Source organism: Streptomyces sp. NPDC104307 (assembly GCF_055584045.1).
Genome location: NZ_JBVJMU010000006.1, coordinates 57,672 through 114,828, shown reverse-complemented (window position 1 = coordinate 114,828; position 57,157 = coordinate 57,672). Strand labels below are relative to the sequence as shown.

The following is a 57,157-nucleotide window of genomic DNA, read 5'->3' as shown; positions in this document are numbered from 1 at the left end:
GTTCACGAGTACGTCGGTCGGTACGCGGGGGAGGCACGGGGATGGCTGCCGAAAAGGTCGGGGGAACGACCGAGCAGGTCGAGGCGGAGTGGCCGTTGCTGGAGCACCTCAAGGCGATGGGGTGGCAGCACATCAAGGGCGCCCGGCTGGCGGCCGCAGGTGAGCGTGACGACTTCAGGGACGTACTGCTGGAGCGGCGGCTACGGGCAGCTGTGCGCCGGTGCTCCCCGTGGATGACGGATGACGCGCACGCCAACCCCGCCGTCCTCGCCCTGCGGGCCGCCGCACGCCACGTGTCGGCCCAGTCGCTGCCGCAGGCCAACCGTGACGCGACCGATCTGATCCTGGGCGGCATCCTGCAAGCCGGGCCGGACGACAAGGACGTCAAGACGCGGTTCATCGACTGGTCGTACGAGGCATTGGAGGGCAGCCGGGAAGAGCGATTGGTCCGCAACGACTATCTCGTCGTCGATCAGCTCCGGGTCTGCGACGCGGACGGCAAGCCGGCCGTGCTGGATCTCGTGCTCTTCGTCAACGGCATCCCGCTCGTCGTCATCGAGTGCAAGTCGCCGCACGTGCCGGACCCCCTCGGCAAGGCCATCCGCGATCTGCGCGCCTACACGGGCCGTCCCGTGGACGACGACACCCGCAGCGGGCCCGGAGCCCTGCGAGGCGTTCCGCACCTGTTCGCGCCCGCCCAGCTGCTGGTCGCCGCCGACGGGACGGACGCCGCGCTCGGCACGTACTCCTCCTCCGAGGAGCACTACGCCCTGTGGCGCAGCATCAGCCCGGACTACGCGAAGACGGAACACCTCCGGCAGGAGCTGCGCGGCTGGGGGCTGCTGGAGGCGAACGGGGCGCCCACGCTTCAGCAGCAGCTGACCGCGATCGTCCTCAGGCCCGGCAACATGCTCAACATCGTCCGGCATTACGTCTTCGAGAAGCCGCTCGATGACGACAAGAACACCTCCGGGACCAAGCTTCGGAGCCGTGCCGCACGCCAGCCCCGGACGGCGAAGGTGGTCTGCCGGCACCAGCAGTACCGTGCCACCGAGAAGATCGTCGACCGGCTCCGAAACCGGCGCAGCCGCCTCCTCACCGGTGGGGACCGCGACGAGCGCGGCGGGGTCGTCTGGCACACCCAGGGCGCGGGCAAGAGCTTCACCATGCAGTTCCTCGCCCGGCGGCTGCATGCCAGCCCGGACCCCGCCCTGAACCGCATCACGATCGTCGCCGTCACTGACCGCATCGACCTCCAGCGGCAGCTGCGCAAGGCCGTCGCGCTGAGCGATTCCGAGGTCCGCGAGGCGAAGTCCCGGACCGACCTGGAGAGCCTGCTGGGCCGGGCCGGACGCGACGGTGGACGTGCGGTCGTCTTCGCGACCATTCAGAAGTTCCTCGGGGATCTGGTCGGCGGCAAGGACGGGGCAGGTGACACCGCCGGCGGCGAGGAGCGCTCGCTGGACGGGGAGTTCGAGGCCGGCCGGGCGAAGGCCGCGGCGGGGCTGAGCGCGCAGGAGGTCGCCGATCCGACGCCGGACGAGGAGACCCTGCGCAAGGCCGCACGGATCTTCCCCGAGTGCAGCGACTCCGACCAGGTCCTCGTCCTGGTCGACGAGGCCCACCGCTCCCACACCTCCGTGCTCCACGCCTGCCTGCGCAAGGCCCTGCCCAACGCGGCACGGGTCGGCTTCACCGGCACCCCACTCATGGAGGGCAGGCTCACCGACACCGGGCGCATCTTCGGGCTGGAGCCGAGCACCACGCCAGGAGGAGAGCCGGAGTTCCTCGACACCTACCGGATGACGGAGGCCGAACGCGACAAGGTCGTCGTGCCGGTGCGCTACTCGGGCCGGGCGACCACTGCCGAGGTCCGCGACAGCGAGCACCTGGACGACTGCTTCGAGGACCTGATCGAGCCGCTGGAGGTCAGCGAAAGGGCCCGTGTCCGGGCGAAGTACAGCACCCCGTCCAAGCGGGCCGTGGCGGAGTCGCCACCGCTGATCTGGCGCAAGGCCGCCGACATGCTGGAGCACTATGTCTCCGGCCCGCTGACAGGCGGTTTCAAGGCCCAGGTGGCGGTGGTCAGCCGGAAGGCGGCGGTTCTCTACCGCAACGCTTTCCAGGAGGCGCGCACCGAACTGCTGAGGCGCGTAGCGGAGTTCGACGGGACCGGGCGGCGGGAAGCCCTGCGAGGGCGGCCGCCGGAGAGCTACACCCGCGAGGAATCGCTTCTCCTGCGCGCCTGGCAGTTCCAGGAACTGCTCCGGCGGATCGACTTCGTGCCCGTGATCTCGGCAGGCACGGAGCAGAAGGACGGGAGGTGGCGCGAGTGGACCGACGAGGACAACAGGCGCGATCACATCGCCCGGTTCCTCCAGCCGTTCCCCGAGCTGCCCCCCGACAACCCCTGGGCCTACACGCCCCCTGTCGAGCCCGACCCGGTTCCCGCCGGGGCCGTCGGCGGGATCAATCCGTGGAGCGACCTGGTCTGGGGTGAAGAGGCAGCCGACCCGCCGCCGATCGCTTTCCTCATCGTGAAGTCCATGCTGCTCACCGGTTTCGACGCGCCCATCGAGCAGGCGCTCTACCTGGACCGTCCGATCCGCGATGCCGAACTGCTCCAGGCAATCGCGCGCGTCAACCGGCCGGCCCGGCGCAAGACGGAGGGGCTGGTGGTCGACTACTACGGCGTACTGAACAACCTCGCCGTGACCCTGGCCGCCTATCAGGGCAATCCGCGCGCCCTCGATTCGCTGCGTGACATGTCGGAGGAACTGCCGGAGCTCGGCCGGACGGCCGGCGAATTCCGTACGTTCCTTGCGGCAGAGGGAATCGACGCGACGGGCCTCACCACCCGAGCGGGACTCGCCGCGGCCGTGCTCGCCCTCGCGGACCCCGCACGGCGGGCCGACTTCGACCAGAAGATCGGCGAGTTCCTGGGGGCGGTGGACCGCGTGCTGCCGCACGAGGACGCCCTGGAGTTCATGCCCGACGCGCGCGCGTGGAGCGTGCTCCAGATGCGCGTGCGCCGCCACTACCGCGACGACACCGGCGGCGGCTTCGCGATGCGGGGCTACGGCCGTAAGGTGCGGGCGCTGATCGCCGACCACCTTGAGGCGTACGAGGTGAACGAGGCCGTGCCGCCCGTGTCGATCCTCGCGCCCGACTTCGACGAGGTGGTCAGCAGGCTGCCGGTGCGCGAGGCGGCGGCCGAACAGATCCAGGGGCTGCGCTACCACCTGGAGGAGCGGCAGGCGGTGGAGGACCGGGCGGTGTACCGGCAGCTGTCCGTGGAGCTGGAGCGGGTCCTGGAGGAGTTCGCGGGACGCTGGGAGGACATCGTCCGCGAGCTGGGACCGTTGGTCGAGCGGGCAGTCCAGGCGGAAGAGGCCGATCCGGCCGTTGCCGATCTCACCCCCATGGAGCAGCGGCTCTACGTCCTCATCGGCGAGAAGCTGACGGAGAGCGAGCTGCTGGATACCGCGGAGCCGCAGGAGCTGCGCCGGGTCGTGGCCGAGGTGTACGACGAGATCACGAACCGGGTGAGCCTGGCCTCCTTCGGCGGTGAGGCCAGGCATGTGGCGAATCTGGAGGCGTGCCTCTACGTGCGTCTCCGCGACGCGGGGTACCGCCTGCGGGGCGAGGGGCGCCAGGAAGTGAACCGGCTCGCCTCGACACTCGCAGGCTATGCGGCACAACACCTGGAAGCGTTCAGGTCAGAAACGCGGCGAGAATAGGCCTGTGTCGTCTCCGCGTCCCGATCCCGTGTCCGTCCTCGGTGAGCCCGAGCTCACCGAGGACGGGGTGCTGGTCGTCGACGGGCGGGAACTGGGCGTACGGATCAGTGCTCGCCGTCGGCGCCTCGGCCTGACTGTCGAGCGGGACAGATCGCTCACGCTTCACGTGCCCAAGGGGTGCGAAGTCCGGCGGGCTGAGGACTTCGTACGATCCAGCGCGGGCTGGATCGCCGCCAAGGCACGTCTCAGCGAGGAACGCCGGCAGCTCCACCCCACCCGGTCCCTCAGGGACGGCGAAATTCACCGGTACCTGGGGCGGGACTACCGCATCCTCGTCGTTGACGGAGCGCTGGACGAAGGCCGCCCGGTCCCCGCTGTCCGTCTTGTCGCGGGGAGGCTGAGGCTGGACAGCGCGGTCGCGGCGGACCCGGTTCTCGGACGTAAGGCGCTGGCCGACTGGTACAGCCGGGCGGGGCAGCGCTGGATGCAGGGGCGTCTGCAACCCTGGGCGGCCCGGATGGATCTGCCCGAGCCCACGGTACGGGTGAGGGATCTGGGGCATCGCTGGGGCAGCTACCGGGCGGGTACGAGCGGCGACGGGACGATTTCGCTGCACTGGGCGGTCTTCCAGCTCCCGATGCATCTCGTCGACTACGTGGTGGCCCACGAACTGGCCCATGTCCGGGTGCCGGGGCACGGTCCCGAGTACTGGCGCCTCCTGGGAAGGGCGCTGCCGGAATGCCGGCGTCTGAAGACCGAACTGGATGAGCTGGGTCGCCGCGTATGGATGGGAGACCTTGCCTGACCCGGTCCTCCGGCATAAGTCAGCGGAGTCGCTCACTCCTCCCCGCAGATCCGCAGCCCCTGGGGCGTCGCGCACGGCAGGTGGCCGTGGGTGCGGATGACGTCCTGGCCGCTGCCCCGGCTGAGGTAGGCCAGGAAGCTGGAGGCCAGTGAGTCGGCGGGCGGGCTGCCGTAGGTGTACGCGTACTCGATCTCCCGGTACGGGTAGCCGCTGCTGGCGATCGTGTCGGCGGACGGGGTGTCGCCGTCGATGGCGACCGGGTGCGCCCCGGCGGGCTTGGCGCCGGAGCGCAGTTCGCTGTAGCCGATCGCGCCGGGGAGCCGGCCGACCGTGGCCAGGACCTGTTCGGTGGAGTCGAGTTCGCAGCGGATGACGGGGGCCTGCGGGTCGTCCTTCGTGGTGCAGTCGCGGGAGGACTGGGCGGGCTCGTTGCGGCCCAGGACGCGGCGCTGGAACACCTCGCGGGTACCGGAGTTGGCGTCCCTGCTGACCAGCAGCACGGGGAGGTCGGGGCCGCCCAGCTCCCGCCAGTCGCGGATGTCGCCCCGGTAGATCCGGCGGATGTCGTCGCCGGTCAGGTTCCTCAGCGGGACCCGGTCGTTGAGGATCAGGCGGAAGAGCGAGACGGCGACGCGGTTCTCGCGCAGTTGCGGGAAGCCGCTCGGCCCCGGCCCGTCGGAGAAGGCCACCAGGGCGGGCGAACCGGCTTTCGCTGAGCCGGACTTCCCGTCCGCCGCGCCCCGTTCGGCCAGTTCGCGTATCCCGGCGGTGCTGCCGTGCGCGTCCACGGTGACGGTGGCGCCCTCGCACGCCTCGCCGTACTTCGCCGCCAGCTCCCGCAGCGCTGGGGCGAAGGCGGTGGAGCCGGTCAGGGTCAGCTCGCCGCGGGCGCAGCCGATGGGCGGCGGGGTGTCGTCCCGCACCAGGATGATGGCGGCCAGCGTGACGACGCAGACGGTCAGCGCGACGGTGATGAACCGGGCGGCCCGGCCGAACATCGGGGGCTTCTCGTCGGGGCGGGCCGCCTTGTTCGGCGTCACCTCGCCGTCCCGGATGCCGCCGGTGACCCGGATCGGGGAGCCCACCCGGGAGCCGGTCAGCAGGACCAGCAGCTTGAAGTGCTCGCCCCGGTTGAGCGGTACGCGCGGCAGCCGGATCAGCGAACCGCTCTCGCGCAGCCCGGCGGACGGGGTGAAGTGGTCCATGAGGTGGTCGGCGCCCGGGGAGTGGGTGACGGCGATGCCGCGGACCCGGCGTTCGGTGAACTCGACCACCAGGCCGTGCAGTTGTTCGTCCGGACCGGTGTAGTCGCCGCGGGCGATGGACTGCGATCCGTCGTTCTCGACGCGCAGCAGGACGAGCGTCGCGTCGGACATGTCCGGGGTCTCGTCGAAGAGCCCGAGCCGGACGTTGGCCCGGCCCTGGCCCGCGTCGCTGCCGATCGGGGTGTCCATCTGCACCCGGTAGCCGATGCGTTTGCGGCGGGGCACCCGGCGCTCGTACCAGAGCACACCGATGGAGGCGAGGACGCCCAGCACGGCGGTCGCCACGGCCACGACGTTCTCGGCGCTGAGCCACTCCATGCTCCGGGCCTCCTGCCTGCCGGACGCCTGTACGGGTTCGGGTGCGCGTCACCGTAGGGGTGCCGACGGGCGGACGGCTGGCCGATGCGTGACCAACAGGCGTCCACGGCGAAGCGATTGGCCCGAACCTTGACAGGTCCAGACCAATCGGGGTTGGGTGTCGGGATGTCCGGACGGCCCGTCCGCTGAGGTCTGCGGCGTGCCACGCCCCGTCCTCTCGAAGGAGTGAGCAGCGCTGAACCGCATCAAGAGCGTCCTGACCGTCCTGAGTGCCGTCATCGCGACGGCGGCCTTCCTCCCCGCCGCCGCAAGCGCGGCACCCGCAGAGGCGGAGCGGTGCGCGCCGCTCTGGAGCTCCTCGACCGCCTACACGGCCGGCGGCACCGTCTCGCACCACGGCCGCAACTGGACGGCCAAGTGGTGGACACAGAACGAGAATCCGGGCGCCACCACCGTCTGGTCCGACGCCGGGGCCTGTACGGGGGGAGTCTCCGACTTCGCCATCAGCGAGGCGGAGTTCGACCGGATCTTCCCGGACCGCGACCCCTTCTACACGTACCAGGGGCTGATCGACGCCCTGCACGCCTACCCGCGCTTCGCGAACACCGGGACCGAGGCGATGCGGAGCCGGGAGGCGGCGGCGTTCCTGACCCACGCCGACTTCGAGTCGGTCGGGCTCCAGTACGTGAAGGAGATCAACGAGGCCAACTACTGGATCAAGTGCGACTACAGCCAGCCCTTCGGCTGCCCGGCCGGTCAGTCCGCGTACTACGGGCGCGGCCCGATCATGTTCAGCTGGAACTTCAACTACAAGGCCGCCGGTGACGCCCTCGGCCTCGACCTGCTGAACAATCCGTGGCTGGTCGAGCAGGACCCGTCGGTCGCCTGGCAGACCGCGCTCTGGTACTGGAACACGCAGAACGGCCCCGGCACCATGACCTCGCACGAGGCCATGGTGGGCGGCGCCGGATTCGGCGAGACGATCCGCTCGCTCAACGGCGCGCTGGAGTGCGACGGCGGCAACCCCGATTCGGTGCGGGCGCGGGTCGCCGGTTACGAGCGGATCACCGGGATCATCGGGACCGATCCCGGCTCCGGGCTGACGTGCTGATGGCCAATCAGGTGAAGTCTGGCTGACCGGTCGGACAGTAGAGTGTCCCGCATGCTGGACGGGCCCGAAGGTTTTTTACCTTCGGGCCCGTCGCCGTCTCGGGGCCGGGTACGGAGTGACTGCCTCCGGAATCGGCGCTGTTGGGGACATGTATCGCGTGGATGTCCGGCGGCCGGGGCGGGTGGCGGCCTCGGAATGGGAAGGTTTCCTCCCGATGGTCTAGACCTTGACAGGTCCAGACCAGAGCGCTTGAGTGTCGGCACCCCCCATGGCGGCGCACCGATGAGCTCGGTGCGCCGCACCGAAGGAGTGTTCACATGATCAGACGCATCATGGGCCTGCTCACCGCGCTGGGCGCGGTCGTCGCGACGCTTGTCATCCTCCCCGCCACCACCGCGTCGGCAGCGGACTGCGCGGCAGCCTGGAACTCCTCGTCCGTCTACACGGGCGGCGGCTCCGCCTCGTACAACGGGCACAACTGGACCGCCAAGTGGTGGACCCAGAACGAGACGCCGGGCAGCTCCGACGTCTGGGCGGACGCGGGCAGTTGTGGCGGCGGCGGCACCGACCCGGGCGACCCGGGTTCGTCCGCGGACTTCATCGTCAGCGAGGCCCAGTTCAACCAGATGTTCCCGGGCCGCAACCCCTTCTACACGTACAGCGGGCTGACCGCCGCGCTGGACGCCTACCCCGGCTTCGCCAACACCGGCAGCGACACGGTGAAGAAGCAGGAGGCGGCGGCGTTCCTCGCCAACGTCAGCCACGAGACCGGCGGTCTGGTGTACGTGGTCGAGCAGAACACGGCCAACTACCCCCACTACTGCGACACCAGCCAGTCCTACGGCTGCCCGGCCGGCACGGCCGCGTACTACGGGCGCGGCCCGATCCAGCTCAGCTGGAACTTCAACTACAAGGCCGCCGGTGACGCCCTCGGCATCGACCTGCTGGGCAACCCCTACCTGGTCGAGCAGGACGCGGCCGTGGCCTGGAAGACCGGTCTCTGGTACTGGAACACCCAGAACGGCCCCGGCACCATGACCGCCCACAACGCCATGGTGAACGGCGCCGGTTTCGGTGAGACGATCCGCTCCATCAACGGCTCCATCGAGTGCAACGGCGGCAACCCCGCCCAGGTGCAGAGCCGGATCGACAAGTACCAGGCCTTCGTTTCGATCCTCGGCACCACGCCCGGATCCAACCTGAGCTGCTGACGCGCGGGCTCCCGTGGACGGGGGGCACCGGCGGCCTCATGGCCGCGGGTGCCCCCCGTCCGGCTGTCCGCCCCCGCTGAGGTCCAGCGCCCGGAACGCCAGCCACAGGTCGTAGCGGGCGCTCGGCGTCCGCAGGAGCGAGCGCCGCAGTACGGTCTCCAGCCGGGTGAGACGCTTGCGCACCGCCGGTACGGAGATGGACAACGTCGCTGCCGTCGCGCCGAGTTGGGCCTCGCACTCCAGCCAGGTGCGCAGAGTGGTGTACGGGTCGGCTGTGCGGCCCACCGCACCGGGGGCGCCGAGCGGGCGCAGCTCCTGGGCCGCCCAGGCACGGACCGCCGGGGTACGCAGGATCTCGTCCAGCGAGGGGGCGGGGGGCTGTGGGGCGGGGGTCTGTGGGGCGGGCCGACGCGTCTCCCCGGCCGGGCGGTCCGGCCTGGGCAGGGTGGGGGTGGCGCGGACAGCCAGGGCCAGATCGAGCGCGGACTGGTCGGCGACCCGGTCCAGATCCAGGCCCAGCAGCTCACCGATCAGCCGCAGCCGGGCGGCCAGGGTGTTGCGGTGGATCTTCAGGTGCGCGGTCGCGTGCGAGGAGAACGCGAGCCAGGACGCCAGGGTCGCCGCGAGCTCCTGACTGCCCGGGTCCTGGCCGCGCCTCGGGAGGTGGCCGAGGAGCGGCGCCAGCAAGGCGTCGGCCCACCGTGCACCCTCGGCGCCGACCACCAGCGCGGGCTCCGGCGCCGAGCCGAATCCCGCGTGCCGGCCGGGCAGCCCGCGCGCGACGGCCAGCGCGTGGAACGCCTGGCGGTAGGCGGTCGCCGTGTCGGACAGCGGTACGTCCTCGCTGATGCCCACCACGCAGTCGTCCACCACCGCGGCCACCTCCGGGCCGAGCCGCCCGTCCGGCGGTTCCGGTCCGGCCGGCGCGATGAGGATCAGATGGCGCGCGTACACCGGGCACCGCACGATCCAGGACCGGCCGCCGGAGAGGTCCGTACAGATCCGGGCCACCTCGTTCCTGCTGTCGCCGGGGCACTCGACGACGCAGACCCGGACCGGGTCGGGCAGGGCGGGTTTCAGCGCGCCGGCCACCTGGTGCGCGATCGACAGCTGGCCGGTCATGAGCAGGTGCAGTACGGCCTCGCGGCCGCGCGACTCGGCCAGATCGACCCGGCGCCGCCTGCGCTCGACGGTCTCGGCCGCCCAGCACATGGAGAGCGGCAGGGCCGCGTCGGACAGGAGCACCGCCAGCCGCTCCGGCAGCGGTCGGCGGGCGATCACGGCGAGAACCGGTGCGGCGCTGTCCGCCGGCCCGTCCAGGGCGAACATCAACGCGGTGTGCCCACCCCGGTCGAAGGCGAGGGAGCGGGCGCCGAGCGCCGTCAGCTCCCGTACCCCCTCGGCCGCGGTCGCGGCCGATCCGGCGCTCGCCGCGTCCGGGTCCCGGGCGACGCCGTACAGCACGGTCCCGTCGCCGCCGAGCAGCCCCGCCCAGCCGTCGGCCCGGCCGGACAGCCAGCGCAGCAGCTCCCGTGAGCCACCGGCACGGGCGAGTCCGTGCATCCGTATGACGTCGTCGGCGCGACTCCGCGCGTGCACACCGCCCCCTGCTCCTGCCCTGTTCCCACCCGGTCCTGCGCTGCTCCTGCCGAAAACCGGAGCGCAGAGTACCGGTTTGGCTGTGCGAACTGATACCCCTCACCGGCCACACAGTGCGAACCGAATCTTTACCGCCCCCTACCCCGCGGCCTAAAGTCCGAACGCGGTTGCGGGCCTTTCGGGGGAGAGGCACGGGGGACGACGGCAGCGGCTCACGGGGGTGGCCGCTGCCGTCGGCGCAGCCGCCCTTCCCGCCGAGAGCCGCGTTGTCAGTGGTGCCCCTTAGCGTCGGAACCAGAGATGGCCGTCGGCGCACGAGGAGAGGTCACCACCATGGAGTTCCGGATCGAGCGCGGCGTACTGGCCGACACTGTCAGCTGGGCGGCCCGGGTGCTGCCCACGAGGTCACCCGTTCCCGTGCTGGGCGGTCTGCTGCTGGAGGCGGCGGACGGCCGGCTGTGCGTCTCCGGGCTCGACTACGAGGCGTCCGCCCGGATCGAGGTGGACGCCGAGATCCTGCGGCCCGGCAAGGTGCTCGTGATGGGCCGCCGGCTGCTGGACGTGTGCCGGGTGCTGCCCGAGGGCGCGGTGGAGTGCGCGGTGGAGGGTTCCCGCTTCACGGTCACGGGCAGCGGCGCCGGATTCGGCCTGTCGGTGCTGCCGCTCGACGACTACCCTTCGCTGCCGCCGCTGCCGGAGGTCCTCGGCGCGGTGGACAGCGCGGAGTTCGCGGCGGCCGTCGCGGATGTGACGGTGGCGGCGGGCCGGGACGACACCCTGCCGACGCTCACCGGGATCCGGCTGGGGCTGGACGGCGACCGGATGACCCTGGCGGCGACGGACCGCTACCGCTTCGCGGTCCGCACCCTCGGCTGGAAGCCCGAAGCCGCGGACGCCTCCGCCGATGTCGTGGTCTCGGCCCGCCGGCTCACCGAGATCGCCCGCTCCTTCGGCCGCGCGGGCATGGTGAGCCTCGCGCTGGACAACGGCTCCGCCGGGTTCGAACTGGCCGGGATGCGCACCACGGTCCGGCTCCTGGACGGCCGACTGCCGCGCCACGACAAGCTGTTCGCGATGGGGGACCCGGTCACGGCGGTCACGGAGCGCGAGCCCCTGGCAGAGGCGGTGAAGCGGGTCTCGGTGGTGGCGGACAACGACAGCCCGCTCCAGTTCGCCTTCCAGGGCGACTCGGTGCTGCTCCAGGCCGGTTACGAGGACGACGTGGCGTCCCAGCGGCTGCCCGCCGCGCTCGCGGGAGTGGAGGAGATGGTGGTCGCCTTCAACCCGTCCTACCTGATGGACGCGCTGGCCTCGTTCGACGCACCGGTCGTCCGGTTCCGGCTGATGGGCCCGGGGCAGCGCGCCATGCTCACCGGACACGACACCCAGGAGGACGCGCTGGACACGGCGGAAGGGGCGTCGCCGCCCGCGCACCAGCATCTGCTGATGTCGGTCAGGCCGTTGGTCTGAGGGCCGGTTCCGCCTCGGCTTCGGGTCTCAGCCGGACTTCGTGTACGTGAGGGTCTCGCCCGTGTCCGTGTTCTCGCGGCTCAGGGTGCCGTCCGGGAGCAGGGTGAGCGTGGTCGGGCCGCCCGGTGTGCAGGACGACATCGGCTCGCCGAGCGTCACCTTGGAGGGGCCGATCCGGAGCGGGGCCTCACCGGTGACGACGTCCGTCAGTTCCGCCTGGAAGACGCAGCGGTAGGTGCCGCCGGTGTCGGTCGGGCCCTCCGCGGTCAGGCTGAGGACGGTGTCACCGACCCCGCCCTGCTGGATGACGAGTTGGCGGGTGGAGTGGCCGACGGCGTTGTCGATGCCGGTGGACCAGGTGCCCAGATACCCGTCGGGGATGCCGTCCTCGTCGCCGTTCCCCCCGTCGTCGGTGGGGGAAGGGTCCTGGCTGCCCTCGGGGGAACCGGAGTTGGCCCCGGAGGAGCCCTTCGCGGGAGAAGGCGTGCTGGAGTGCTTCGGGGCGGCCTTGGCGTCGCCGCTGTCGCTCATCAGCGCGTAGACGGAGCCGCCGGCCCCTATCGCGACGAGCACCGCGATCGCCACGAGAGCGATGGTCGAGCCGGTCCGCCGACGGGCCGGCCCGTCGGCGGGCGGCTGGGTGCCGTGGGGATACCGGGGGTCGTACGGGGGCGTGGCGCCGGAATCGGGCTGCTGCGGATAGCCGTACGCCTGGGCCTGGTTCTGGTTTTGGCTCGGGTTCTGCTGGTGCGGGTAGCCGTACGCCTGGGCCTGGTTCTGGTTTTGGCTCGGGTTCTGCTGCTGCGGGTAGCCGTACGCCTGGTTCTGGGCGGGGGCCGGCTGCTGGGGGTATCCGTATGCCTGGCCCTGTCCGGGGTCGGATTGCTGCGGATAGCCGTATCCCGGGGCGGGAGTCGCTCCGTACCCCGGCGGGGGAGTCGCTCCGTACCCCGGAGCCGGGGGCGCCGTCGGATACGCGGCCGGGTACGGCTGGGCGGGCTGCGGCGGGCCGGCCACGGTGGGCGGTATCGGGGCCGGGGGCGGCGTCTCCTGCGGGACGGCGCTCTGCGGGACGGGGCCCTGTGGGACGGCGGTCTGCGGGGCCGCGTCCTGCGGGCTCTCCGGGCGCGCACCGGGCGCCGCGTCCGCACGGGTCTCCGCCTCGGCCGCTTCGGCCGCTTCGGCCGCTTCCGCCGCCCTCCCCGGCTCCTCCTGCCCCGTGGGCTCCACCGCGCCCGCCGCGCCCGCCGCGCCCGCCGCGCCCGCCGCGCCCGTCGCGCCCGTCGCGCCCGTCGTGTCCGCCGCGTCCGTCGCGTCCGTCGCGTCTTCAGGGTCTTCCGAGTCGAGCAGTTCCACGGCGTGCCGGCCGAGTTGGGCGATGAGCGCGCCCGGGAGCCAGGGTTCCGGGGTGTCGTCCTCGGCCAGCCGGTCCAATATCTCGTCGGGCGTCGGTCTGGCCGCCGGGTCCTTGCGCAGGCAGTCCCGGATCAGCTCCACCAGGTCCACCGGCACCCCGGTCAGGTCCGGGTCCTCCTGCGCGATCCGGAACAGCATCGCGTGCACCCCGCTGGCCGAGTCACCGAACGGGAGCCGCCCGGTCGACGCGTACGCCAGCACCGAGCCCAGACAGAACACGTCGCACGCCGTCGTCACCGGCTCGCCCCGCACCTGCTCCGGCGACATGAAGCCGGGGGAGCCGACCAGCGCCCCGGTGCGGGTGAGACCGCCGTCGGTGACGGTGTCGAGGGCCCGTGCGATGCCGAAGTCGATGACCCGGGGCCCGTCGATCGTCAGCAGGATGTTGGACGGCTTGAGGTCGCGGTGGATGAGCCCGGCGGTGTGGATGGCCCGCAGGGCGTGCGCGAGACCGTTGCCCAGGATGTGGACCGAGCGCTCCGGCAGTGGCCCGAACGCGCCGGGGGCGGGGCCCGCCGAGATGATCGTGCGGCCGGAGACGGTGGTCTGGAGGGACGGGCCCGCGACGTAGCCGGTGGCCACCCAGGGCACATTGGCGTCGGTGTCGGCGTCCAGCACGGGGGCGGTCCAGCTGGAGCCGAGGCGGCGAGCGGCCATCACCTCCCGGCGGAACCGGTCGCGGAACTCCTGCTGCTCGGCGAGCTCCTCGCGTACGAGCTTGATCGCGACGGTGCGCCCACGGTCCGAGCGGGCCAGATAGACCTGCCCCATGCCGCCCGCGCCGAGCCTGCCCAGCAGTCGGTAGGCGCCGATGCGTTGCGGATCTACGGAGCCGAGCTTTTCCATGGTGTGCAGTCCTCCCCCGTACGGCCACACGCCGAACGGGTCGAGAATAGCCGCGCGGTGGTGCCCCGGCGGGGGGTGGTGGCCGGTCCGTGCCCGGAGTCAGGGCCTTTCGCCCGGATCAGGACGGGCTGTGCACCGCGTCCATGGACCGAAGACCCCGGGGCCCTTCGCCGCACGGCGACCCGACACCCTGCCGAACCACCCGCCCCCCTCCATATACAAGGTGGCCATACCGGGCCGTGCCCGACGATGCCTACGCTCGCCGTATGACCCCTCATCCCCGTCATGCCGCCGCTGACCCCGCCGCCGGCGCGGCCGTGAAGGCCGCCGACCGCGCGCACGTGTTCCACTCCTGGTCCGCCCAGGGCCTGATCGACCCGCTCGCCGTCGCCGGCGCCGAGGGGGCGTACTTCTGGGACTACGACGGCAACCGCTACCTGGACTTCACCAGCGGTCTCGTCTACACCAACATCGGCTACCAGCACCCCACCGTCGTCGCCGCGATCCAGGAGCAGGCGGGGCGGATGACGACCTTCGCGCCCGCCTTCGCGATCGAGTCGCGCTCGGAGGCGGCCCGCCTGATCGCGGAGCGCACACCGGGCGACCTGGACAAGATCTTCTTCACCAACGGCGGTGCGGAGGCCGTAGAGAACGCCGTCCGGATGGCCCGGCTGCACACCGGCCGCACCAAGGTGCTCTCCGCCTACCGCTCGTACCACGGCGCCACCTCCACCGCGATCAACCTGACCGGCGACCCGCGCCGCTGGGCGTCGGACAACGGCTCCGCCGGCGTCGTCCGGTTCTGGGCCCCGTTCCTCTACCGCTCGCCGTTCTACGCGCAGACAGAGGCGGAGGAGTGCGCCCGCGCACTCCAGCACCTGGAGGACACCCTCGCCTACGAGGGCCCCTCGACCATCGCCGCGATCATCCTGGAGACCATCCCGGGCACGGCCGGCATCATGACCCCGCCGCCGGGCTACCTCGCCGGTGTCCGCGAGATCTGCGACCGGTACGGGATCGTCTTCGTCCTCGACGAGGTGATGGCGGGCTTCGGGCGCACCGGCAAGTGGTTCGCCGCCGACCACTTCGACGTCACCCCCGACCTGATGACCTTCGCCAAGGGCGTCAACTCCGGTTACGTACCGCTCGGCGGCGTCGCCATCTCCGCCGAGATCGCCGCCACCTTCGACACCCGCCCCTACCCGGGCGGGCTGACCTACTCCGGTCACCCGCTGGCCTGCGCGGCGGCCGTCGCCACCATCCACGTGATGGAGGACGAGAAGGTCATCGAGAACGCCGCCCACATCGGGGAGACGGTCCTCGGCCCCGGTCTGCGCGAGCTCGCCGCCAACCACCCCTGCGTCGGTGAGGTCCGCGGACTCGGCGCGTTCTGGGCGCTGGAGCTGGTCCGCGACAAGGAGACCCGCGAGCCGCTCGTCCCGTACAACGCGACCGGCGCCGCCAACGCCCCGATGGCGGCCTTCGGGGCGGCGGCCAAGAAGCACGGCCTGTGGCCCTTCATCAACATGAACCGCACCCATGCCGTGCCGGCCTGCAACGTCACGGAGACCGAGGCCAAGGAGGGCCTGGCGGCACTGGACGCCGCGCTGGAGGTGGCCGACGGGTACACCGCGTAGCACCACCGCCCGCGCGCAGCGCCTCTCCCCCCGTCCCCTCCCCACCGGCCCGGCCGGCGGGCTCGGTCTAAGGTGGCCGAAACCGAAACAGGGGAGGGGCGCTCATGCGCGCGAGCGGAGCTGTCACCCGCAGTACGCTGCGGCAGCAGATCGCGGACGCGCTGCGTGACGAGGTGCTCTCGGGGCGTCTTCAGCCGGGCCGGGAATTCACCGTCAAGCAGATCGCGGAGCAGTACGGCGTCTCCGCGACGCCCGTCCGCGAAGCGCTGTTCGACCTCTCCGCGCAGGGCCTGCTCGAATCGGATCAGCACCGCGGATTCAGGGTGCACCAGTTCTCCGTCGCGGACTACCGGGCGATGGTGGAGGCCCGCGCCCTGGTCATGGACGGGGTGATCCGGGGCGTCTTCCGCGAGCAGCCCCCGTCCCCGGAACGGCAGGCCAGGTACCGGGAGGCGCTCGTCTCGGTGCGCCGCCGGGCCGAGGAGGCCGCCCGCGCGGCCCGCGCCGGTGACCTGGACATCCTGATCGGCTACGACCTGCGGTTCTGGCGGGAGCTGGGCGCGCTCGCCGGCAACGCGTACATCGGTGACTTCCTGCACCGGCTGCGCGTCCAGGCCTGGGTGTTCGCCGTCCCGTACCTGCGCGGCGACGCGGACGTACGGGACTGGCTCTGGCAGGGGCACTCCGACCTCGTCGCCGCGGTCACCCTCCGGGACCGCGAGGCGCTGCGCGCGGTGGTCGACCACTACAACGGCCACGCGCTGAACTGGGCGGACCGGCTGGCGGCCGGGGACCCGGACCACCTCGGGACCGGTGACCCGGCCCGCCCCGACCACGCACCGCGGCCGCCCGGGGCGGAAGAGGACCCGGATCCGGCGGTGCCGGAGGCCTGAGCGGCGCCGGTCCCCGAAGTCGCTCATGGGGGACCACTGTCCGCGACGTGGCGACCGCATTACGCTGTCCGGAATTACGCTGTCCCGACCATCACACGCACCCGTTGGAGAGCGAGACTTCGTGGCCTGTGACCTGTGGCTGGTCCCCCTCGTCGATGTGCTGTGCCACAGCCCCGACAACCCCTTCGCCGAAGAGATCGCCGTCTTCGACCAGGCGCTGGGCGCGGCGGGGCTGCCGCCCGTACCCGTCTACGCCTATATGCCGGGCCTGACCGGAGACGTGGCCCCGGTCGCGGGCTTCGACTACGACGCCCTGCACTTCCTGCGCCGCGCCTACCTGCTCCAGATCAGCGGCCTCGCCGTCACACCCGTGGACGAACTGGGCGGCGACTACGAGCAGTTGCTGGAGATGTTCGAGCCGACGGCCCTGCAGTCGCATCTGGTGTGGCATTACGACCACGCGGGCGCGTACGTCCCCCTGGACTTCGCGTACCCGATCTCCAGCGACGATCTGCTGGCGGGCGGCGGCCCGCTCGGCTCCGCGCACGGGCTGCTCAGGGAGCTGGAGTTCGTCGCCCCGTCCATCGGTATCGATCCGGCCAATCCACCGGCCGCCCCGCTGCCGCCCGCCGCCCCCACAGAGCTGGAGGAACCGGCGGTCCCGATCCCGTACGACGAAAACCCGTTCGCCCGGGAACGCCACGTCTGGCTCGGCCTGCACGCGGCGGTCACCCGCAGTCTCGCCCAGGGCTCGATGATCATCTTCAGCTGACGGACGAGACGCCCGCCGGAGCCCCGCACCGGTCACCCGGTCACCCGGTCACCCGGTCATCGCGGGGACTCCGGCGGGCGCTGCCGGGGCATGTTCGGCCGGCCCATCGACTGCAACGGGAACCTCGGCTGCGCACCCGGCTCCGCCCGCCCGCCGCCCGTGCCGCCGGACACCAGCGCCTGCATCCCCATCGGCGCGGGACCTGCCCGGAACTCCACCATCCAGTCCGCCGTCTCGGAGCGGACGAGCTCCGTGACGTCCTCCGAGAACCGCCGCAGCACACCGAGGCACCGCTCGGCGGCCTCGCTCGCCGTCCCCTCGGTCGGGCCGAGCACCTCCCGTACGCACTCCGAGGCCCAGTCGAACTGGAGCACCTGGAGCCTGCGCTGCACGGCCTGCGCCGTGGCGAGATTCCTTATCCAGCCGGAGGTCAGGCCGAAGTACCGGTCGCACGCCATGCACGCGGCGCCCAGCAGCAGCGACAGATAGCCCCAGCCCGCGGCGCCGTGCAGCGCCCCCGTCAGATCGAGCAGCGGCAGCGCGGCGCCCGCCACCGCGCCGACCGCGGTCCCCATCCGCAGCACCCTGGCCGCGCGCCGCTTCCACACCCGGTCGCCCAGATACCAGTCGGCGGTGCGCAGCGCGTCGGCCTCGATCCAGCGGTACAGCTCGTCGAGCCGCTGGGCGGGTTCGCCCCAGTCGCCGAGCGGGAAGGGCGTACCGGTCAGATCCCGGCCCGGTGCGCCGGAGCCCGTACCGGCAGGAGCGGCGGAACCGGCCGGACCGGGCACACCGGAATCGTTGCGGGGCGGCCCTTCGGGCTGCATCTCCGGCTGACTCACCGGGGTACTCCTCTGCATGCTGCATTGCGACGCGTGATGTCGACCGCGTCCTCGACGATGGGCGGATCTCTGCCCTCTGCTCACTGACGTTCGCTGCGACCGGCAGTGCCCCATGCGTAACCTTGCGTGACGGCCGGTGCACGTGCGCGTACCGGGACGCATGCCCTTCCTACCGCCGAATGGTGGGCCGCGGGGTCGGAATCGCGGTATTCCCGGGTGTGCGGGGCCTGTGATCAGGTATAGGAGTCCTGCCTGCACTGACTCGATCTCACTCGAAAGAGTTGCTCGTCAGTGGGTGGAGCGCGCCGCCCGGGGACAACGTAGGCTCGGCGTACCGAAACATTTGTCGTCGAAATGCCTGGAGTGACCGTGATTCCCGGTGGTGGTCAGCCCAATATGCAGCAGTTGCTGCAGCAGGCCCAGAAGATGCAGCAGGACCTCGCGGAGGCCCAGGAGGAACTGGCCAGGACCGAGGTCGACGGCCAGGCGGGCGGCGGTCTCGTCAAGGCGACCGTCAACGGCTCCGGCGAGCTGCGCGGCCTGGTGATCGACCCGAAGGCGGTGGACCCGGAGGACACCGAGACGCTCGCGGACCTCGTCGTCGCGGCGGTCCAGGCGGCGAACGAGAACGCCCAGGCGCTCCAGCAGCAGAAGCTGGGCCCGCTGGCCCAGGGCCTGGGCGGCATGCCCGGCCTCCCCTTCTGACACTTCCGGCCAAGGGCACGGCGAGAGCATGCCCGAGTACCTACCCCAGACGGCACGCACCCCCTACGGTACGTACCACGACGCGGCCGACCAGGCGGCAGGAAAGGCTCTCCGTTGTACGAAGGCGTGGTTCAGGACCTCATCGACGAGTTGGGCAGGTTGCCCGGCGTCGGTCCCAAGAGCGCGCAGCGGATCGCCTTCCACATCCTCCAGGCGGAGCCCACGGATGTGCGCCGCCTGGCCCACGCCCTCCTTGAGGTCAAGGACAAGGTCCGCTTCTGCGCGATCTGCGGCAACGTCGCGCAGCAGGAGCAGTGCGGGATCTGCCGCGACCCGCGCCGCGACCTGACGGTCATCTGCGTCGTGGAGGAGCCGAAGGACGTCGTCGCGATCGAGCGGACCCGGGAGTTCCGGGGCCGGTACCACGTACTCGGCGGGGCGATCAGCCCCATCGAGGGCGTCGGTCCGGACGATCTGCGCATCCGCGAGCTGCTGGCCCGGCTGGCCGACGGCTCCATCACCGAGCTGATCCTGGCGACCGACCCCAACCTGGAGGGCGAGGCCACCGCGACATACCTGGCGCGGATGATCAAGCCGATGGGCCTGCGGGTCACCCGGCTGGCCAGCGGTCTCCCGGTGGGCGGCGACCTGGAGTACGCGGACGAGGTCACGCTCGGCCGCGCCTTCGAGGGGAGGCGTCTGCTCGATGTCTGACACCGGCCCGGCCCTTCACGACGGCTTTACGTTCAGCGCGACTATGTTCAACCCACCGCCTGCGACCGTGCCCACGGGAGGTCTCCTCGATGTCTGACGCCACGCTGAACACTGTCACCCAGGACCCCGACGACTTCGCGGTCCAGATCGCCGACCAGATCAAGACGTTCATCGTCGCGGTCACCGAGGTGTCCAAGGTCGAGGAGCCGGAAGAAGCCGTTCCGGTGCTGCTGCTCCAGGTCTCCCAGCTCCTCCTCGCGGGCGGCCGGCTGGGCGCGTACGAGGACATCCTCCCGGACGAGCGCTACGAGCCGGACCTCGGCGCGGAGCCGGACGCGGACGGCCTGCGCGAGCGCTTCGCGGTCCTGCTGGAGCCGATCGACGTCTACTCCGAGGTCTTCGACCCGTACGAGCCCCGCAAGGCCCCGGTCCCGGCCCGCATCTCCGACGACCTGGCCGACCTGGTCACGGACCTGCGCCACGGCCTGGCCCACTACGAGGAGGACCGCACCACGGAGGCCCTGTGGTGGTGGCAGTTCTCCTACTTCTCCAACTGGGGCTCCACCGCCTCCGCCGCCCTGCGCGCCCTCCAGTCCCTGATCGCGCACATCCGCCTGAACCAGCCCCTCCAGGCCCTCGACGGCCTGGACACCGACCAGGACGCCGGCGACGACGACCTGGCCGAGGAGGCGGGCCGCGTGATGGCCGAGGAGATCGCGGGCCCGCTGGGGCTGCGTCCGGTCAGGTAGCGGAGGCTCCTTTTCGGGCGGGCACCCCATCAGGAGCCCCGAATGTGTGGGCTGGGACACATCCGGGAGTGCCCTGCCGATCGTCGGGCAGCAGCCTCGTACGAGCAGTTCGGAACGACGCGTCGGTGATCACGTGCTGAGCGGGACATCTCAGCATCTGATATCAGCGAGGCGTTTCCGGACTGCTCGTTAAACTGAGCCGACAGCAATGGATTGAGCGAGGAGCGCACGTGGGCCTTGTCGTGCAGAAGTACGGGGGTTCCTCCGTAGCCGATGCCGAGGGCATCAAGCGCGTCGCCAAGCGAGTCGTCGATGCCAAGAAGAACGGCAACCAGGTGGTTGTCGTGGTGTCAGCGATGGGCGACACGACGGACGAGCTGATCGATCTCGCGGAGCAGGTGTCACCGATGCCCGCCGGGCGAGAGTTCGACATGCTGCTGACCGCCGGAGAGCGGATCTCCATGGCGCTGCTCGCCATGGCGATCAAGAACCTGGGCCACGAGGCCCAGTCGTTCACGGGCAGCCAGGCCGGTGTCATCACCGACTCGGTCCACAACAAAGCGCGGATCATCGACGTCACGCCGGGCCGCATCCGGACCTCGATCGACGAGGGCAACATCGCCATCGTCGCCGGGTTCCAGGGGGTGAGCCAGGAGGGCAAGAACATCACCACCCTGGGTCGCGGCGGGTCCGACACCACCGCAGTGGCCCTCGCCGCCGCGCTGGACGCCGAGGTCTGTGAGATCTATACCGATGTGGACGGTGTCTTCACCGCCGACCCGCGGGTCGTCAAGAAGGCCCAGAAGATCGACTGGATCTCCTTCGAGGACATGCTGGAGCTGGCCGCGTCCGGCTCCAAGGTGCTGCTGCACCGGTGCGTGGAATACGCACGCCGTTACAACATCCCGATCCACGTCCGCTCGTCCTTCTCGGGACTGCGCGGAACCTGGGTCAGCAACGAGCCGCTAGGGGACCAGCAGGTGGAGCACGCGATCATCTCCGGAGTCGCCCATGACGTCTCCGAGGCCAAGGTCACCGTCGTCGGTGTGCCCGACAAGCCGGGCGAGGCGGCGGCGATCTTTCGCGCGATCGCGGACGCCGAGATCAACATGGACATGGTGGTGCAGAACGTCTCCGCCGCGTCGACCGGTCTGACCGACATCACGTTCACGCTCCCGAAGACGGAGGGCCGCAAGGCCATCGACGCGCTGGAGCGCAACCGCGGCGGCATCGGCTTCGAGTCGCTGCGCTACGACGACCAGATCGCGAAGATCTCCCTGGTCGGCGCCGGGATGAAGACCAACCCGGGCGTCACCGCGGGCTTCTTCGAGGCGCTGTCCAACGTCGGTGTGAACATCGAGCTGATCTCGACCTCCGAGATCCGCATCTCGGTGGTCACCCGCGCCGACGACGTCAACGAGGCCGTGCGCGCCGTGCACACCGCCTTCGGCCTCGACAGCGACTCCGACGAGGCAGTCGTGTACGGGGGCACCGGCCGATGACCGCGCGCCGCCCTTCGCTCGCGGTCGTCGGCGCGACCGGTGCGATCGGCGGCGTCATGCTCCAGATCCTTTCCGAACACGCGGATATCTGGGGCGAGGTGAAGCTCATCGCCTCACCGCGCTCGGCCGGCGGCAAGCTGGTCGTGCGCGGTGAGGAGACCGAGGTCCTCGAACTCTCCGAGGACATCTTCGACGACGTGGACGTGGCGCTGTTCCTGACACCCGACGCGGTGTCCGAACGGTGGGCGCCGCTCGCCGCGTCCAGGGGCGCGGTCGTCATCGACGACTCCGCGGCCTTCCGGATGGATGGCGACGTTCCGCTCGTCGTCCCCGAGATCAACCCCCACGCCGCCCGGATCAGACAGCGCGGCATCGTCGCGAGCCCGAACTCCACGACGCTGGCCCTGATCGTCGCGGTCGGCGCGCTGCACGCCGAATTCGGGCTGCGGGAACTCGTGGTGTCCTCGTACCAGGCAGTGAGCGGGGTGGGGCGCGACGGCGTCGCCGCCCTGCGCGAGCAGCTGTCGCTGGTGGCCGGCAGCGAGCTGGGCACGAAGCCGGGTGACGTACGGCGGGTCGTGGGGGACACGCACGGCGGCCCGTTCGCCGCACCCGTCGCCCTCAACGTCGTGCCGTGGGCCGGGGCGGATGCCGGGGAAGGCTGGTCGTCCGAGGAGCTGGCGATCCGCGACGAGTGCCGCAAGATCCTCGATCTGCCGAGCCTGCGAGTGACGGCGACCTGTGTGTACGTCCCCGTGCTCACCACCCACTCGATGTCCGTGCACGCCCGCTTCGAGAACGAGGTCACGGTCGACCGGGCGCACGAGATCCTGGCGACCGCTCCCGGCGTGGTGCTGTACGACAGCCCCGGCGCGGGTGACTTCCCGACCCCGTCCGACGTGGTGGGCACCGATCCGACCTGGGTCGGCCGGGTCCGCCGGTCGATGGACGAGCCGACGGCGCTGGAGCTCTTCGTCTGCGGCGACAACCTCCGCAAGGGCGCCGCGCTCAACGTGGCGCAGATCGCCGAGGCCGTGGCAGCCGAATTCCCCGCGTCCTGAATTTCCCGGTCCTGATCGAACCTGTTTTGTACGGTCTGTGAAGCACCTGTGAGCAAGTTGCTGGTCTGAACCTCTTGAGCTGGGACGTAGCGGTGTCCGACGATGACCTTTCGGCCCGCTGCAACCGCCGGTCGGGCAGCACGCGTCTAAACCGTCACTTCTTGCGCGGCGGGGCGCACATTCGGGGTATTTGGGGAAGAGCGGTTACGTATGAAGGCATATCGCATGGTGTCAAACGCGGTGCCGTATGCGTACAACCCTGACGGGGGGAAACGTGTCCAACTGGCGTGGCAGAGGTACTCGATATCACAGTGGTGGGCCCCTTGCGCGGCGCTTCGGTGCGGCCGCTCAGACGGCCCCGTACGCCCGGCGGCATGCCGGTGATCGCGCCCATGCCCGCCGCGCGCCAGGCGGGGCTGCCGTCACAGCGCGAGGGCGCTGAAGACAGCGTGGCGGCCGGAACTACAGTTGACCATCTCACCGAAACCTATCGCGCCCACTACCGTTCGCTGCTCGGCCTCGCGGCCCTGCTCCTGGACGACACGGCGTCCTGTGAGGACGTCGTGCAGGAGGCGTTCATCCGCGTGCATTCGGCGCGCAACCGGGTACGGGAGCCCGAGAAGACACTCGCGTACCTGCGCCAGACCGTCGTCAACCTCTCCCGCTCCGCACTTCGCCGCCGCATCCTCGGGCTGAAGCTGCTCTCGAAGCCCATGCCGGACATGGCGAGCGCGGAGGAGGGGGCGTACGACCAGCTGGAGCGGGACGCGCTGATCAAGGCGATGCGGGGGCTGCAACGGCGCCAGCGGGAGGTGCTGGTGCTGCGCTACTTCGCGGACATGACCGAGGCTCAGGTCGCCACGACCCTGGGGATATCCCTGGGCTCGGTGAAGGCGTACGGTTCCCGCGGCATCGCGGCGCTGCGCGTGGTGATGGAGGCGCAGGCATGAGCCGGCGCGACGGCCACGAGCACGGACACCGGCACGGGCCCTCATTCGGACATCGGAATGACCGGACTGGAAACGGAATTGTGAATCACGGGCCGGACAGCACTCCGGGAAACACCCCGGACAGCACCCCGGGTACGGACCGCGACCCGCTGGCTGCCCTCTTCGGAGCCGGAGCCGGCATCGGTGCCGGCACCGGCATGGGTGCGGATGCCGACGAGGACGCCCTGCGCCGGATGATGCGCGGCGCCGTGCAGGGTCTCGAACCCCGCGACGGCACCCTTGACCACCTGTACCGCGCGGTGCCCGCCCGTCGGGCCCGGCGGCGGCAGGCGCTCGTGGGCGCGGCGGCGGCGGCCCTGCTCATCGGCACCGCGATCCCCGCGTTCCTCCATGTCGCGCACTCCGAGGGGTCGAACGCCGCCGGCCCCGCGATCGCCGGTCACGGCGAGCAGGCGCATGGCGGCAGCGGCGAGGAGCCGGGTCCGGGCTCCGGCGGTGCGGACGACGGCGGTGGGAGCGAGGGGCACAAGGACACCGGCGCAGGCGGTGTCCCGGACACCTCGGCCAGCCCGTCCGCCAGCAGCGGCCAGGGTGTGGAGGGCACGGCGGTCGGCAGTTCGGCCGATCCGAGGGCCAGCGTTGCCGCGGATATGCCGGTCTGCTCGCCCGACCAGCTCGGGGTCGCCTCCGCCAGGACCGGCGCGACCGGCGCCGACGGCACGGTGTACGGAACGTTCCGGATCGCCAATGTCTCCGGCAAGGACTGCTCGGTGAGCAGCGGCGGCACGGTGGGCTTCGAGGCGATGGGCGCGGCGGACCCGGCCAAGATCGCGGTCGTCCGGCACACCCAGGGGGACGCCGCGTCGGGGCTGCCCGATCCCGCGGAGGAGGAGGCGACGGTGCTGCTGGCGCCGGAGATGGCGTACGAGGTGCAGTTCGCCTGGGTTCCGGAGGACACCTGTCCGACGACCGGCGGTTCACCTTCACCGACCCCGACGGACGGTGCGGCAGGCAGCGCGGTGGGCTCGGCCGGGTCCAGCACGGGCGGCAGCGGGACCGGGGACACCGAAACGGGTACGGACACGCAGCTCGGCAGCGAGGACGAGCCGGGGAAGGCGGAGGGCAGCGTCGCCGTGAAGCACACGGCGGAGCCGGGAGCGCCGGTCGCGGAGACGAAGATCGCCAATGCCTGCGCGGGCACGATCTACCGGACGGGCGCGCTGGAGCCTTCGCCGCAGGAGTAGCCGCAGGAGTAGTCGCAGGAGTGGTCGCGGGAGTGGTTCAGACGTCGGCGGGCGTGCCGGCCTCTCGGTCCGGGGACGCTTCCTGGTCCGGGGCCGCTTCCTGGTCCGGGCCTGCGGTGTCCGGGTCCGGGCCTGCGGTGTCCGGGTCCGCGACGAGGCCCAGGCGCACGTCGCGGACGGCTTCGGCCTCGCGCCGGACCAGCCGGAACCACATGAAGAGCACGAACGCCGCGAAGACGAACCACTCGCACAGGTAGCCCAGATTCTGGAAGGCCTTCAGGTCGAGCCCGGTGCCCTGCGCCGCAGCGGCCGGTACGGGACGCAGGGCGGCGGCGGATGTGCCCTCTCCACCCTTCCCCGCTGTCTCCGCGCCGCCGGTGCGGACGTCGGACCGCTGGAGCGTCACCCACGCGTCGTACACGTCGTACGGCACGAGGTTGACGAGCGACGCGGCGCTGATCATGCCGACCTGCCCGTCGGGGAGCCCGCCCTTCGCGTCGACCCCGGCCGTGCCCGTGCTCTCCGAGGCCTGGAGGTCGCCGGTCACGGTGACGTCGCCGGTCGGCGCGGGCGGCACGGAGGTGTGTCCGGCCTTCCCGGGGAGCCAGCCGCGCACCACGGGCAGCGCCTTGCCGCTGTCGGTGCGCAGCATGCCCACGACGTAGAAGCCGGTCCGGTCGTCCAGCTTCCGGCCGGGCACCAGGAACTGGTCGGCGTACCGGCCGGTCGCGGTGGCGGGACGGCCGGAGGTCACCGTGTCGACGGGCAGCAGCTCATCGATCGGCTTGGCGGCCCTCGTGCCCGGAGCGGGCTGCTTCTCGGCGGCCTCGTGCGTCTGCACGCGGTCCTCGAAGCGGCCGAGCTGCCAGGTGCCCATGAACACGCAGAACGGGATGGCCAGCACGACGAAGAGGTTGATCCCCCACCATCGCGGGGTCAGCAGGAACCGGTACACCCCTCCACGGTACGGTCCCCGCTCCGGCCGCCCGGAGCGGGGGCACCCGTGGCGCCGCCCCTTATACGGCCCCTACGCGGCTCCGGAGCCCTGTCCGGCGCGGCCTTCGACCGGCCCCAGGTGCCGGGCGGCGAAGTCGAGCTCCAGGCGCACCTGCTTGATCCGCTCCTCCACGACGAGGGAGCCGTGACCCGCGTCGTAGCGGTAGACCTCGTGCACCGCGTCGCGGCTCTTCAGCCGGTCCACGTAGTTCTCCACCTGGCGGATCGGGCAGCGCGGGTCGTTGACGCCCGCCGAGATGTAGACCGGGGCCCGTACGTCGTCGACGTACGTCAGGGGCGACGAGGCCTCGAAGCGCTCGGGCACCTCCTCCGGCGTCCCGCCCAGCAGGGTGCGGTCCATCGCCTTCAGCGCCTCCATCTCGTCGTGGTACGCCGTGACGTAGTCCGCGACCGGGACGGCGGCCAGGCCCACGGCCCAGTCGCCGGGCTGCGTACCGAGGCCGAGCAGTGTCAGGTAGCCGCCCCAGGAGCCGCCGGCCAGGACGAGCCTCGCCGGGTCCGCGAGGCCCGACTTCACCGCCCACTCCCGCACCGCCGCGATGTCCTCCAGCTCGATCAGGCCGATCCGGTGCTTGAGCGCGTCCGTCCAGGCCCGCCCGTAGCCGGTCGAGCCGCGGTAGTTGACCCGGACGACCGCGTAGCCGTGGTCCACCCAGGCTGCGGGCCCGCCCGCGAAGGCGTCGCTGTCGTGCCAGGTCGGGCCGCCGTGGATCTCGAAGACGGTCGGGAACGGCCCCTCCGCCGGGGCCGCGGGACGCTGGACGAGTGCGTGGACCCGGCCCCCTGGCCCGTCCACCCAGACGTCCTCGACGGGCACGGACCGCGGGGCCTTCGCACCCGGCGGATCGAGCACCACCGCACCGCTCGTAGACCGGACGACGGGCGGCTCCTCGGCCGAGGACCAGAGGTACTCCACCGTGCCGTCCGGGCGGGCGGTGGCCCCGGAGACCGAACCGGTGGGCGTCTCCACCCGCACCAGGGTGCCGTCGCCCGCCGCCGGCCCGTACCTCCACAGCTCGCTGCGGGCCTCGAAGCCGTGCTCGATCAGCAGCGCGGAACCATCCGGATACCACTCCGCCCCCACATCGCCGGGCAGCTCGATGGCGAGGTCCGTCTCGGTGCCCGCCACCGGGTCCCAGATCATCGGCTCCCAGCGGCCGCGCCGCTGATGCCCGACCAGCAGCCGGCTGTCCCCGGCCACCGGGGCGAAGCCGAGAACAGCGAGACCCAGCTCCTTCGTGCCCCCTTCGGTGTCGTCCAGCTCCGCGACCGTGCTGCCGTCCGGCCGCACCACGCGCAGCGCGGAGTGCATCGCGTCACCGTGCTCGGTGTGCTCCAGCGCGATCAGCGTCCCGTCGTGCGACAGGTCACCGACCCCGGCCGACTCGCGGTGACGGTAGATCTCGACGGGCTCGGCCGCACCGGGCCGTACGACGTGGACCGTCGTCCCGTCCTCGTCCGTCGAACGGCCTACCACCGCCGTCCCGTCCCGGCCGATCGCGAGCCCGGCGGGGTAGGAGGCCTCAAGACCGGGCACCGCCGGTTCGTCCTTCGCACCCTCGCCGTCCCCGGCGTCGTTGAACGGCCGGCGCATCCACACCCCGAACTCGTCGCCGTCGGTGTCGTTGAACCACCAGATGGCCTCGCCGTCCGGCGTCAGCGTGCCGTCGGTCGTCCCATTGGGGCGGTCGGTCACCCGGCGCTGTTCCCCGGTGGCCCGGTCCCAGGCGTACAGCTCGTACGTCCCCGTCGCGTTGGAGACGAACAGCGCGCGGTCCGGCGCGTCCTCCGCCCAGTCGGGCAGGGACACCCGGGGAGCCCGGAAACGCTGCTCCCACTCCGGAACGGAATCGGTCGTCGAACCAGTGGTCTCAGTCATGCCCACCATTCTGCGCCGGAACGACGACAATTCGTTCGCCCCGTCCTCAGCCTGTGGATAACCTCGCGGGCATGCATACACCGATACCCGCCGACTGGCGCGAAGCCAACCGCGCCATGTGGGATGAACGTGTGCCCATCCATTACGGCAGTGACTTCTACGACCTGGACTCCTTCCGCGCGGGCAAGGACGCCCTGCGGGCCTTCGAGCTGGCGGAGGTCGGGGACGTGACGGGCCGGTCGCTGCTCCACCTCCAGTGCCACATCGGGCTCGACACCCTCTCCTGGGCCCGGCACGGCGCCGCCCAGGTCGTCGGCCTCGACTTCTCCGAGCCGGCCGTCGAGACCGCGCGCTCGCTCGCTCGGGAGATCGGCCTGGCCCCGGACCGCGCGGCGTTCGTCGCCGCCGACGTCTACGACGCGGCGGAGGCCGTCCCGGACTCCTCGTACGACATCGTCTACACCGGTATCGGCGCGCTGAACTGGCTGCCGGACATCGACCGCTGGGCCGAGACGGCGGCCTCGCTCGTGGCGCCCGGGGGTTTCCTCTACCTCGCGGAGTTCCACCCGCTGACCGACTGCCTCGACGACGCGACCGGTGAACGGATCGTGCACGACTACTTCAGCCGCGAAGCCTGGGTGGACGAGACGCCGGGCACGTACGCGGACTTCGACGCGCCGACCGTCCACAACCGCAGCGTCGAATGGCAGCACCCGGTGGGCAGCGTGGTCTCGGCACTGGCCGCCGCCGGGCTGCGGATCGAGTTCCTGCACGAGCACGACACCTCACTCTTCGCACGTTTTCCCGTGCTGGAGCGGCAGCCGGACGGCGGCTTCCGCTTCCCGACGGAGCGGCCGCGCATCCCGCTGATGTACTCGATCAAGGCGACCCGCCCGCAACGGCTTCCCTAGTCCGTGTCCGGCGGAGCCGGGGCGAGGGAACAGGGGCGGGGGAACAGGGCCGGGGAACATCTCGTCGAGCGGTACTGAGCACGGCAGCGGCGCGGCAGGGCCTCGGAGCCGGGGCCCCTGTGCCGTTGCCGCGCCGCTGCTTCCCGTGGGCCCTACGCTGCCGAGCTGAAGGCGGGCAGATAGCCGCCCGACTGTCCCTCGGCCTTGGGGTGATAGGAGTTCTCGATGGGGATCGAGACGCTGTGGAGCCACGGGTCGCCGGAGCACAGCTCGTGCCCGGTGAACTCGTCCGCGACACCGGAGAAGGTGAATCCGGCGTCGGCGGCCTGCTTGGCGATCACGTCGTTCAGCACGTCGGAGGCGTTGTTGATGGCCGTGCGCTCCGCTTCCGTCAGCCCGGCGATGCAGCTTCCGCCGATCTGGTAGAAGCGCGGGTAGCCGAGCACCACGACACGTGCCTGCGGGGCCTTCGAGTGGATGGACCCGTAGAGCGAGCTCAGACCGGCCGGCAGTGAACCGTTCATCTGCGACACGGCAGAGGCCACGCTGGAGAGGCAGGCGGACTCGCCGGACAGCACGCAGTCCTGCATGACGTCCGCGAACCCGACGTCGTTACCGCCCGCGGTCACGCTGACCAGGGAGGTGGACGAGTTCAGCGGGCCGAGCTGGCCGCTCGCCACCGAGCTCGTGGTGGCGCCCGAACAGGCGACGAAGTCGAACGAGGACGGTGAGTTCGCCGCCGCCCAGAGGTAGGCGTAGGCGTTGGTGCTGCGCCGGCAGTCACCGCTGTCGGAGAGGTAGTTCCCCGCTCCGACGCCGGACGAGTACGAGTCGCCCAGAGCGACGTACCCGCCGGCGGCGGCCGAGGAGGTTGCCGAGGCCGGCTGGGCCATGCCCAGAGCGGCCGCGGCGGCGAGGAGCAGAGTGGATGCGGACGCCCAGAATCTCCGTACTGACATAGCTGTCAGCCCTCCGAAGTGTGGGGGGTGGGTGGGGGGTTGATGGAGCGTCAACTGTTGTAGCAGCTATCGGTACCAGTCGGTAATAGGCAGGCGGGAACCTGTCGGAATTGCCCGAATGATCGTTCGGTACCCGTAGCTCCGCGCGTAGATAATCCTCGAACTCCACCCGAAACAAGGGGTTTACGGTCGCCTGCTCGCCACTTCGCAGGTTCTCGCGCCACGGCCCGACGCATGCTTGAGGGGCGGTTCGTCCGGCGGCCTGCCCGCGGGCCGGTGTCCGGGGTGGATGGCAGGGATGGGTGTCCCGGGCGGGTGTCCGGGGTGGGTGTCCGGGGTGGGTGTCCGAATGTGACAGACACCTGTCATTGCGGCCGTGTGTACGGGCGGTCACGATGGACGCATGTCCTCCAGCAGCCACCGCGTGGTGATCGCGGTCTTCGCCGATGTCGACCTCCTCGACGTCACCGGTCCGGCCGAGGTGTTCGCCCTGGCCAACCGGGAGACCGGCGGCGACGCGGGGTACGAGGTCAGGCTGGCCGGCCCCGAGCGGGGCCCCGTCGTCACCTCTGCGGGGGTGCGTCTCGTGGCGGATCTGGCGTTCGCGGAGGTGGCGGGCGCGGTGGACACCCTGTTGGTGCCCGGCGCCGTCGACATGCGCCCCGAAGGCCCGGTGGCCCGGGTCGACGACGACGTGGTCGCCTGGGTGCGGGACACGGCTCCGCACGCCCGCCGTATCGCGTCGGTGTGCGTGGGCGCGCACGTACTGGCGGCCGCCGGTCTCCTGGACGGGCGGCGGGCGACCACTCACTGGTCGACCGCCGCGCAGCTGGCGGCAGACCACCCCGAGGTGCGGGTGGACCCCGACCCGATCTTCGTACGCTCCGGCAAGGTGTGGACGGGTGCGGGCATCAGCACCTGCATGGACCTGGCGCTGGCGCTGGTGGCGGAGGACCACAGCGAGGAACTGGCACTGGTGGTGGCCAGGCAGCTGGTGATGTACCTCAGGCGGCAGGGCGGCCAGAGCCAGTTCAGCGTCCCGCTGAGCCGGCCGGCCGCGAGCCGTCGGGACATCGACGAGCTGCGGGTATTCATCACCGGACACCTGGACGCCGACCTCTCGGCGCCCGCGCTGGCGGAACGCATGTGCCTGAGCGAGCGGCACTTCGCCCGGGTCTTCCATCAGGAGACCGGCACCAGTCCGGCCGCGTATGTGGAAGCGGCCAGGGTCGAGGCGGCGCGCCGACTGCTCGAAGCCACCGATGAGCCGCTGGAGCGGGTCGCGGCGGCGGCCGGTCTGGGCTCGGTGGAGACGTTGCACCGAGCGTTCCGCAAGCAGATCAGCACCACCCCGGCCGCCTACCGCCGCCGCTTCCGCACCACGGCCTGACCTGCTCTTTCTCTGCTCGGCCGACGCGTGATCGCGCCCGGCCCGAACAGCCCTGCCCGAAAGGAACCTTCTGCAATGAGCGTCTCCACGACCCTGCGCGACGTCATCGGCCTCGACAACACGCTGCCGAGCCTCGGCTCGGCCACCCTGCTCATGATCGACTTCCAGAACACCTACCGCACCGGCGTCATGGCGCTGGAAGGCGCCGAACCGGCCCTGGCCGCCGGGGCACGCCTGCTGGCCGCCGCCCGTGAGGCGGGGGCGGCGGTCATCCACATCGTCAACGACGGCGGTGAGGGCGGTCCGTACGACATTCGCGCGGAGATCGGCGCCATCAGCTCGGAGGTGGCCCCGGTCGCGGGTGAGCCGGTCGTCGTCAAGCAGTTCCCCGACGCCTTCCGCGGTACGGACCTGGAGAAGGTCCTGCGGGAGCGGGGCGCCGGTCCGGAGCTGGTGCTGGCCGGGTTCATGACCCACATGTGCGTCACGTTCACCGCCCAGGGCGCCTTCAATCACGGTTACCGGCCCACGGTCGTGGCCGAGGCCACCGCCACCCGCTCGCTGCCCGCCCCGGACGGCAGCGCACTGCCTGCTGCCGCCCTCCAGGCCGCCGCCCTGACCACCGTCGCGGACCTCTTCGGCACGGTGGCCCCGACGGTCGGTCACCTCACGAACTCGCACAGGTGAATGTTTAAACGAACATGACTATGTTAGAAATGAGGGTATGGGTGTCGCCAACCGTCTTGACCTGACCTTGCGGCTGGTGCAGGGCTCCGACCGGGTTTCCGTGTCGGAGCTCTCGCATCGACTGGGGGTCTCCGAAATGACCGTGCGCAGGGACCTCGACGCACTTGAGTGCCAGGGGCTGGTGCGCCGGGTGCACGGAGGTGCCGTCGCCACGCGGTCCCGTGAGGAAGGGGCGGGTTTCTCGGCGCGCGAGCCATGGCAGGCCGCGACCAAGGACCGGCTCGGGGCGGCGGTGGCCGCGATGGTGGAGCCGGGTTCCAGGGTGCTGCTGGACGCGGGCACCACCACCGTCCACGTCGCGGAGCACCTCGCGGAACGGGCCCCGCTCACGGTGGCGGTCCTCAGCCTGCAAGCCGCGGTGAGCTTGGCGGACCGGCCCGGGATCGACCTGTTGGTCGTGGGCGGCCGGTCCCGTCCCGGCGAGCGGTCCCTCGTCGGGCCGCTCGCCCTGCGCACACTGGAGGCGCTGGCCTTCGACTGCTTCGTACTGTCCATCGGCGGTGTGCACGCCGAGTACGGGTGGTCGGAGTTCTCGCTGGACGACGCGGCGGTCAAGCAGTCCGCGCTCGCGGGAGCCACCCGGACGATCGCGGTGGCGGACGCGACCAAGCTCGGGGTGCGCGCGTTCAGCCGGGTCGCCCCGCTGGGCGCGGTCGACGACTTCGTCACCGACGCCGCGGCCGAGGACCCGGCCACCCATCCCAACGGCCCCCAGACCCTTACGGCCCTGCGCGACGAGGGCGTCCGCACCACCCTGGCCTGAACCCGGCCCACTCCGAGGAGCACCCGTCATGACTGCCGCCCCGCGCCCCCTGATGATCCTGGTCGCCGGCCCCTACCGTTCGGGTACCGGGGACGACCCGGTCAAGCTCGACGCCCATGTACGCGCGATGAACCTGACCGCACTGGCGCTCTTCCGCGCGGGCCACCTGCCGCTCACCGGCGAGGCACTGGCCCTTCCGCTGGTGGAGGCCGCGGGGAGCACGGGGCCGGGCGACCCGGTCTTCCAGGAGATCTTCCACCCCGTCGCCGAGCGCCTGCTGGCGCGCTGCGACGCCGTACTGCGCATCGGAGGCCCCTCGGAGGGCGCGGACCGGATGGTGACGACGGCCCAGGGCCTGGGCCTGGACGTCTACACCGGCATCGACGACATCCCGGCCGCGCGGTGACCGCCGGCCTGGACACCCCGGACCGGCGCGGGCGCACAGGCCTGGACCGGCACGGCCGGGACCTGACCGGGAACCCGAGGGTGCGCGTCAGGGAGGTGGACGTGCTCTCCTGCGACTGGTACGTCCTGCGCAGGACGACCTTCGACTACCAGCACAGTGACGGGCATTGGAGCCGGGAGCAGCGCGAGACGTACGACCGGGGCGACGGCGCCACGGTCCTGCTCCACAACGCCGAACGCCGCACCGTGCTGCTCACCCGTCAGTTCCGCCTGCCCGCGTACGTGAACGGGCACCCCGACGGGATGCTGATCGAGGCGGCTGCCGGGCTGCTGGACGGTGATGCCCCGGAGGAGGCCATTCGCCGGGAGGCGGCCGAGGAGACCGGACACGTCATCGGAGCCCCCGAGCCGGTGTTCACCGTCTACATGAGCCCGGGGTCGGTCACCGAGCGCCTGCATTTCTACGCCGCCCCCTACGATTCCGTGACCAAGGTGACCAAGGTGACCAAGGTGTCCACGGTGGCCAACGTGATCACGGGTGCCGAGGTAGCCACGGTGATCACGGATGCCAAGGTGACCACGGACGCCGAGGTGGCCACGGTGACCGGCGGGTACGGGGTCGCGGAGGAGGGCGAGGACATCGCGACCGTGGAGCTCCCCTTCGACGAGGCGCTCGCGATGATCCGCAGCGGGGACATCGCAGATGCCAAGACCATCATGCTGCTCCAGTGGGCAGCTCTGGACGGACCGTTCAGGCACCCCGGTCCGGCGGCCCGGCCCCGCCCCTACTGACCGCTGTTGTCGCCGGCCATCTGCTCGCGCAGCACGGTGCCCATGCCAATGGGCTCCCGCCCGAGCAGTTCGGCCAGCGTCGGGTCGACCGCGGCGAATTCACCGGCGCGGGCGGCCGCGAAGATGCCGAGCAGCTGGTCCGCGACCTCCGCGGGGGCGCCGTGGCCCACCAGCTGTTCCCGAAATTCGGCGTCGGGCACGGTGGTCCTGGTGGTGGTGCGGCCCGTGATCCCGGCGGCGATGCCCGCGATGTCGTCGAACGTGAGCGCCTGGGTCCCGGTGAGCGGCGGTGTGGGCCCGTCGAAGCGGCCCTCGTCGGCCAGGATGGCCGCCGCCGCGTCCGCGAGGTCGGCGTGCGTGGTCCAGGCCACCGGTCCGTCCGCGGGGAGCGCGATGTCACCGGACTCCAGACCCTGGGCGGCGAACTGCACCGCGCTGGCGGCGTAGAAGCCGTTGCGCAGGGAGGTGAACGGTATGCCGGAGGCGCGCAACGCGTCCTCGGTGGCGGCGTGGTCGCGGCAGGCCTGGAAGTGCGAGGCGTGGCCGGCGCCCATCTGGCTGGTGTAGAGGATGCGCCCGACGCCCGCCGCTACCGCCCCGTCGATCGCGGCGCGGTGCTGCCGCACGCACTCCTCGCCCATCTTGTCGACGGAGACGATGAGTACCTGGGAGGCGCCCTCGAAGGCGTGGGCGAGGCTGTCGGGGTCGGTGAAGCTGCCCTGCCGCACCCGCACGCCACGGTCCGCGAACGTCTTCGCCTTCTGCGGGTCGCGGACGCTGACGCCGATCCGGTCCGCCGGTAGGCGCGTCAGCAGCCTCTCGACGATCTGACGCCCGAGCTTTCCGGTGGCTCCGGTCACGATGATCATGGTGTGCTCCAATGTCGCGTTTCCAGTGGAATCACTTCCACCGTAACACTGGAATTATCGATGGAACCAGTCTCGCTGTATCATCGATATATGGCCCCACGTTCACGCGACATCGACTCCGACTCCGATACCGGCACCGCCCGCGCCGCCGATGCCGGCACCGCCGGAGGCGTCGGCCGCGGTCACGGCGGCGGTGGCAGCGCAGACAGTGACATCCGCGCCGCTGCCGGTATCGCTGCCGCCGCTGATGTCGACGGCGACGGCGACGTCGATGCCGATACGCATGCGCACCCCAGGCAGCGGATCATCGAGGCGGCGGCCGGTCTGCTGGCGCGCGAGGGGCGCGACGCCGTCACCACCCGCGCGGTCGCGGTCGCGGCGGGCGTGCAGCCGCCGGCGATCTACCGCATGTTCGGCGACAAGGGCGGGCTGCTCGACGCGGTGGCCGAGTACGGCTTCGCCACGTTCCTCGCGACCAAGCACGTGGACCCCGACCCGCCGGATCTCATAGAGGACCTGCGGGGAGGATGGGATCTGGCAGTCGAGTTCGGCCTCGCCAATCCGGCGTTGTTCACGCTGATGTACAGCGAGCCCACGAGGCCCGCCTCCGCGGCTTTCAGGGCGGGCCTGGAGGTCCTCATGGGGCGGATCAGGCGGCTGGCCGCCGGGGGCTGGCTCCGCGTCGACGAGCAGCTCGCGGCGATGCTCATCCACGCCACGGCGCGGGGCGCGGTGCTCACCTGGCTGTCCCTGCCCGAGGACCGGCGCGACCCCGCGCTGTTGACGACGCTCCGGGAGTCCATGGTCGACGCGGTGACCAACCGGGAGCCGGCGGTACGGGACGCGGGTCCGGCCGGTGCCGCCCGCGCCCTGCGCGCCGCGCTGCCGGAGCAGACGGTTCTCAGTGGCGCGGAGCAGCACCTGCTGAGGGAGTGGCTGGACCGCGTGGCCTCCGACGGCTGAGCCGCACCGCACCGCCCGGACCGGACGCACCGCCCCGGACGCACCGGGCCGGACGCACCGGGCCGGACCGGATGCGCCGGGCCGGACCGGATGCGCCGGGCCGCACCGGACGCACCGCACCGGGCGTCACACCGCCGCGACCGCCGCAACCATCAAACCGCCTCAGCCGCGTCCGCCGTTGTCGCGCTCGAAGGTGGCGAAGGCCGCCTCCTGGCGCCACTCCGTCGCGGCCTTCGGGCTGGCGGCGAGGTAGCGGGAGCAGCTCGGACCCGGCCGTCCGGTGCCGGGCCGGTCGCCGCGGCAGGCCGGGACCAGCCGGTAGCCCGAGGGAGCGGAGCCGTCGGCCCACAGACTGCGGCCGTCGCGGAACGCGTACTCCAGCGAGGCGCGGGCCAGGTCCTTCAGCTCGGTGTAGCCGAGCCCGTAGGTCCGGGCGGCGTACTGGTACTCGTGGCTGACATCGATCCGTGAGACCCCCGGATCGTCGGTGGCCAGGACCACCGGGACGCCGTAGCTGCGGTAGGCGTTGAACGGGTGGTCGTTGCCCGCGATGCCGAGGATCTGCTTGTTGCTGGAGAACGGCACCTCGACGGCGACCCCGCGCCGCGCCATGGTCCGGGCGAGCTGCCGCCAGTTGTCCTCGTGGATCAGGTCGACGCCGTGCCCGATGCGCTCGGCACCGGCGACGAGCACGGCCTCGCGGATGTGGAAGGTCAGGTCCTCCGGCTTGACCAGGCCGGAGGCCAGCTCACCGGCGTGCAGGGTGAGGTGGGCACCGGGGTACTGGCCGCGCAGGTACTTCAGCATCCGCATCTGGAGCCGGTAGTCGGCCAGCGCGCTCTCCCCGTCCTCGGGCTGTACGAGGTTGACCGCGACGAACCTCGGGTCGCGCTCCGCCAGCCGCATGCCCACCGCGATCTGCGTGAACACCCGCGCCGGGGAGCTGCCCCGGGAGACCTGGGAGATCCACCGCACGGGCAGCCGGCAGCCCGGGTCGGGGCGCGCGGTGTCGCAGTGCGCGGCGGCCCGGAACTGCACGTCGGCTTCGTCGGCCTCCTTGACCGCGTCGTCGACGACCCGGTCAAGCTGCCCTCCGGCCAGCAGCTTGCGGTGGAAGGCGGCCAGATCGGCGTCGTAACCCACCTTCTCGGCAAGTGCCTTGGCGCTGTCAGAGGCCGGGGTGACCATGGTCTCCAGGTAGAACTGGTTCTGCTTGACCACGGTGTCGGCCACATTGGCGAGGAGCTTGCCTCGGTCCCAGGTCGCCCGCCCGAACTTGCCGAACGTGTCGAAGAAGTGGTCGTGCCCGGACTGGTCGGCCGGGAAGTCCTGCATGGACCAGGCCCTGACGATCTGCTGCCGGAACGTCGCGTCCGTCCGGGCGTCGGACGCGGGCCGCGTGCCCGTCCCGCACGGCGGTGCGACAGCCGTCATCGTCGCGTCGATGCAGAGGCCCTGCTCGATCGCGAGCTTGAGCAGGAACTCGGTGGTGGCAGCGCCCGACAAGTGGTTGTGGAGGTCACCGCCCTTGGGCAGGTCCTCGAAGAAGGCCTTCAGCCGCGCGGGCCTGTTCCGCAACGAGCCGAGGTACGCGTCGGTCCTGCGCTCGGCCGGGGTCACCGCACGGGGCGGGGCCTGCCTGACGCTCTGTGGCGACGCGTCGTCCGTGGGCGCGGCCGCGGCGGCGGCCGGGAGCGACGGGAGCAGGGTCAGCGCGGCGAGTGCGCCGAGCCCGGCCAGGAGGCGGGGCTTGGGACGGTGTGCCGTCCGGGTTGTTGAGATCACGGCCGAATGATCGCTTCCGATCCGGGAGTTCCTCCCCCAAAACGCATGTACGGACTGAAAGTTCCACCCGATCGAGTGCCTGACCAGCAACAGCGTCCGACACCCCGTCACCCCGACACCCCGGCAACCCCGAAGTCAAGGGCCAGGCGGTTCTCACGCCACCAGCTCGTGCGCGGCACGGTTGAATGACCTGAGCGGTCGCACCGGCCGCACCGGCCGCACTGTCCCGACCGGGGCCCGCCGTGGCACTGCCGCCGGCGCCGTACGCACGAAAAGGAGCATCAGAGGATGGCTCGACACTTGGTAACCAGCGCGCTTCCCTACATCAACGGGATCAAGCACCTGGGCAACATGGTCGGGTCGATGCTTCCGGCGGATGTGTACTCCCGGTACCTCCGCCAGCGTGGTCATGACGTCCTGTACATCTGCGCGACGGACGAGCACGGGACGCCCGCCGAGTTGGCGGCGAAGGCGGCCGGACTGCCGGTGGCGGAGTTCTGCGCCCAGGCCCACGACGCGCAGAAGGCGGTCTACGACGGCTTCCAGCTGGCCTTCGACTACTTCGGCCGCAGTTCCTCACCGCAGAACGCCGAGATCACCCAGCACTTCGCGCGCCGGCTGCGGAAGAACGGCTTCATCGAGGAGCGGGCGATCCGCCAGGTCTACTCGCCCGCCGACGGCCGCTTCCTGCCCGACCGGTACGTCGAGGGAACCTGCCCGCACTGCGGATACGACAAGGCGCGCGGCGACCAGTGCGAGAACTGCACCCGCGTCCTGGACCCGACCGACCTGCTGAACCCGCGCTCCGCGATCAGCGGCTCCACGGAGCTGGAGGTCCGCGAGACGAAGCACCTCTTTCTCCTCCAGTCGAAGCTCCAGCACGAGGTCGAGGCGTGGGTGACCCGGCACGAGGCCGACTGGCCACAGCTGTCCGCGTCCATCGCCCGCAAGTGGCTCACCGAGGGCCTGCACGACCGCGCCATCACCCGTGACCTGGACTGGGGCGTCCCGGTCCCGGCCGACACCTGGCCGGAGCTGGCGGCCGAAGGCAAGGTCTTCTACGTCTGGTTCGACGCCCCGATCGAGTACATCGGTGCGACGAAGGAGTGGTCGGACGCCGCCCCGTCCGGCGAGGACCGTGACTGGAAGTCGTGGTGGTACGAGGCCGAAGACACCGTCCACTACACGCAGTTCATGGCGAAGGACAACGTACCGTTCCACACGGTGATGTTCCCGGCCACCGAACTCGGCGTACGGGAGCCGTGGAAGAAGGTCGACGTCGTCAAGGGCTTCAACTGGCTGACGTACTACGGCGGCAAGTTCTCCACCTCCCAGCGACGGGGCATCTTCACCGACGCCGCCCTGGAGACCCTGCCGGCCGACTACTGGCGCTACTTCCTGATCGCCAACGCCCCCGAGTCCGACGACTCCTCCTTCACCTGGGAGCACTTCGCCGCCACGGTCAACAAGGACCTCGCCGACACCCTCGGCAACTTCGTCAACCGCGTGCTGTCCTTCTCCCGCAAGCGGTTCGGTGACGACGTCCCGGCGGGAAGCCCGGCCGGAGAGGCGGAGGCGCGGCTGGGTGAGGAGAGCGCGCGCCTCCTCGCCGAGTACGAGGAACACATGGAGGCCCTCCAGTACCGCAAGGCCGCTGCCGCGCTGCGCGCCCTGTGGTCGGCGGGCAACTCCTACCTGGAGGACAAGGCCCCCTGGCTGGAGATCAGGACAGACCCGGAGGGCGCGGCCCTGACCCTGCGCACGGCGATGAACCTCATCCACCTCTACGCGATCGTCTCCGAACCGCTGATCCCGGCCGCGGCCGCCGCCATGCGCGGCGCCTTCGAGTTCGAGGGCGACACCGCGACCTGGGTGACCGCCGAACAGGCGGGTTCCCTGGACGCCGTCCCGGCCGGTACGCCGTTCACCGTGCCGCCGGTGCTCTTCGCGAAGATCTCCGAGGAGGACCTGGAGTCCTTCCGGGCACGCTTCGGCGGAGCCGACGCCTGACGGGACGGCCCGGCCCCGTACCCGCGTACACGTACTCGTGTCCCGTACGCCTCTGAGGCACCGTCAGTCAGCGTTGTCCGGGGGCGTTTCGGGCTTGGTGTGCAGAACCTCGCGGGCCTGCTCGGCGGAGCGGATGAGGCTCTCGGTGACGAAGTCGAGGAAACGGGCGATGTTTTCGAGGCGGACACCGGCCGGGGTGGTGGGACCGAGAACGCCGACGCCCTGCCGTGCGGTCTCGACGATCTGGGCGGTCGACCGGGCGCTGGAGATCATCGACTGGTACCAGATGTCGTCGTCGACGACGTAGCGCTCGCGGCGGCGTTCGTCGCGTTCCCGGCGAACGAGGCCCTGGCTGTCGAGGAACGCGACCGCCTTGGAGATCGACGCCGGGCTGACCTGCAGGCGCTGGACCAGTTCGGAGGCGGTGAGGCTGCCCGAGTCGGCGGTGTACAGGCAGGTCATCACCCTGGCCATCATCTTGGGCGTGCCCGACTGTATGAGGGCGGTCGTGAAGATCTCCTCGTACTCGCGCACCGCCTCCGCGTCGCGCCCATGGGCCTGCGCGGGCGCCACGGACTTCCGGGGCGCGGTCTGCCCGCGCCGGTGAGTGCGGCGTTCGGTCGCGCGGTGGGCGAGGTCGGCGCGGTACGTGGTGGGGCCGCCGTTGCGCATTACCTCGCGCGTGACGGTCGAGGTCGGACGGTCGAGCCGTCTGGCGATCTCCGCGTAGGCCAGGCCGTCGGCCAGTCCCAGCGCGATCTGCTGACGTTCCTGCTGGGTGAGCCTGCCTCCGGGCATCGCGGTCTCCTTCATGGTCTGCGGTGCCGCCAGCATAGCGTTCACTTTCAATTCATTGCAACGAGCATCGGGCAGGTTGTTGCATTAGATCCGAGACGGTTGCAACGATATGAGCGCGTTGAACTGCGTAAACGCAATTGCAGTGCAACGAGTGCGTTGCCAGTTCATTGAACACAACGTAGCGTTTCCACTATCAGAAACGGCGGACGCAGGGAGCGGCCGCCGCAGAAGAGGGAGAACGCCATGCAGAAGTTCGACACCCCCACCGCCGTCTCGGCCGTCCTCGACATCCCTGCCGGACGCATCCGGCTCATCGCCGCCGACCGGGCGGACACCACGGTCGAGATCCTCCCCGCGGACGCCTCGAAGGGCCGCGACGTCCAGGCGGCGGAGCGGATCACGGTCGAGTACGACGACGGCGTCCTGCGGATCGCGGCCGCACCGCCGAAGAACCGAATCCTCGGCAGCTCCGGATCCGTCGAGGTGACCGTCCAACTGCCCGCCGACTCCCGCGTCGAGGCGAACGCGGCCGCCGCCGAGTTCCGGGGCGTCGGGCGGCTCGGTGACGTCGCCTTCGAGGGCGCTCAGGGCTCGGTCAAGCTCGACCAGGTCGCCGGCGCGCACATCAGCCTCCTCGCCGGTGACATCTCGGTCGGCCACCTGGGCGGCCCCGCGGAGATCAGCACCCAGAAGGGCGACCTCCGGATCGTCGAGGCCGTGCGCGGCACGGTCGTCCTGAGCACCCTGTCCGGCGACGTGTCGGTCGGCGCCGCCCGAGGCGTCTCCGCGTCCCTGGACGCCGGCACCGGCTACGGCCGGATCGAGAACGCGCTGAAGAACACCGAGGGCGCCGCCGCCGGCCTGAACATCCGCGCGACCACCACCCAGGGCGACATCGTCGCCCGCAGTCTCTGAGGAGCAACTGTCATGACGAACCTGGCTATTGAGGCGAGCGGACTGCGCAAGTCCTACGGGGAAAAGGTCGTCCTCGACGGGATCGACCTGGCGGTCCCGGCCGGCACGGTCTTCGCGCTGCTCGGCCCGAACGGTGCGGGAAAGACCACTGCCGTGAAGATCCTCTCCACGCTCGTGTCCCCCGACCCCGGCTCCGGCTCCATTCGGGTCGGCGGCCACGAACTGGCCACAGAGCGGCAGGCGGTACGCGCGGCGATCGGCGTCACCGGCCAGTTCTCCGCCGTCGACGGACTGATCACCGGCGAGGAGAACATGCTGCTGATGGCCGACCTGCACCACCTGCCCCGCACCGAGGGCCGCCGCACCACCACCGAACTACTGGAACGCTTCGACCTCACCGACGCCGCGAAGAAGCCCGCCTCCACGTACTCCGGAGGCATGAAGCGCCGCCTCGACATCGCGATGACCCTGGTGGGCGGCCCCAGGATCATCTTCCTCGACGAACCCACCACCGGCCTGGACCCCCGCAGCCGCCACAACATGTGGCAGATCATCCGGGAGCTCGTCTCCGACGGCGTCACCATCTTCCTCACCACGCAATACCTCGAAGAGGCCGACGAACTCGCCGACCGCATCGCCGTACTCAACGACGGAAAGATCGCCGCCGAAGGCACCGCCAAGGAACTCAAACGCCTCATCCCCGGCGGACACATCCGCCTCCGCTTCACCGACCCCGCCACCTACCGCCACGCCGCCACCGCCCTGCCCGACGCCACCCATGACGACGAAGGGCTCTCCCTGCAGATCCTCAGCAACGGCAGCCAGCACGAACTGCGCACCATCCTGGACCGCCTCGACGCCGCCGACATCCAGGCCGACGAGCTGACCGTCCACACCCCCGACCTCGACGACGTGTTCTTCGCCCTCACCGCATCCCCCAATGCCCCCGAGATCCCAGGCCAGTTGAAGGAGACAGCCCGATGAGCACCCTGCCCCTCGCCGCGCGCGACTGCACCACCATGCTGCGCCGCAACCTTTTGCACGCCCGCCGCTATCCCTCCCTCACCCTCAACCTCCTCCTCACCCCCGTGATGCTGCTCCTGCTCTTCGTCTACATCTTCGGCGGCGTGATGAGCGCCGGCCTCGGTGGCGGTGGCGGGGACCGCTCCGACTACATCGCCTACATCGTTCCCGGCATCCTGCTCATGACCATCGGCAGCACCGTCGTCGGAACCGCCGTGTCCGTCTCCACCGACATGACCGAAGGCATCATCGCCCGCTTCCGCACCATGGCCATCCACCGCGGTTCCGTACTCGTCGGACACGTCGTCGGCAGCGTTCTGCAGGCAGTCATGAGCGTCGTCCTCGTCGGCGCCGTGGCCGTGGCGATCGGCTTCCGCTCCACCGACGCCACCCCCCCTGGAGTGGATCGCCGCCTTCGCCCTGCTCGTCCTCTTCGCCACCGCACTCACCTGGATCGCCGTCGGCATGGGCCTCATCAGCCCCAACGCCGAAGCCGCCAGCAACAACGCCCTGCCGATGATCCTGCTGCCGCTGCTCTCCAGCGCCTTCATCCCCGTCGACACCATGCCCGCCTGGTTCCGGCCCATCGCCGAGTACCAGCCCTTCACCCCCGCCATCGAGACCCTGCGCGGGCTCCTCCTCGGCACCGAGATCGGCAACAACGGCTGGCTCACCATCGCCTGGTCCCTCGCCCTCGCCGCCCTCGGCTACCGCTGGTCGACATCGACCTTCAACCGTGACCCGAAGTAACGGCCGCAGCACCGCACACCACAGCACCTCACAGCACCTCAGCAAGCCGGCACCCCGGCCTCACCGAACCCGTGACCGCAGCAGCTCAGTCCGCGTCCGCGCTGGACAACGCGTCGGTGATCAGACGGGTGGCGAAGTCGGGGTCGTCGGCGATCCGGTTGATGTGTTCCGCGAGCAGGAACGCGGTGGCCTCAAGGGGAGTCATCTCCGCTTCGGTCCAGTCCCCGTACTGCTGGCGCCACAGATTGGGGCTCAGGCCGGTGCCCGCGGCGATCACGAGGCCGGCCATGGTGGGGATGACCTCAGGCGGGCAGCTCCTGGGCATCATGCGCATCGAGGCGACCAGAGTCGGCACCACGTACTCGATGACGTCCTTGTCGACCTGCTCGTGGGTCGTCCGCAGCCACTTCATGAACATGAAGATGAGCGTGCACGCGCCGTCCAGTAGATCCTGAGCCCCCTCCGGCCCCAGTGATTCGGCGAACTGGTCGACCATCTCCTGCTGTTCGGAGTCGGTCGCGGCCTCGCCCGAATGGACACGTCTGAGCCTGGAGTCGATCATCATGATCGCCGTCCCCACATCGCCGGCCGGAGCGTGCTGGGGGTCACAGGGCGATGACACAGGGTTCCTCCTCAGTTGCCCACGGTGGGCAGTGCGGCGGATTCGACAGTAGACCGGCGACGAGGCGCGGGTCCCGGGAATCCCGGCGCAGGGCCCGATCGTGGCCGCACCCCGGCCGTCAGCGGCCGGTGTCCGGGGGCAGGTGAAAGGTCAAGCCGGAGACGTCACGGGCCTGGATCACCGGGGCGGACTGCGTTCCCCCGCTGATGCTGTTGCGCACGTCACCGCCCGCGCCCGGCTGGGCGGCCCGCCACCACGCGTCAAGGAGCGCGCGGAACTCCGCGTCCAGGGCGGCCCGTACGCCCAGAGCCGTCACCAGCGCCTGTGCGTGCAGCGGGTCGGCGGGATCGGCCGCCAGGGCGGCGGCCTCCGGCTCGCCCGAGCTGACCACGGCCGCTCCGTCCCCTTCCGGGCCTTGCGCCGTACCGCGCCGGAACGGACGCCTCACCAGTGCGGTAAGTCCCTGCCAGCTCTGACGGCCTGCCTCGCCGCCCGCACTTGAGGCAAGCGCCGCGAGCGCCGCCGCTGTGATCGGGTCCATGAGAGCACTCCCCTGAGTCACGATCCGTTCGGAACACCTTAGATCCGGGTCGCGGAGCGGTACAGGACGCCCACCCGGGGCTACGGCCACACGACAGTCACGACAGCCACCACAGCCTCGACGGCTGCGGCCGCCGTGAACGACCCGACGGCAGAAGGCCCACTGCTCCTTGTTGCGCATGCCTGCCGACGCGGTCACCGCCACCTGCGGCAATATGTGCTCCAGGCCACCTGATCCGCACGGGTGCGCGGACCTCTACCCCGCCCTGCCCCTCGGGCGGACAACGGGTCAGGCCCGGCACTGATTTCTCAGTACCGGGCCTGACCCGGTATTTCAGCTGTCGGGGTAGCGGGATTTGAACCCACGACCTCTTCGTCCTGAATGAGGTTCGGCCAAGATCGCTACCTGGAGATCTCGCTAAACCTGCAGGTCAAAGGCTTGGTCTGGGATGGTGTGGCGGGGTTCCGTGAGGGTCCGGGAGGAAGATCATCTCCCAGATTTCTCCCAACCCCTAGTGCGTGGCATGGCGCTCGGTTCGCGAGTGCGGCCGGGAGTCGCATTGCGTGAGCAAGTTCGCCGGCGCTGGTGGTGCGCTGACGCTCGCATCCTGCCGACGATGGCTGCGGCCTGCTCCGGGTGTCCCTCCAGCCACTTGCCTAGGTTCCCGCGGACGGCCGCGCGCACGCAGGTGCGCACTTCTGCGTTGCCCAGTACCCCGTGGGTGGCGCCTTCGAACTGGGGATGGTCCAGCTTCACTGACACGACCGCCGTCAGTCCCTCGCCGATCCGGTCCGAGGTGAGATCGGGGTCCGCCGCTGTCAGCAGTCGCCGCTTCCGGGCGTAGGCGTTGATCGCGTCCGCCACTCCTTCGCGGAAGCCCACCACGTGGGACCCGCCATAGGGGGTGGGCTGGCTGTTGGCGAAGCTGCGGACTTGCTCCCTGCGGGAGGTGCACCACCGCAGGGCCACCTCCGCCGTGCCTGCCATCCTCGAGTCCTCCCAGGCGAAGGCAATGGTGTCCAGGTGAATGGGTGATCCCGCTGAGGCATCAAGGGAGATGATGAAGTCCCTTATCTTGCCCAGGAATTGTTCCGACCGGAGTTCGTCCGGACGGCGGGCATCGGTCAGCGAGATGCTCAGGCCCCGGTTCAGGAAGGCCAGTTCCCTGAATCGTCCCGCCAGCACGGTGAAGGAGCACTCCACGGTCTCGAAGATGTCGGAGTCGGGCCAGAAGGTGAGGGTGGTCCCACTGCCGGATGTTGGACCCACGGCGGTGGGCGGAGCTACGGGGACGCCGCCCCGGTACTCCTGAACCCAGCAGGCACCATCGTGCTGCACCTCCGCCGTCAGGTGGCTCGACAGGGCGTTGGTGACGCTGGGCCCGATGCCGCCCAGGTCCAATGCGGCAATGTTGCGGCCTACGGGGCGTACCCCGGTGTACATGCGAGTCAGTAGAGTCTCGAGGTCGCTGGGATCATCGGTGACCTCGGCGGAGATCCCCGGTCCGTCATCGGCGACCCGCACGCCGCCGTCGGCTTGCAGGGCGACATCGACGCAACTGGCCCGGTCGGCCAGGACTTCGTTCACCGCGTGCCCCACGGCCTCGAACACCGCTTGGTGCAGGCCACGTTCGCCGGTCGACCCGACGTACATCCCAGGTCGCTTCCGAATGGCTTCCGCCCCGTGCAGCACCGTGATGTGGGTGGTGTCGTACCGGTAGGCATTCTCGCTCACGAAGTCCCCCTCCGACCGTGCCCGGCAGTGTTGACCAGCCTAAGCAGGTCTCCGAAGAACGCCAGGTCAGAGCCAGTTCACAGGAGGCGTGGATGGGTGGGGGAGCGTCTATCTGGATGCAGATGGCCCAGGCGTCGAGGTAGACCAGTAGACTGCGGCCCGACCCCGGCCGGGGTCGTGTACGGCCCTATTCTCGGCAGCCCCAAGGCCCTAATTTCAGGGCGATGTACGGCGTGGCGTCAGGCCACCATCCGCTGTGCTGTGGTCGATCGCCGTTCTCCTGGTGGCATCGTGACGGCAAACTGTGGACGTGAATTCGGACCTACCCTGACCTCGATGCGGTGCCGCTGACCTGCACATCGGTGGCCGGCAGGTCAGGCTTCCGGCGCTGTGAGGTGTCGCCGGGCTACGCCCCATACGTCTTCGAATTCCTGGAGAGCCAGCGGTTCCTCGATGTGGCCTTCCCATTCGGTGACGGGTGACTCTGCGGTGAAACCGAACCGGGCACCGTCGTCATCGGCCGACGCGGCCACGACGGGGCGCAGCGCAGGTCCTTCGAGTTCGACCTGCCGTCTGACCCAGCCGTCGTCGTCGACCTCGAAGTAGAACCACGTGTCTTCTTCGTCCCAGTAGCTGCGGAACCATCGCGTCACCGGCTCATCCTGTCCCACCAAGCTCGTACCTGGTACCTCCATGATCAGTCGAACCAGACCACGAGCCGTACGTTCTCCGGGCCGTGCAGTACACCGAGCGTTCGCATCACTTCCCAGACCGGTCCCCAGGGGCTGGCGTCTCCGGCGACCGCACGACGGCTGCGGGCGCCGGACTCATCGGTCTCGTCCCAGTCGGCGGCGCTCAGCTCGGCCCAGGTGATCCAGGTGGTGCCATGGGCGTACTGGGGCCCGCCGTCGGCGGCGAAGTCGGTGCGTACCCCGTCGGAGGCGTCACTCGGCAGTCCGCGCTCTTCGGCCAGGGGCCGGAACCCGAAACTGTTGCGCACTCCGAAGAGGCAGGCAAGGGCGTCGTACGCGTTGCCGGTGTTAAGCAGGAACAGGTCGATGGTGGCGGTCCAGACGGCATCCTCGTCGTCCTCGCCCAGGACCTTGGCCCACGGCCTGCACTCGATCATTCCGCTCACGTCGATGGATATGCTCGGATTCTGATGGGCAGGGACGGTGCCTGTCGTCTGTGTTTCACCACCAGCACTTCCCGCAGGGGAGATATTTGGGGCGGAGGGGCCTTGGACCAAACTGCGGTCTGTTCAATGCGCTGAAGGTCGCACCCATTGGGTGAGGTCTGACAGAGCGAGGACGAGATCCTCTTCTGTCTGGAGGAGGCGGTGCTCAGGGCGGACCTGACCGTTCTCGATGTCTGCGTGGTCGAGTTCTGCCTCGCCGGTGTCCCAGACAGTGATGGTGGCGAGTCGGGCGCTGGTGCCCAGGGTCACCCAGGCGCTGTCCTTGCTGCGGCCGTCGGCCGGAGAGGTGCCGAGCTCACAGCCGATCGCCGAGGCTTGGAGGTCGGCCGCTTGGTTGGTGCACCAGGTGGCAAGTACATGAGGGAAGTCAGTCATGGCCACTCCGTTGGATGGGTTCGCACCGGGGCGGTGGCCAGCGCGAGGGGAAGTGAGCTGGAGGTCCCGCAAATGTCAGGCATTCCGCCAGTCCTCAGTGCTGCAGCCAACTTCGTAGTGCCACCACCCTTCCTCTTCCCCATGAGCCAGGAGCGCCTTGATCCCGGCGAAGTCCGCACCGGCCGGTGCGGTGAAGGCCACCATGGGGAAGTTCTCGCTGAACACCTCACCGCCGAGCCCGAACGCCGAAAGACGCTCGTGCACCGCCTGGGAGCTGCGTCCCAAGGGGCCGGTGGGAATGGGTACGACGCGAACCGTGCAGTTGCCGGCGGTGCTGACGCGTCCAACGGCCCAGTGGTGGCCGTCGGCGTCGGTCTGATAGCGAACCACGTCACCTTCAGCGACCCCGTCCTGAAGGAAGGGGATGTTCTGCACGATGGCTGTGTCAGCGCCGAGCGTCGTTGCCCACAGGCCCTCTGTGTCCTGCGGGAACCACCCCTCACGAGGGACAAACCGGAACCAGACCTTGATCTTCTCGACCGTGCTCTCCATGACGGGCATCATGCGCCGCCTGGGATCGGCGCTTCCCACTGGGGCTGAACTGGTCGATCGGCTGAGCCTGTCGTTGGCTATGACCCACGGGTAATAATCAGTTGAATCCATCCTCAACCGGCTCCGTACTGTGGGCGAGAGGGATCGCCTGGGTGTACGGGGGTTGAGTGCGAGTCGGAGATCATGCCGAGTGGGAGCGGAGCTTCCCGGTGAAGTACCTGCTCGTCCACCAGGACGAAGACGACCAGGATGAGTTCTGGGGGCGCTGCGCGGGTGTCGAGGGCATGTTCGTGGACAAAGCACCGCCACCACGCGAGGTCCTGACGCTGCGGGGATGTGAGCCTGAGGGGCTGCTGCGCGATGCGCTGATGCCGAGCCGGACGTCGACCGCCTTGCTGGGTGACGTATGCGTCGAGGTCTGGGACGAAGAGCAGCCGTTGCAGTGGTGGTCATTGCTCGACTGTCTCGTCATCACGCATCAGCCAAACCGGGATGATCCGACCCTGGTGGACATCGTGGTCGGAGCGGGCGTCGCGGAAGAGCACGCCTGGACACACACCCTGCCGATGCCGCCGCGGTTCAAGCTGGTCGAAGGGTCCACGGGGATGCCCGGTTCGGTCGGCCATTGCCTGGCTGTGGACGGGCTGTTCGTGACGCGAGGTGCTCCGGCGCCCGTGCCGATAGGGCTCGTTGGCTGCGAGCCCGCGGAACCCCTCCTCGCTGTCCTGCGCCGGCCTCGCAAGTGGGATCGGGACTGGGTGGGGCTGTGGGCTCTGGACCGCGTCGGCCGGGTGATGTATCGCCACAACGTCCACCTGCGCATCGAGACCGCCCGGCCGTCCGTACTGGGCGGCAGTCTCCTCGACGTCAAGCTTGCCGACGGCGGTGAGGACAGGCCGCCGCTACTGGCCCGCTCGATCTGGGAGACCTGGTACAGGGGCGCCCCGGACATTAGTAATCAATGGGCTCCGCTCTCCGTCGAGGGCAGGTCCGAATGGCTCGACCTGACCGCCACCGGCATGAGCGGACAGGGCCCAGACCGTTCGGGCGGAATCCACCATCTCGACGGTGCGTACGCCACGGACGTGCCTGGCCTGCACTGCGCGCTGGCGGAGGCGCTGGCGGAACCTGGCGGCTATTACGGCCGGGAATGGAACGCCTTCAACGACTGCCTGCACGGTGGCTTCGGTGTGACCGCACCCTTCACTCTGTTCTGGCACGACGCCGACGTCGCTCGCCAGGCGCTGGCTGACGACATCTGGGACGCCGAGAAGGGGCTGAGCTACTTCGAGGAGATCGTGCGGCTCCTCGAATCCTTCGGCGTCACGGTCGTTCTCCAGTGACAAGGGCGCGACGTCCCGGCCTGTTCGCACCCTCACCCGCGGATCTTGTAAACGCGCAGTCAGGGGGCCGATCGGCCGCAGCCACGTTCACGTTGGGCGGTTAGGGAACGCTGGCTGCGATCACGGCGGCCCGGTCACCTCCGTGGGGTCCTCCGGGAGATGGCCGTGCAGGCGATACCCCATCTCGTCGGGGTGCCGGGTGACGCGGGCCAGTCGCCAGGCCGCCTCGTACGACATACGTCCGTGGTTCTGGGCACGAAGCCGCACCGCCAGCAAGTTGGTGACCGGATCGAGAAGCCAGCGCAGGAGCATCAGCTTCACTGGAAATCGCCGGCGATGGCGGTGAGGGCACGGGCGGCGTCCTCGTCACCGAATGCTCTTACGGTGCCTGCAAGTAGGACGAGTAGTTCCTTGCAGCCTTCAGGGGTCAGCTTGCCGACGAAATCGTGGATGACCTGAGCGATAACGACCCACTGCTGTCCAGGTTGCCACTGCCTGACCGTGCGGACCAGATCTTCGAGATCCGTACCGGCTGGTGGGCCGCCCAGGCGGGGCCAGTTCTCGGCCGAGCCTTCCAGGGCTGTGTAGAGACGGGCGGCAGCGGGGTTGGCGAGGATGTGTTCTTGGAGGAATTCCTCGCGCGCTTTGGCCTGGCGACGGGCCAGCTCGTCCAGCTCGAGTTCGCGACGCAGCAGCTCTTCCTGGCGACGGTGGTTCTGCTGGAGCTGTTCCGCGGCGAGCGCGGCCTTCTGGGTTGCTTCGTCCACCTCGACACTCACGGTGGCGTCCACGACGATCACGCCCACGCCTCTGAGGGGCAGGGCTTTGGCGAGTGCAGTGCCAATGTCCTGCTCAGCGGCGTCAGGTCGCAGGACATCGCAGGCGGCGGCTGCTTCATCGATCACGGCCCTGACGAGTTGCCCGGCTGCGTACGGGGCCGCGGGGATGTCGGTGTCGTCACGTCGCCGCCATGTCGCTCGGACGTGCGTGCGGAAGTGGAGCGTCGGGTCCGCGCTGCGTGGTCGGTCGGAGAAGGTGGAGACCCAGGTGGCGCCGCCCGGTTGGGCGGCGCTGTCGGGGGCGGGCCGACGCCTCATGCGGCTTCGCGCTCCTCTGACGTGCCTGCCTCGGGGTCTTCCTGCAGCAGGAGGCGCTGGACCTTGGCGAGGTCGGCGTCGAGGAGAGAGGAGAGTTCGAGTTTCAGGTTGGCCCGGTCGTGCGAGTACGGGCGGTCTTCGCTCTGAACCCATACTTGTGAGCAGGTACGCAGAGCCTCGCGCAGGGTCGGGCCTTCAGGACCGCGGACGTCGACGGCCCGCCGAAGGGTGTCGAGGATGATCGTTCGCAGAGGCGTCCGCTCAAGAGCCGCATCGAGCCACAGGAAGATGGCTCGGTCGAGTTCGCGATCCCCCGCCGCTCCGGTTGCCTGACGTAGGAGAGTGCGCCACCCGGTGACAAGGCCGGCGACTGGAGGCCGGAAGTCCTCCTCTTCGTCGGAGTCCGGAGTGGTGTCGCTGTGGAGTACCAGCGGCACTCGGTCGGCTTGTGGCGCAGACGACGCGGCGAGAGCGGTGAAAGTACGGTGGCCAACGGTGTCCCGGATCTTCTCGTCGCCGCACCAATCGACGACGTACCCGAAGAGCGTCTTCCGCACGGAGGTGTCCGCCCACAGCACCTGGATCGCTTCGCGCAGGCTGTCCACGACCTCCGGCACCCCGCTGCTGGCCACGCGCTTCAGGCGGCGTAGCGCCTTCCCGGTGTGACGTCGTCCGAACTGTCCGGTGCAGACCTCGACGACGGCCTGTTGGAGGGAGGCATCCTTGCGCTTGGCCCAGGAAAGCAACAGGGAGTGCACGTACGGAGCGCTGGCTGCATGGATCGCCGCGTTGTCGAGCAGCTTCACGGCTAAGGGCCACAGTTCCTTGTCCGTGCCGTGTGCGTACCACGCCGTGACGATCGCCTCTAGCGGTTCTTGTCTGCGATGGCGTACGGCCCAGCGCAGCGCGAACTCACCGATGCGGGCTGCCAAGGCGCGACGGGCGTCCTTGGTGATGGTCTCCAGGGCTTCCTTGTTCGTCCCTGTGTCATCGATGGGGACTTGGGCGAGCCACTTCAAGAAGGAGGTGCGGGCCAGCGGACGGTCGTTCCAGAAATACTCGATCGCGGCGTCATCCCAGTGCGGCCGGTCGAAACGGAGGGTCCCGTCCTCCTCGCGGCGCGCTTTGATGGCCTTGGTCATGGCGATCACGCCTGGCGCCTGTTGCCCGTGGACAGGGACAGGCGTGTCGCGTTTGTCGAGCGTGTCGGTCAACTCCGCTGCCTTGGCGTACACGTGGCCTACCGGGTCACCGCGCAGGACCGCTGCGGTGAGGAGGAAGTTCCGTTCGAAGCTGGTCCGGACGCGGCCTTCTGGTTCGTGCCACTCGTAGAGTGCGTCTTCCCAGTTGCTGAGGACAGCCACGACATTGGAAATCTGGTCGTCGAGGGAGCGGCGCCGCTCGGCAGGCGTTTGCTGCGCCGAATCCCGAGTCACGTCCGAGAGGGCATCGGCTGCGAGTTGCTCGGCGGTCCGGTGCTCATCGAGCATGAGGGGAGTGACGTTCAAGATGTCCGTGGGCGTCATACCGTCGATGAGCTGGCGTATGTCGGCTCTGCCGAGCCAGGCATTGACGGGGAACGACGGCTCCTGCGCCAGCAGCCAGCGCGTGGCGATGTCGTGAGGATGGATATCGCCCAGATCTGGCGCAGCACTCGGCGGCGCGCCGTGGCTGATTCGTCGCCACTGTTCCGGTCGGGTCAGGACGATGAGTCGGTTGTCTCGGCGGGCCAGCTGCTCACCGAGCTTCCCCAGGCCGGAACCAAATGTGTCGGCTACCTGGAATCCGTCTTCGTCTGGCGGGAGTTCGATTAGGAATCCGCACCGACGGTCATGAGGCAGACGTCGGGCGGGGAAGTGCTGGGATCCACCGAAGGAGAGGGGCCGTACTTCCGAGATCAAACCTTCTTCCACCAGCTGGTCGAGAAGGGCGTATGCGGTCGTGGTTCTGCTGCTGTTGGGTGGGCGGTTGATGACCAGGACGGAACCTGAAGGTCGCAGGACCTGAAGGGCCTGGGCGAAGGGGCTGCGGGTTCGGTCTGTGTCTTCTGAGCGGGGCTTGGCATAAACCCTGCGGATCACTGCCAAGTATTCGGCGTCGATGGGCGCGTCTGCGTCCAGCGTCTGCTCGAACACGTACTTCGTGCCGATCATCTCGCCCAGGTTGATCATTGCGCGCTGGAGCGTGGCCGCCTGCCCGACGGCTTCGATCGCCTCGGGGGACGGTTGTTCCGTTCTGCCCCGCTCAGCTTCTCGATGAGCGGCGGGTTCCGGGCTGTTCGGTGGGATGGCAGGAGCAGGGGGATACAGCGTGGGCGCGCATCCTGACTGTGAGCTCGCCGACCCGATCACTTCGGGACGAGCGGGCACTGTTGACTCGGTGTCGGCCTCGGAGACTGGGGTGGGCGTGTCAGCGGAGGCGGCGGCCTCTGTGCGTTTGGTCTGGTTTACGTCGCTGTACTGGTCGAGTAGCGGTGGACGTCCGCGCAACTCTTCGGCAGCGCTATATGGGCTTCCGGTAGCCGGAACGGACTGCTGCTGGATGAAGTCCTGCTCATCGTCGAGAGCCATCGGTTGGGCCGCCTCTCAGCCGATGGTTCCGTCGATCTCCACGCCGACCTGTTCCGCTGCCGCCTCGACGACCTTCGCGGACTGGTCCACGCGAACGCGGCCCGTCCTGGAAATTTCCTGCGCACGTACACCGACCTGGTGGCCGGTGAGTTGTTCCGCGCGCTGCGTGACGGAGACGCCCGGGCGCGCGGGCCGCTCCTCCGCGGCGCCGAAAGGTAGCTGGCGCCCGTAGATCTCCTCCAAGTCCAGGCGGAGCGCACCCAACAGATCCCTGAGCCCCGCATCGTCTCCCTGCAGAAGCGCCGGGCGGGTCAGATACACCTGGAGCGCTCCCCGAGCCTCGGTGATGCGCTCGATCCGCGCAGAGGACAGTTCAGCCGGGCGAACGGTCAACGCCCCGAGCTTTCCATCGACTTGCTCCGGTTCCTCCACGGGAACCCGACCAGCGCGCCGATCGAGGACCGCTCCGGCCCGGTCGAACAGGAACTTGACCGCCTCGGTGAGTGCGGTGCCGACGAGCATCGGAAACGTCAGTGGATCCACGGATGTGCCCTCCCCGTTGATTGCGTGACCCGCTGTGTACGCGCGGGCGCAAAAACCTGACTGACGGTACGGTTGCTGTCACTCAGAGAGAAGAGGCTTTCCGGTCACTCATAGTGATGTCCCAAACGCTCTTGGCGTTCATGTGTGCGATGCCCTTGACGTGGGCGCAGTCAGTTGGCGCCCGGCTGGCGCGCATAGGGCAGACGCACTTCCGGCCGGGACTGTGCGGAATAGCTCAGGCGAGAGCTTCCCGGTATGGCCGAAATACGCAAAAGGAGCGCCCGACTCCGCCAAACGATCTCCAGGGACGAGTCAGGGGCCCGACCTGCGATGCGGATCAGGCCCCTGACCTGGTGTTTCAGCTGTCGGGGTGACGTGATTTGAACATAGGACCCATTCGTCCCGAATGAGGTTCGAGTGGGCTCGTGATCGGCGGCGATGGGTATCGGTGCTGGTCAGAGACTTGCTGCGGGGCGGGCTCGCATGGCTTCAGCGGGTATCCGTTGGAAGATCATCTCCCAGATTTCTCCCAGCGAGGGCCGACTGCCTGCACGCTGGGCGCAGAGTGGCGTGGTTGCCGCAGTAAGTTTGCGTATCAGGTGAGGCTCTTGCGGCGTGCGCGCAGGGAGTAGGTCGTCGGCCCGCCCGGCCTGCCGCTCTTCGACCAGCCGCCGCTCGTCGCGATGACCCAGCCCTGCTGCTCCTTCATCTGCGCGGCGAAGGTACGGCGGTCGTTGATGGAGCAGCCGCAGGTGAGGATGACGTCGATGTCGAGGTACTGGCTGCGAGGGTTGTCGTCGCCGTACGGATCCTTGATCCATTCGACCTTGTGGATGTGGTCCTTCAGGCCCGTTCGCTCTTCGTCATGCTTGATCCCGAGTGCCTTGGCGAACTCGTCCAGGTCGTCGATCTCGAAGAGGTCGCTCGACCACTGGCCGGGCCAGACGGCGAACAGCCGGGACTCTCCGGCGACCGCGCGCTCGTAGGCGGCACGCTGGTCCCCGTGCGTCACGGTGCCATCCCCGTGGACCTCGATATAGCACGTCGTACTTGAGGCGTACGGGAAGTCTCTGCCGGTTGCGGCTGCGCTTCGTGGTTTCATTGGCCCCCCAATGTGGTTCTACGGCAATGCACTTTGTTCGATCCCAGTGAACAACAGGTCGGCATTGCAGGGGTGCCATCTCATGAAAGGTGATCGGAGCGCGTTGTCGACCAGAGCGCCGTTGGTTACTGAGCTTGAACTCGTGATGTCGTAGTGGCTGACGGGTTGTGGTCTCCTGCGGTATCACCGGGGCGTGAGGTATCCACAGGGTGGCGGGCTGACCGCCGAACGGCACCAGTTCCGCGAGGAGTTACGGGGCCAGGCGGCCGAGCGGTTCGCAAGGGGCGAACCGAGCTCAGCGATCGCCAAAGATCTGCGTGTCAGCGTCCGGTCGGTTCAGCGATGGCGGCGGACCTGGGATGAGGGTGGTCCGCGGGCCCTGCGCTTGCGTGGGCCCGCGTCGCTGCCACGGCTGAATGAGAAGCAGTTCGCGCAGTTGGAGGCGGAGCTGGACAAGGGGTCGGCCGCGCACGGGTGGGAGGACCAGCGGTGGACGCTGGCCGGGGTCAAGACGGTGATCGGCCGGCGCTTCCATATGGCCTACACCGTTCAGGGCGTGCGCAAGTTCCTGGTGCGAAACGGCTGGTCCTGTCAGGTCCCGGCCCGACGCGCGATGGAGCGGGACGACGAAGCGGTGGCCGGGTGGGCCCGGAAGGTGTGGCCGTGCGTGGAAGGCTCGCGGCGGTCCGTGGGGCCTGGCTGGTCTTCGAGGACGAAGCCGGATTCTCCATGACGCCGCCGCAGGCCAGGACATGGTCCCAGTGTGGCCGGACCCCGGTGGTGCGGGTCCGCGGCCGCTCCCGGCGACGCGTCTCCATCGCCGCGCTGACCTGCTACAAACCCGGCACCGCTCCCGGCTGATCTACCGGCCTCGCAGGGACGACGGCCGACGCGACGGCCGTAAGAGCTTCTCCTGGCATGACTACCGTGACCTGCTGATCGCCGCACATCGGCAGCTCGGCGGCCCGATCGTCCTCATCTGGGACAATCTGAACGTTCACAAGGCCGTTGTTGACAACAATTGTCGGCCCCTGACCCCCAGCGGCTCCGGTAACCAGAGTTCGCGAACGTGCAGCGCTGAGGTGCCTATGGCGATAGCGCGGATGGTGTCGGGGGCGGCGAGGGCTGGGAGACCCCGACCAAGATCTTCTCCCAGATTTCTCCCAAACGATCACCGGAGACGCAGGAAGAGCCCGAACCGCGATGCGGATCAGGCCCTGACCTGGTATTTCAGCTGTCGGGGTGGCGGGATTTGAACCCACGACCTCTTCGTCCCGAACGAAGCGCGCTGCCAAGCTGCGCTACACCCCGATCGCCGCCAGTGTCCCGGCGACATCGATTACTTTAGCCCACCTGCGGCCGGAGACGAAATCCGGTTTTTATCCCGATCGAGGTGTGGGTGAGGGGTACCGGGGTGGGGTAGGTCTGATGGCGGGGGCGCGAGGGCCGGACGGGGAAGGTGAGCAGAGGGTGTGCGACTGGTTACGCGTCCCGGGGTGTCAGGGTCAGCAGCGTCGCCTCCGGGGGGCAGGCGAAGCGGACCGGGGTGTAGCGGTTGGTGCCGCAGCCGGCCGAGACGTGGAGATAGGCGCGGTTGCCGTCCACCGAGTGGGAGGAGAGGCCCTTCACGCGGTCCGTGTCCAGGTCGCAGTTGGTGACCAGGGCTCCGTAGAAGGGGATGCAGAGCTGGCCGCCGTGGGTGTGGCCGGCCAGGATCAGCGGGTAGCCGTCCGAGGTGAAGGCGTCCAGGGAGCGCAGGTAGGGGGCGTGGACCACGCCGATGGAGAGGTCGGCGCCCGTCTCCGGGCCGCCCGAGACCTCCGCGTAGCGGTCGCGCTTGATGTGCGGGTCGTCGAGGCCGGTGAAGGCGAGCTCCAGGCCGTCGAGCTTGAGGCGGCCGCGTGTGTTGGAGAGGTTCAGCCAGCCCGCCTCGTCGAAGGCGTCCCGCATGGGTTCCCACGGGTTGTGGACGACGTTGACCGCCGGGGCGTTCCCGTTGAGGCCGTGCTTGCCCGCGGTCTTCTCGAAGAGGTAGCGGACGGGGTTACGGAGCTTGGGCCCGTAGTAGTCGTTGGAGCCGAAAACGTACACGCCCGGGAGCTCCATCAGCGGGCCCAGCGCGTCCAGCAGCTCCGGTACCGCCTCCGGGTCGGAGAGGTTGTCGCCGGTGTTCACGACGAAGTCCGGCCGCAGTCCCGCGAGTGACTGCAGCCAGGCGCGCTTCTTCCGCTGACCGCTCACCATGTGGACGTCGGAGATCTGCAGGACGCGCAACGGACGTGCCCCGTGCGGGAGTACGGGGACCGTGACCCTTCGCAGGCGGAACGAGCGGGCCTCGAATCCGGCTGCGTAGGCGAGACCGGCGGCGCCGGCCGCGGCGGTGACCGCCGTGATTTTCAGGGGTACTCCGTAGCGTGCGCGCATGCGCCCATCGTCGCAGACGGTTCGTGTCCACGGGAAAACCGGCGGGCGGTGGGCGCCCCGCACCTGCCACAATCACCACATGACCACGCTCAAGTCCAAGCTCAAGGAAGACCTCACCACGGCCATGAAGGCGCGTGACGAGCTGACCTCGTCCACGCTCCGACTGACCCTCACCGCGATCACCAAGGAGGAGGTCAGCGGCAAGTCGGCCCGCGAACTCTCCGACGACG

Annotated in this window: 50 protein-coding genes, 1 tRNA gene and 2 pseudogenes (1 of these 53 running past the window's edge); 29 read left to right on the top strand and 24 right to left on the bottom strand. The window is 70.0% G+C overall.

The window, feature by feature from the left end; all coding sequences use genetic code 11:
* Nucleotides 1-41: 41 nt before the first annotated feature.
* Nucleotides 42-3,740 (top strand): type I restriction endonuclease subunit R, encoded by a 3,699-nt coding sequence (locus ACZ601_RS17780; RefSeq protein WP_469538714.1) that lies wholly within the window; start codon nt 42-44, stop codon nt 3,738-3,740.
* 4 nt (nt 3,741-3,744) lie between these two features.
* A complete protein-coding gene (locus ACZ601_RS17775) occupies nt 3,745-4,545 on the top strand; it encodes a M48 family metallopeptidase (RefSeq protein ID WP_469538711.1) in 801 nt (266 codons plus the stop codon).
* A 32-nt stretch (nt 4,546-4,577) separates the two neighbouring features.
* Here ACZ601_RS17775 and ACZ601_RS17770 read toward each other — a convergent pair whose 3' ends face one another.
* A complete protein-coding gene (locus ACZ601_RS17770) occupies nt 4,578-6,128 on the bottom strand; it encodes a substrate-binding domain-containing protein (RefSeq protein ID WP_469538708.1) in 1,551 nt (516 codons plus the stop codon).
* Between the two features lie 235 nt (nt 6,129-6,363).
* Between ACZ601_RS17770 and ACZ601_RS17765 the strand changes: the two genes are divergently transcribed.
* Together ACZ601_RS17765 and ACZ601_RS17760 are read left to right on the top strand one after the other, a co-directional pair.
* On the top strand, nt 6,364-7,239 hold the full coding sequence (locus tag ACZ601_RS17765) for a glycoside hydrolase family 19 protein (RefSeq protein ID WP_469539490.1): 876 nt from the start codon (nt 6,364-6,366) through the stop codon (nt 7,237-7,239).
* A gap of 317 nt (nt 7,240-7,556) precedes the next feature.
* Entirely contained in the window at nt 7,557-8,450 is an 894-nt protein-coding gene (locus ACZ601_RS17760) for a glycoside hydrolase family 19 protein (protein WP_440576072.1), read from the top strand.
* 36 nt (nt 8,451-8,486) lie between these two features.
* On the opposite strand, the gene ACZ601_RS17755 is transcribed toward ACZ601_RS17760, so the two are convergent.
* Nucleotides 8,487-10,013 carry a helix-turn-helix domain-containing protein gene (locus tag ACZ601_RS17755; protein WP_469539488.1) on the bottom strand — a complete coding sequence of 509 codons (1,527 nt, stop codon included), beginning with the start codon at nt 10,011-10,013 and terminating at the stop codon, nt 8,487-8,489.
* 369 nt (nt 10,014-10,382) lie between these two features.
* Here ACZ601_RS17755 and dnaN point away from each other — a divergent pair, with 369 nt between their 5' ends.
* On the top strand, nt 10,383-11,519 hold the full coding sequence (dnaN, locus tag ACZ601_RS17750) for a DNA polymerase III subunit beta (protein ID WP_469539485.1): 1,137 nt from the start codon (nt 10,383-10,385) through the stop codon (nt 11,517-11,519).
* A gap of 27 nt (nt 11,520-11,546) precedes the next feature.
* On the opposite strand, the gene ACZ601_RS17745 is transcribed toward dnaN, so the two are convergent.
* A complete protein-coding gene (locus tag ACZ601_RS17745) occupies nt 11,547-13,781 on the bottom strand; it encodes a serine/threonine-protein kinase (RefSeq protein ID WP_469538705.1) in 2,235 nt (744 codons plus the stop codon).
* A 266-nt stretch (nt 13,782-14,047) separates the two neighbouring features.
* Here ACZ601_RS17745 and ACZ601_RS17740 point away from each other — a divergent pair, with 266 nt between their 5' ends.
* The 3 genes from ACZ601_RS17740 (at nt 14,048) to ACZ601_RS17730 (ending at nt 17,083) form a co-directional block, all read left to right on the top strand.
* Nucleotides 14,048-15,418: an aminotransferase class III-fold pyridoxal phosphate-dependent enzyme gene (locus ACZ601_RS17740; protein ID WP_469538702.1), complete on the top strand. Its 1,371-nt coding sequence runs from the start codon at nt 14,048-14,050 to the stop codon at nt 15,416-15,418.
* A 104-nt stretch (nt 15,419-15,522) separates the two neighbouring features.
* Nucleotides 15,523-16,311, top strand: a complete 789-nt coding sequence (locus ACZ601_RS17735) for a GntR family transcriptional regulator (RefSeq protein ID WP_469538699.1) — start codon at nt 15,523-15,525, stop codon at nt 16,309-16,311.
* A gap of 121 nt (nt 16,312-16,432) precedes the next feature.
* Nucleotides 16,433-17,083 (top strand): hypothetical protein, encoded by a 651-nt coding sequence (locus ACZ601_RS17730; protein WP_440576301.1) that lies wholly within the window; start codon nt 16,433-16,435, stop codon nt 17,081-17,083.
* A 56-nt stretch (nt 17,084-17,139) separates the two neighbouring features.
* Here the strand turns inward: ACZ601_RS17730 and ACZ601_RS17725 are convergent, their stop codons facing one another.
* Complete coding sequence (locus ACZ601_RS17725; protein WP_469538696.1) at nt 17,140-17,925, bottom strand: SLATT domain-containing protein; 786 nt, start codon at nt 17,923-17,925, stop codon at nt 17,140-17,142.
* Nucleotides 17,926-18,294: 369 nt separating this feature from the next.
* Here ACZ601_RS17725 and ACZ601_RS17720 point away from each other — a divergent pair, with 369 nt between their 5' ends.
* From ACZ601_RS17720 to ACZ601_RS17690, 7 genes are all read left to right on the top strand, one after another.
* Nucleotides 18,295-18,630 carry a YbaB/EbfC family nucleoid-associated protein gene (locus ACZ601_RS17720; protein WP_311307800.1) on the top strand — a complete coding sequence of 112 codons (336 nt, stop codon included), beginning with the start codon at nt 18,295-18,297 and terminating at the stop codon, nt 18,628-18,630.
* Between the two features lie 114 nt (nt 18,631-18,744).
* Nucleotides 18,745-19,344 carry a recombination mediator RecR gene (gene recR / locus ACZ601_RS17715; RefSeq protein WP_024492454.1) on the top strand — a complete coding sequence of 200 codons (600 nt, stop codon included), beginning with the start codon at nt 18,745-18,747 and terminating at the stop codon, nt 19,342-19,344.
* 89 nt (nt 19,345-19,433) lie between these two features.
* The gene (locus ACZ601_RS17710; RefSeq protein ID WP_440576300.1) at nt 19,434-20,093 is read left to right on the top strand and encodes a DUF5063 domain-containing protein; all 660 of its coding nucleotides are present in this window, start codon (nt 19,434-19,436) and stop codon (nt 20,091-20,093) included.
* A 230-nt stretch (nt 20,094-20,323) separates the two neighbouring features.
* A complete protein-coding gene (locus ACZ601_RS17705) occupies nt 20,324-21,595 on the top strand; it encodes an aspartate kinase (protein ID WP_073733546.1) in 1,272 nt (423 codons plus the stop codon).
* Complete coding sequence (locus tag ACZ601_RS17700) at nt 21,592-22,656, top strand: aspartate-semialdehyde dehydrogenase (protein WP_469538692.1); 1,065 nt, start codon at nt 21,592-21,594, stop codon at nt 22,654-22,656. The genes ACZ601_RS17705 and ACZ601_RS17700 overlap by 4 nt, the downstream gene beginning before the upstream one ends.
* Before the next feature lie 374 nt (nt 22,657-23,030).
* A complete protein-coding gene (locus ACZ601_RS17695) occupies nt 23,031-23,606 on the top strand; it encodes a SigE family RNA polymerase sigma factor (RefSeq protein WP_390088833.1) in 576 nt (191 codons plus the stop codon).
* 80 nt (nt 23,607-23,686) lie between these two features.
* Nucleotides 23,687-24,850 carry a hypothetical protein gene (locus ACZ601_RS17690; RefSeq protein WP_469538689.1) on the top strand — a complete coding sequence of 388 codons (1,164 nt, stop codon included), beginning with the start codon at nt 23,687-23,689 and terminating at the stop codon, nt 24,848-24,850.
* Between the two features lie 37 nt (nt 24,851-24,887).
* On the opposite strand, the gene ACZ601_RS17685 is transcribed toward ACZ601_RS17690, so the two are convergent.
* Together ACZ601_RS17685 and ACZ601_RS17680 are read right to left on the bottom strand one after the other, a co-directional pair.
* Nucleotides 24,888-25,805: an SURF1 family protein gene (locus ACZ601_RS17685; RefSeq protein ID WP_469538686.1), complete on the bottom strand. Its 918-nt coding sequence runs from the start codon at nt 25,803-25,805 to the stop codon at nt 24,888-24,890.
* Between the two features lie 72 nt (nt 25,806-25,877).
* Complete coding sequence (locus tag ACZ601_RS17680) at nt 25,878-27,755, bottom strand: S9 family peptidase (protein WP_469538683.1); 1,878 nt, start codon at nt 27,753-27,755, stop codon at nt 25,878-25,880.
* Between the two features lie 62 nt (nt 27,756-27,817).
* Between ACZ601_RS17680 and ACZ601_RS17675 the strand changes: the two genes are divergently transcribed.
* A complete protein-coding gene (locus ACZ601_RS17675; RefSeq protein ID WP_440576294.1) occupies nt 27,818-28,657 on the top strand; it encodes a class I SAM-dependent methyltransferase in 840 nt (279 codons plus the stop codon).
* A gap of 152 nt (nt 28,658-28,809) precedes the next feature.
* On the opposite strand, the gene ACZ601_RS17670 is transcribed toward ACZ601_RS17675, so the two are convergent.
* Nucleotides 28,810-29,616 carry an SGNH/GDSL hydrolase family protein gene (locus tag ACZ601_RS17670; protein ID WP_469538678.1) on the bottom strand — a complete coding sequence of 269 codons (807 nt, stop codon included), beginning with the start codon at nt 29,614-29,616 and terminating at the stop codon, nt 28,810-28,812.
* Nucleotides 29,617-30,019: 403 nt separating this feature from the next.
* Between ACZ601_RS17670 and ACZ601_RS17665 the strand changes: the two genes are divergently transcribed.
* The 5 genes from ACZ601_RS17665 (at nt 30,020) to ACZ601_RS17645 (ending at nt 33,713) form a co-directional block, all read left to right on the top strand.
* Nucleotides 30,020-31,006, top strand: coding sequence for a GlxA family transcriptional regulator (locus ACZ601_RS17665; protein ID WP_469538675.1), 987 nt, complete (start codon nt 30,020-30,022; stop codon nt 31,004-31,006).
* Between the two features lie 75 nt (nt 31,007-31,081).
* Nucleotides 31,082-31,693 (top strand): isochorismatase family protein, encoded by a 612-nt coding sequence (locus ACZ601_RS17660; protein ID WP_469538672.1) that lies wholly within the window; start codon nt 31,082-31,084, stop codon nt 31,691-31,693.
* A 37-nt stretch (nt 31,694-31,730) separates the two neighbouring features.
* Entirely contained in the window at nt 31,731-32,516 is a 786-nt protein-coding gene (locus tag ACZ601_RS17655) for a DeoR/GlpR family DNA-binding transcription regulator (RefSeq protein ID WP_469538670.1), read from the top strand.
* A gap of 28 nt (nt 32,517-32,544) precedes the next feature.
* Nucleotides 32,545-32,922 carry a DUF4406 domain-containing protein gene (locus ACZ601_RS17650; protein WP_469538668.1) on the top strand — a complete coding sequence of 126 codons (378 nt, stop codon included), beginning with the start codon at nt 32,545-32,547 and terminating at the stop codon, nt 32,920-32,922.
* Nucleotides 32,919-33,713 (top strand): NUDIX domain-containing protein, encoded by a 795-nt coding sequence (locus ACZ601_RS17645; RefSeq protein WP_469538666.1) that lies wholly within the window; start codon nt 32,919-32,921, stop codon nt 33,711-33,713. Before ACZ601_RS17650 ends, ACZ601_RS17645 begins: the two co-directional genes overlap by 4 nt.
* Here the strand turns inward: ACZ601_RS17645 and ACZ601_RS17640 are convergent.
* On the bottom strand, nt 33,707-34,582 hold the full coding sequence (locus ACZ601_RS17640; protein ID WP_469538663.1) for an NmrA family NAD(P)-binding protein: 876 nt from the start codon (nt 34,580-34,582) through the stop codon (nt 33,707-33,709). The genes ACZ601_RS17645 and ACZ601_RS17640 overlap by 7 nt on opposite strands.
* 90 nt (nt 34,583-34,672) lie before the next feature.
* Here ACZ601_RS17640 and ACZ601_RS17635 point away from each other — a divergent pair, with 90 nt between their 5' ends.
* Nucleotides 34,673-35,545, top strand: a complete 873-nt coding sequence (locus ACZ601_RS17635; RefSeq protein WP_469538660.1) for a TetR/AcrR family transcriptional regulator — start codon at nt 34,673-34,675, stop codon at nt 35,543-35,545.
* Nucleotides 35,546-35,707: 162 nt separating this feature from the next.
* Here ACZ601_RS17635 and ACZ601_RS17630 read toward each other — a convergent pair whose 3' ends face one another.
* Complete coding sequence (locus tag ACZ601_RS17630; protein WP_469538658.1) at nt 35,708-37,330, bottom strand: adenosine deaminase family protein; 1,623 nt, start codon at nt 37,328-37,330, stop codon at nt 35,708-35,710.
* 288 nt (nt 37,331-37,618) lie between these two features.
* Between ACZ601_RS17630 and metG the strand changes: the two genes are divergently transcribed.
* Nucleotides 37,619-39,340 carry a methionine--tRNA ligase gene (metG, locus tag ACZ601_RS17625; RefSeq protein ID WP_469538655.1) on the top strand — a complete coding sequence of 574 codons (1,722 nt, stop codon included), beginning with the start codon at nt 37,619-37,621 and terminating at the stop codon, nt 39,338-39,340.
* A 63-nt stretch (nt 39,341-39,403) separates the two neighbouring features.
* On the opposite strand, the gene ACZ601_RS17620 is transcribed toward metG, so the two are convergent.
* Nucleotides 39,404-40,138, bottom strand: a complete 735-nt coding sequence (locus ACZ601_RS17620; protein ID WP_469539481.1) for a GbsR/MarR family transcriptional regulator — start codon at nt 40,136-40,138, stop codon at nt 39,404-39,406.
* A gap of 243 nt (nt 40,139-40,381) precedes the next feature.
* On the opposite strand from ACZ601_RS17620, the gene ACZ601_RS17615 reads away from it, so the two are divergent.
* From ACZ601_RS17615 to ACZ601_RS17605, 3 genes and pseudogenes are all read left to right on the top strand, one after another.
* Nucleotides 40,382-41,053, top strand: a complete 672-nt coding sequence (locus ACZ601_RS17615) for a DUF4097 family beta strand repeat-containing protein (RefSeq protein WP_440575559.1) — start codon at nt 40,382-40,384, stop codon at nt 41,051-41,053.
* A 12-nt stretch (nt 41,054-41,065) separates the two neighbouring features.
* A complete protein-coding gene (locus ACZ601_RS17610) occupies nt 41,066-42,037 on the top strand; it encodes an ATP-binding cassette domain-containing protein (protein WP_469538650.1) in 972 nt (323 codons plus the stop codon).
* Nucleotides 42,034-42,826: pseudogene (locus ACZ601_RS17605) on the top strand (ABC transporter permease). Before ACZ601_RS17610 ends, ACZ601_RS17605 begins: the two are co-directional and overlap by 4 nt.
* 85 nt (nt 42,827-42,911) lie before the next feature.
* Here the strand turns inward: ACZ601_RS17605 and ACZ601_RS17600 are convergent.
* From ACZ601_RS17600 to ACZ601_RS17570, 7 genes are all read right to left on the bottom strand, one after another.
* On the bottom strand, nt 42,912-43,448 hold the full coding sequence (locus ACZ601_RS17600) for a hypothetical protein (RefSeq protein WP_469538647.1): 537 nt from the start codon (nt 43,446-43,448) through the stop codon (nt 42,912-42,914).
* Nucleotides 43,449-43,566: 118 nt separating this feature from the next.
* Nucleotides 43,567-43,989, bottom strand: coding sequence for a hypothetical protein (locus ACZ601_RS17595; RefSeq protein WP_469538644.1), 423 nt, complete (start codon nt 43,987-43,989; stop codon nt 43,567-43,569).
* Nucleotides 43,990-44,475: 486 nt separating this feature from the next.
* Entirely contained in the window at nt 44,476-45,723 is a 1,248-nt protein-coding gene (locus ACZ601_RS17590) for an ATP-binding protein (RefSeq protein WP_469538641.1), read from the bottom strand.
* Between the two features lie 374 nt (nt 45,724-46,097).
* Nucleotides 46,098-46,376 carry a hypothetical protein gene (locus tag ACZ601_RS17585; RefSeq protein ID WP_469538638.1) on the bottom strand — a complete coding sequence of 93 codons (279 nt, stop codon included), beginning with the start codon at nt 46,374-46,376 and terminating at the stop codon, nt 46,098-46,100.
* A 44-nt stretch (nt 46,377-46,420) separates the two neighbouring features.
* Complete coding sequence (locus tag ACZ601_RS17580) at nt 46,421-46,852, bottom strand: hypothetical protein (RefSeq protein ID WP_469539478.1); 432 nt, start codon at nt 46,850-46,852, stop codon at nt 46,421-46,423.
* A gap of 132 nt (nt 46,853-46,984) precedes the next feature.
* The gene (locus tag ACZ601_RS17575) at nt 46,985-47,296 is read right to left on the bottom strand and encodes a hypothetical protein (protein WP_469538636.1); all 312 of its coding nucleotides are present in this window, start codon (nt 47,294-47,296) and stop codon (nt 46,985-46,987) included.
* Between the two features lie 75 nt (nt 47,297-47,371).
* Complete coding sequence (locus tag ACZ601_RS17570; RefSeq protein WP_469538633.1) at nt 47,372-47,848, bottom strand: DUF4265 domain-containing protein; 477 nt, start codon at nt 47,846-47,848, stop codon at nt 47,372-47,374.
* 209 nt (nt 47,849-48,057) lie between these two features.
* Between ACZ601_RS17570 and ACZ601_RS17565 the strand changes: the two genes are divergently transcribed.
* Nucleotides 48,058-49,191 carry a barstar family protein gene (locus tag ACZ601_RS17565; protein ID WP_469538630.1) on the top strand — a complete coding sequence of 378 codons (1,134 nt, stop codon included), beginning with the start codon at nt 48,058-48,060 and terminating at the stop codon, nt 49,189-49,191.
* A 120-nt stretch (nt 49,192-49,311) separates the two neighbouring features.
* On the opposite strand, the gene ACZ601_RS17560 is transcribed toward ACZ601_RS17565, so the two are convergent.
* From ACZ601_RS17560 to ACZ601_RS17540, 5 genes are all read right to left on the bottom strand, one after another.
* Entirely contained in the window at nt 49,312-49,503 is a 192-nt protein-coding gene (locus ACZ601_RS17560; protein ID WP_469538629.1) for a hypothetical protein, read from the bottom strand.
* Between the two features lie 5 nt (nt 49,504-49,508).
* Nucleotides 49,509-50,096, bottom strand: a complete 588-nt coding sequence (locus tag ACZ601_RS17555) for a hypothetical protein (RefSeq protein ID WP_469538627.1) — start codon at nt 50,094-50,096, stop codon at nt 49,509-49,511.
* 188 nt (nt 50,097-50,284) lie between these two features.
* Entirely contained in the window at nt 50,285-52,858 is a 2,574-nt protein-coding gene (locus tag ACZ601_RS17550) for a hypothetical protein (protein ID WP_469538624.1), read from the bottom strand.
* Nucleotides 52,859-52,873: 15 nt separating this feature from the next.
* Nucleotides 52,874-53,401 (bottom strand): hypothetical protein, encoded by a 528-nt coding sequence (locus ACZ601_RS17545; RefSeq protein ID WP_469538622.1) that lies wholly within the window; start codon nt 53,399-53,401, stop codon nt 52,874-52,876.
* Nucleotides 53,402-53,996: 595 nt separating this feature from the next.
* Entirely contained in the window at nt 53,997-54,413 is a 417-nt protein-coding gene (locus ACZ601_RS17540) for a hypothetical protein (RefSeq protein WP_469538620.1), read from the bottom strand.
* 283 nt (nt 54,414-54,696) lie between these two features.
* On the opposite strand from ACZ601_RS17540, the pseudogene ACZ601_RS17535 reads away from it, so the two are divergent.
* Nucleotides 54,697-55,510, top strand: a pseudogene (locus ACZ601_RS17535) (winged helix-turn-helix domain-containing protein); the annotation flags it as partial.
* Between the two features lie 230 nt (nt 55,511-55,740).
* Here ACZ601_RS17535 and ACZ601_RS17530 read toward each other — a convergent pair.
* Nucleotides 55,741-55,814, bottom strand: a tRNA-Pro gene (locus ACZ601_RS17530).
* A 171-nt stretch (nt 55,815-55,985) separates the two neighbouring features.
* Nucleotides 55,986-56,927: a metallophosphoesterase gene (locus ACZ601_RS17525; protein WP_440579426.1), complete on the bottom strand. Its 942-nt coding sequence runs from the start codon at nt 56,925-56,927 to the stop codon at nt 55,986-55,988.
* A gap of 79 nt (nt 56,928-57,006) precedes the next feature.
* Here ACZ601_RS17525 and ACZ601_RS17520 point away from each other — a divergent pair, with 79 nt between their 5' ends.
* Nucleotides 57,007-57,157, top strand: the start of a protein-coding gene (locus ACZ601_RS17520; protein ID WP_469538615.1) for a GatB/YqeY domain-containing protein. It continues 314 nt past the right edge of the window; only the first 151 of its 465 coding nucleotides appear in the window; the start codon lies at nt 57,007-57,009; its stop codon lies off the right edge, out of view.

Excerpts from the sequence above, each read along its gene's own strand:
- ACZ601_RS17670 (WP_469538678.1), bottom strand. The coding sequence starts at position 29,616 with ATGTCAGTACGGAGATTCTGGGCGTCCGCATCCACTCTGCTCCTCGCC.
- ACZ601_RS17745 (WP_469538705.1), bottom strand. The coding sequence starts at position 13,781 with ATGGAAAAGCTCGGCTCCGTAGATCCGCAACGCATCGGCGCCTACCGA.
- ACZ601_RS17675 (WP_440576294.1), top strand. The coding sequence starts at position 27,818 with ATGCATACACCGATACCCGCCGACTGGCGCGAAGCCAACCGCGCCATG.
- ACZ601_RS17635 (WP_469538660.1), top strand. The coding sequence starts at position 34,673 with ATGGCCCCACGTTCACGCGACATCGACTCCGACTCCGATACCGGCACC.
- ACZ601_RS17655 (WP_469538670.1), top strand. The coding sequence starts at position 31,731 with ATGGGTGTCGCCAACCGTCTTGACCTGACCTTGCGGCTGGTGCAGGGC.
- ACZ601_RS17650 (WP_469538668.1), top strand. The coding sequence starts at position 32,545 with ATGACTGCCGCCCCGCGCCCCCTGATGATCCTGGTCGCCGGCCCCTAC.
- metG (WP_469538655.1), top strand. The coding sequence starts at position 37,619 with ATGGCTCGACACTTGGTAACCAGCGCGCTTCCCTACATCAACGGGATC.
- ACZ601_RS17575 (WP_469538636.1), bottom strand. The coding sequence starts at position 47,296 with ATGACTGACTTCCCTCATGTACTTGCCACCTGGTGCACCAACCAAGCG.
- ACZ601_RS17620 (WP_469539481.1), bottom strand. The coding sequence starts at position 40,138 with ATGCCCGGAGGCAGGCTCACCCAGCAGGAACGTCAGCAGATCGCGCTG.
- ACZ601_RS17710 (WP_440576300.1), top strand. The coding sequence starts at position 19,434 with ATGTCTGACGCCACGCTGAACACTGTCACCCAGGACCCCGACGACTTC.
- ACZ601_RS17780 (WP_469538714.1), top strand. The coding sequence starts at position 42 with ATGGCTGCCGAAAAGGTCGGGGGAACGACCGAGCAGGTCGAGGCGGAG.
- ACZ601_RS17695 (WP_390088833.1), top strand. The coding sequence starts at position 23,031 with ATGCCGGTGATCGCGCCCATGCCCGCCGCGCGCCAGGCGGGGCTGCCG.
- ACZ601_RS17735 (WP_469538699.1), top strand. The coding sequence starts at position 15,523 with ATGCGCGCGAGCGGAGCTGTCACCCGCAGTACGCTGCGGCAGCAGATC.
- ACZ601_RS17525 (WP_440579426.1), bottom strand. The coding sequence starts at position 56,927 with ATGCGCGCACGCTACGGAGTACCCCTGAAAATCACGGCGGTCACCGCC.
- ACZ601_RS17665 (WP_469538675.1), top strand. The coding sequence starts at position 30,020 with ATGTCCTCCAGCAGCCACCGCGTGGTGATCGCGGTCTTCGCCGATGTC.
- ACZ601_RS17580 (WP_469539478.1), bottom strand. The coding sequence starts at position 46,852 with ATGATCGAGTGCAGGCCGTGGGCCAAGGTCCTGGGCGAGGACGACGAG.
- ACZ601_RS17700 (WP_469538692.1), top strand. The coding sequence starts at position 21,592 with ATGACCGCGCGCCGCCCTTCGCTCGCGGTCGTCGGCGCGACCGGTGCG.
- ACZ601_RS17760 (WP_440576072.1), top strand. The coding sequence starts at position 7,557 with ATGATCAGACGCATCATGGGCCTGCTCACCGCGCTGGGCGCGGTCGTC.
- ACZ601_RS17755 (WP_469539488.1), bottom strand. The coding sequence starts at position 10,013 with ATGCACGGACTCGCCCGTGCCGGTGGCTCACGGGAGCTGCTGCGCTGG.
- dnaN (WP_469539485.1), top strand. The coding sequence starts at position 10,383 with ATGGAGTTCCGGATCGAGCGCGGCGTACTGGCCGACACTGTCAGCTGG.
- ACZ601_RS17595 (WP_469538644.1), bottom strand. The coding sequence starts at position 43,989 with ATGGACCCGATCACAGCGGCGGCGCTCGCGGCGCTTGCCTCAAGTGCG.
- ACZ601_RS17570 (WP_469538633.1), bottom strand. The coding sequence starts at position 47,848 with ATGGAGAGCACGGTCGAGAAGATCAAGGTCTGGTTCCGGTTTGTCCCT.
- ACZ601_RS17615 (WP_440575559.1), top strand. The coding sequence starts at position 40,382 with ATGCAGAAGTTCGACACCCCCACCGCCGTCTCGGCCGTCCTCGACATC.
- ACZ601_RS17550 (WP_469538624.1), bottom strand. The coding sequence starts at position 52,858 with ATGGCTCTCGACGATGAGCAGGACTTCATCCAGCAGCAGTCCGTTCCG.
- ACZ601_RS17640 (WP_469538663.1), bottom strand. The coding sequence starts at position 34,582 with ATGATCATCGTGACCGGAGCCACCGGAAAGCTCGGGCGTCAGATCGTC.
- ACZ601_RS17610 (WP_469538650.1), top strand. The coding sequence starts at position 41,066 with ATGACGAACCTGGCTATTGAGGCGAGCGGACTGCGCAAGTCCTACGGG.
- ACZ601_RS17740 (WP_469538702.1), top strand. The coding sequence starts at position 14,048 with ATGACCCCTCATCCCCGTCATGCCGCCGCTGACCCCGCCGCCGGCGCG.
- ACZ601_RS17660 (WP_469538672.1), top strand. The coding sequence starts at position 31,082 with ATGAGCGTCTCCACGACCCTGCGCGACGTCATCGGCCTCGACAACACG.
- ACZ601_RS17560 (WP_469538629.1), bottom strand. The coding sequence starts at position 49,503 with ATGCTCCTGCGCTGGCTTCTCGATCCGGTCACCAACTTGCTGGCGGTG.
- ACZ601_RS17680 (WP_469538683.1), bottom strand. The coding sequence starts at position 27,755 with ATGGTGGGCATGACTGAGACCACTGGTTCGACGACCGATTCCGTTCCG.
- ACZ601_RS17770 (WP_469538708.1), bottom strand. The coding sequence starts at position 6,128 with ATGGAGTGGCTCAGCGCCGAGAACGTCGTGGCCGTGGCGACCGCCGTG.